The organism is Baaleninema simplex PCC 7105 (assembly GCF_000332355.1).
Classification (GTDB): Bacteria; Cyanobacteriota; Cyanobacteriia; order Cyanobacteriales; family Geitlerinemataceae; genus Baaleninema; species Baaleninema simplex.
In genome coordinates this window covers 245,373-286,327 of sequence record NZ_KB235962.1, presented here as the reverse complement: position 1 = coordinate 286,327, position 40,955 = coordinate 245,373, and the positions used below count along the sequence as shown (strand labels likewise).

Sequence of the window (40,955 nt, the reverse complement as noted above, 5' to 3'; positions counted from 1 at the left end):
TTTGAGCCCTAAGCGCTGACCTTGCTGCTCGCTGATGCTTAGCCGTCCGACGATGCTGGCGACTGCCCGCTGTCGTCCCCGCGTTGTGCCGCTACTTGTGCGGATAAAAAAGACCGATTTCTGGCCCGATATGCTCTAGCCAATGCCCACGCACTGCTTTCTCTATCCCTTCCAAGCTCTTGACGGCTTCTGGAGCCGTCTCTTCGTAGAGCAATTCGGCTAACTCCTGAGTGAGTTCTTTGAGGCGGGCTTGCTTAGATGCATCCATGGGTCTGACCGGTTTCGTTATGAACTGCCCAAAGCTTAGCTCTTATGCTGCTCTTTAAGGGTAAGCATTTTTGCTTATTGCATAACTGGGATGCACCCTCTACAACAGCCTCGGCGAATAACTAACTTAATCCACCGAGACGAATTCCCGCCCCCAACACCACAAATAACACCGCGAAAGTCGTCACGCCGACGATATGATACGCCAAGGAATTCAGCGTCTCCTTCGTTAAGTTTGGAACGATGAAAAAGCGAGCGTGAATTGCCAAAGCCAAGGTTCCTAAAAGTAAACCGAGCTTAATGCCGATATAAACCGACAAAAACGAGTCGAACGCCCAAAACTGTTGAAAACCGGGAAAGTAAATCCAGGTCAGCCACAATCCCGTCACCACCTGCAACAGCAATGCAGCCAGCCCGAACTCTTCAAAGCGGTCTTCAAACTGGCGAACGATGTCGGGATCGCGTTGTTTGAGGGCTTCAGGAAGGACGGTAACAGCCAGAATCAGATGTCCTCCCGTCCAAACTGTCGCCCCCAGCGTGTGTAAAATCACCAAAATTTTAAAGAGCATTAAATCGCACTGGTTCGGGTTTTCTAGATTTCTTAATTTATGACGTTCCCCGATCGCGCGATCGAGGAACGTTACCCGTAAGCTGATGGGATTTCTACTGATTTAATACCTCTTTTTTATGTTGGGGGGCTGCGACGATACGAGCGACATCTTCTAACATTTCATCAGACACTCCCATTTCTTTAAGAGTTGTCATCAAATTTTCGGCGATCGCGTCGAAATGCGACTCGTTCAAGCCTTGTTTTTCCACGAGTTCTTTGTGTGCTTCTCGCATATACCGACCGTCATAGCGATCGGTTCCCCCTAAAGCATAGGTGAGAAAGGCTTTTTGATGCGCCCGTTGTCGAACCATGTCTACATCGGTAAAGAACGATGCAACTCGCTCGTCTTTCAACACGCGATCGTAAAATCGATTTACTGCTACGTCAATGGCTTCTGAGCCGCCGAGTTGTTCAAATACAGTCGTCATGGTTTTTCAATTTCAAGCTTTACGTTGCCCGATTTGGCACGGGTTCAGGCTATCCTGACAGACGATAGGCTGGCTTTGACTTAGGTCAAAACTGAGCGAAAAAGATAAATTTTGTTGGATTGTGCGAGGTGTGCATTGAGGCGATCGCCATTTCAACGTTAGGCACTTGAAGGATTGACAAGTAAGCAAAAAAATGGTATGCGATTGACAACTTTAGCCGAGCGACTAATCTCTCCATTCCACTCCTGGGAACGCCTTTCCAGTTTCTGCAAAATACCGAGTAATGAGTAAAAGCAAATTGCGATCGTTGCAAAGACTTTTAGTGCTTTGATACGATCCTCGATCGCTTTCCCAAATTTCAATAGCCGAATCCCCTCTCGAACTGTCATAATAGTATAAAATATTGCCGCGATCGTAAATCATGAGAGCATATTCGTCACGACCTCCTAAAATATTTAAAGCAAGCTCTGGCTCGTCACCTGGAATATGTTCGCCGATGTGCAGGTCTAAAATGGGAATTTTATCTCTATCCATGCGATCGATCCAAAACTCAATGGTAAACCAATCTGGATGAGGATATTTAATGGTTTGCCATCCTCTTCGATAATACCAAATTACTTCGAGCAGTCGAACTAACATCGATCTGAGTTTTTAGAATTTCAAAGCTAGAACGGTTCAAGTTTATTAATTTTTTTGAGTTTAGAAATTCGTTTATCTTTAAAATTTAAGCAACATAAAAATAGCAGGCGATTGGTTCGTTGGGATAGAGTTCAACAATCTGATTGCTTCAAATTGAACGAATCGATCGCCTGCAACTCTCGAGCCGACTCCTAAAATTCCCACACCGTTACGTTATCCCCAGACGACACGCTCATTAGCGCACTATGAGGACTGAACCGGACGCCACTGTAATTGTAATCGGACGGATCGATCGAGGTGACAAATTCACCGCGACGGTTCCACAGCGTCACCGCATCGTATCCTCCCCCTGAAATTGCTAGAAACCGTCCGTCCGCACTCCATCGTGCCATCGTTCCTCGTTGTGTCAAGGTCGCTTCTCCAGACAACATCCAGCGTCGTACCCAACCCTCTTCACTCACGGAAACCAAAAACGCCCCGTTCGGACTGAACCGGAGATCGCGCAGGCGAGAACCCATCGCCTCGAAGACGCCAGAAACGCCGCCTTTCCACGTTCACAACCGCACCGTTCCCGCCTCGTCTCCCGTGGCGATCGCCAACCCATCGGGACTTAAGGCGAGACTCGAGATCGGCGCACCGTTGTCAAAAGAGATTAGCGATCGCGCGTCGCCGTTTTCAACTCGCCACACCGTCACCGTTCCCGCCTCGTCTCCCGTCACCAAAATCTCCTCACCAAAGGCGAAATCCGTCGCGGATAGGGTTCTGACATCGACCCCGCGATCGTTCCACAGTTTCAAGGTGCGATCGCGTCCGAGTGTCGCCAAAAGTGCGCCGTCGTCGCTGAAACCCAGCTTTTCGACCCAAGAGCCGTGAACGAGCGTATGCTGGGATTGCAGGCGATCGCCCGCGACCCGATACAGTTCGACTGTTTTGTGAACGTCGTCGATCTCGAACGCCTCGTCTGGCGTCGTTAACGCCGCTGCAATTCTCGAACTGTCTCGACTGTATTCGACGACGCGTACCGGAAGACTGTGAGACACCGAATCGAGACGCGTTCCATCGCGTCCCCACAACTCGAGAGAGTAAGCCGCAGCGGTGGCGAGGGTTCGTCCGTCGGGACTGAAACAGACATCCCACACCGAACTGTTGGCGTCAAACTCAAATAAAGGGCGAAACGACAACGTCTGTACGATATTTCGAGAAGGAAGGTTGGGGGACATCGCGCCAGAAACGACGGAAACCCCCACCATCCCCACACCCCAAGGAACGATCGCGGCGATCGCACCGAACAGCCACTGACCTCGAATCGTTTTGTCCATCAACCTCAAACTCTCCAAAACGCGTTAGCTTCACCGTAGCCAGGAGATCCCCGAAATCGAGAGAAAAAACGGTCACTTTCTCGATCGCCCCCAACATAGACCGTCAAAATTCAGGTTTTCCATCGACTTCGATGGAAGCCGAACCCGCAAAACCGCTTTCAAAGCGGGTTGGCTTTCACTCCACCGTCAAAAACCGACGTGAGATTTGCTACTATCAAAAAGGCAATCCTCTCGTAACCCCTAACTAACGTGGAGGATCGAGATTTAGCAGAACTTGGAGGTTAGCGCGACGGCGTGGAGAACTCAAACGCTCTCAACTCAGATCGACTTCGCCTCGCGATCGAACAGTCTCCCGTGGCGATCGCGCTGTTCGACCTCCAGACGCGACTCGTCGCCTGTAGCAACTCATGGCGTAAAGACTTCGGCCTCGGCGATCGCGATCTCGCGGGTTTAAGCTATAAAGACCTCGTTTCCCACACGCCCAAACAGTGGCAAGATGCCTATCGGCGCACGCTACAAGGCTACACCAGTTCCTGCGAACCTCACCTGCTGACGCTTCCCGACGGAACCGCCACATGGATGCAGGGAAAGCTAGCCCCGTGGCGAGACGAAACGGATAACCTCTGTGGGGTAATCTGGACAACAGAGATGCTCTCCGAAGCCGAACAAGCGGATTTCGGCTGGGGTAACGTGTTTAAACTCTCTCCAGACCTACACTGCATCGCAGGTCTCGATGGCTATTTAAAAAGGCTCAACCCCGCTTGGGAACTCGTTCTCGGATATAGTCTCGAAGACTTGAAGTCGCGGCCGTTCGTCGAACTGGTACATCCCGACGATCTCGAACGCACCCTCGAAGCGGCTCGAACCCTCGCTGAAGGGGGCGTCCACGAAACCTTTGAAAATCGCTATTGCTGTCGAGACGGTTCTTATCGCTGGTTGCAGTGGACTGCGATTTCTCTGGTCGAACAGCAACTGATCTACGCAGTGGCTCGGGATATCACGCGACGCAAACACACTGAAATCGCCTTGCGGGAAAGCGAAGCTCAACTGCGTAAAAAAGCGAACCATCTGTCTCAAACGCTACAAGAGTTGCGCCAAACTCAGATGCAGCTGATGCAAACTGAAAAAATGTCGAGTTTGGGACAACTCATCGCCGGAGTCGCTCACGAAATCAACAATCCGGTTAATTTTATTTATGGAAATCTGGTTCACGCCAAAGAGTATACCGAAGATATTCTTGGGTTGTTGCAGTTGTATCAAGATTGCTACAGTAACCCGAGTCCTGAAATTCAGGACGAAGCCGACGCCATCGATTTAGAGTTTTTGGTAGACGACTTACCGCAGTTGTTGTCGTCGATGATGGTGGGGGCGAATCGGATTAAGGACATCGTGGCGTCTCTGCGAAACTTCTCTCGCATGGACGAAGCGGAAATGACGCTGGTGGATTTACACGAAGGTATCGATAGTACGCTGACGATTTTACAAAACCGCATCAAGGCCAAACCCGACCGTCCCGCGATCGCGATCGTGAAAGAGTACAGCGATCTTCCTAAAATCGAGTGTTTCGTGGGACAGTTGAATCAGGTATTTATGAATATTATTAGTAATGCGGTCGATGCTCTCGAAGAACGCGATCGCGATCGCACGTATCAAGAGGTCGAAGCTCATCCGAGTTCGATTCGTATCTGTACTGCCAAACATGGTGATAATGCAGTTAGCATCCGCATTATCGATAACGGTCTGGGGATTGAAGAAACAATTCGCGATCGCTTGTTCGAGCCGTTCTTCACCACGAAACCGATCGGAAAAGGAACGGGTTTGGGACTGTCGATCAGCTATCAAATCATCACGGACAAACACGGCGGAACCCTAACCTGTCGTTCTGTTGAAGGAGAAGGGACAGAGTTTGAGATCGTCATTCCAATCAATCAAATTGATAATTGAGAGGGAACGGGGAACGGGGAACAGGTTTCTTCCCCTCATCCCATCACCCCATCACGCGATCGAATATCCCGCTTCAGTAATCGCTGCTTTGACGGCGTCTTCAGATTGTTGGGTTTCGATCGCCACAGTTTTCTGGTCTAAATCCGCTTCGACTTTGGCGGAGTCGTCGAGTTGGCGAACGGCTTTCGTAATGGTGTCCGCACAAGCCGAACACGCCATGTCAGGAACCTTGAGTTTTAGCATGGGTTGACCTTGTATCTATACGTATCGATATTATCGAGCAACGGCGACGGACTCGAGAATCCCTTTAAACAGAGCCAATCCGTCCGTTCCGCCAACGATCGCATCGGAGGCACGTTCTGGGTGTGGCATCATGCCTATCACATTTTGTGCATTATTGCAAATTCCTGCAATATTATTTAACGAGCCGTTTGGATTGGCCTCGTCCGTCACCTCTCCCGTCGCAGAGCAGTAACGAAACAGAACTTGTCCGTTATCCTCGAGTTGCGCCAGAGTTTCGGCGTCGGCGTGATAGCGGCCTTCACCGTGGGCGACGGGAAGGACGATAGGGCGATCGCTCCGGTAATGTTGTGTCCAGAAAAGATCGGTACGTTCGACTTTTAGCGGGAGGCGATCGCAAATAAAGTGAAGGTTGCGATTGCGAACCAACGCACCGGGAAGCAATCCCACCTCCGTAAGAATTTGGAAGCCGTTGCAAATCCCGAGGACGTATTTTCCCTGACGGGCGTGTTCGACCACCGAAGGCATAATGGGGGAAAAGCGAGCGATCGCACCACAGCGGAGATAGTCCCCGTAACTGAAGCCACCGGGAATCACCACCACGTCCACATCGCCGAGATCCGTGTCGCGGTGCCAAATTTTACGAGTCGGCTGTCCGAGAATCTCTTGCGTAACGTAGACTACATCGCGATCGCAGTTCGAGCCGGGGAAGACGAGAACGCCAACCTTCATGCGCGAACCTCCTCAGCCATCGCACTGACCTCGAAACGATAGTTTTCGATCGTGGGATTGGCTAAAAGGCGATCGCACATCAAATCGACCTTCTGTCTGGCGTCGGCGTCGTCGTCGGCGTCTAAGGTCAGTTCGACGTACTTTCCAATGCGAACGTCACCGACTCCCTCAACGCCGAGTTGTTGCAGTCCCGAGCGAACCGCCGTCCCTGCCGGATCGAGGACAGAGGGTCTGAGGGTAACATAGATTTGAGCTTGATAACGTTGACTCACAGCAATGCCTGGAAAAAGATTAGCAGAGGTGCTACCGCTTACACTTACATTTAAGTTACATCTTAAGTTACATCGGATCGAACTCACTCCGAAAGCACTCTAAACAAAGCTGTTACCCCAGAAGCAGGTTCGGCGACAGCGATCGAACTCCGAGTCACGCATTGCGAGGGAACTCCGTTCCGCTTCGCGATCGAAGCAATCCAAAATTGACTAATGAAAATCCGGCGTACCCGCTCCCAAGAAAAAATTCTCGATCTTCTCAATAGCCAAAAGCGATCGCTCTCGGCTCAAGACATCTACGTCGAACTCCGCAAGCGCAACCAGAGTGTAGGCTTAGCCACCGTGTACCGAGCGCTCGAAGCCCTCAAACTCGAAGGTTTAGTACAAGTCCGAACCCTCGCCAGCGGAGAATCGCTGTACTGTCCTCCCCACCAGGACAAACACCATCTGACGTGTTTGCAATGCGGCGAATCGATCCCTCTCGGTGAATGTCCCGTGCGCGATCTCGAAGAACGCCTTCACGCCCAACACCGATTCAAGATCTTTTACCATACCCTCGAGTTTTTCGGACTCTGCGAAAGCTGTCTGCAAGCGGAAAAATCTGTTTGAAGGAACGGGGAACGGGGAACAGTTGATAGTTTCCCCCCCTCTCCCCTTTTACAGTCACCAGTGTCCTTATCTTTCCTGTTAAACCTGTTAAACTACAGCAATTTGACGCGCAGTCAGAGACGGCGTTCCTTCCAAAATTGCCAGGAGTACGGGGGCACCGGCGGCCGTTCCATCGATGTTGAAACTCAAGTGTCCCGTAGCCGTATCGTAGAGGAACGTGGGATCGCTGCTGAGAGGCGCCAGGGTGCATCTCAAAAATGTAAATTTATACGAGAAAATAAGGATTTCAGCCTCCAATTCTCATGTTTTTGCAAAACTGAGATGCACCCGAGGCGCCAATGCAAACGGGTGCATCTCAAAAATGTAAATTCATCGAATTGGGCGCACTCAATTTCCAGATCCCCGGCATCTCCAAGATGCCGGGGATCTTATACCGGAAGTGCTAATCGGGAATTTTGCCACCCCAAACTGATGTTTTTGCACTCATTGAGATGCACCCAATGCAAACCACTATCAGCTCTTTTCATCATTACTGTATAATACCACCCACCAATTGTTCCAGGCTGATAATTTTCATAATAGCTTTAATTCCCGAATATCATTCAATACTCACAAGCAAAATGAGTGCGATCGCCTACCAAGCGCCTCAGTTCCACAAAAACATAAGCCTTGCTCATGTCAAGAAAAAAGTCGATTTAGAAGTTCATCACGAGTCATGCTAAAGTGGTTTTCGATATCCCTTAAGATTGCAGTCAGTGTACCGATTTTAATCGGTTTGTGGCTGGGAATCGTCACATGATGCTCTCTCTTCTCTTGAGTTGTCATTCTGATATGACTTCCCGTTTGGCGATCGACTGTATACCCCAACTTTTGAAGGAATTTGGCGAGTTCATCACCGGACAAGCTTCTCGGCAGCTTCACGAAGCAATCACCTCATCATGCACGATATGTAAACGGATGATTTTTGGACGAGTCGCTTCATCATCATAATGGCAACGGACGGCATCTTTTACCATTTCTCGCAATTCCTCAATGCTATCAGCTTGAGTAAAGATAGATTCACCCATTGCCTTGGCGACATAGCCTCCTTCCGGGTCGTCCTCAACTAAAAAAATAATTTCTATCATGGAATTTTCTCTTCGGCATCTCGCAACGCTACATTTATATTTTATAGCAACTATAGCAACATGACATGACGAGCCAAAATTACATCCGATCGAAGCCCCCAGTATTGGGGGTTTGGGGGCTAGATGTACTATGGCAACCCTAAATCAGTTGTGTAACAGAATCGGGACAAAAAGGGAACGGGGAACGGGGAACGGGGAACTGGATATCTGATTTTTTCTGGTGTTTTAATTTTTGAGGATTCATTTGGTACTGCTATATATTGTTATGTTATGAACCTACTATAATAGATGCAACAACACCTGGAAATTCAAGGAAAATAATGCCCGTACAAACGAAAGCCCAGGGTGCATCTCAATGAGTGCAAAAACATCAGTTTGGGGTGGCAAAATTCCCGATTAGCACTTCCGGTATAAGATCCCCGGCATCTCCAAGATGCCGGGGATCTGGAAATTGAGTGCGCCCAATTCGATGAATTTACATTTTTGAGATGCACCCAGTCCTTACATCGCCCCCCGCATTCTCGATGAGGTTGAATATGTCTCCTTCGGCTCGTGAGTATTTGCAAAATATTCTCCAAGAAACCAATTATATTATCACCCATTCCGTCGGTTTAGATAAGGCAGTTTTTCTACAGAATGAAACGCTCAAACGGGCTTACGTTCGGAGCCTCGAAATAATCGACGAAGCTGTCAAACAACTGCCGGATTCGCTGCGACAAAAATATAATGCCATCGAATGGCGGGCGATCGCCTCATTCACAATTACTTTGGTGTCGATTACGATCTGGTTTGGGATGTTGTGGCGAACAAAATTTCCGAACTCGATGCAGAGGTGAGATCGATTCTCGAGCGGTAGTATCCACCAGGACAAGATGGGTTGGCTCCTTATCTTTCCGGTTGAACCTGTTAAACCACAGCAATTTGACTCGCAGTCAGAGACGGCGTTCCTTCCAAAATTGCCAGGAGTACGGGGGCACCGGCGGCCGTTCCATCGATGTCGAAACTCAAGTGTCCCGTAGCCGTATCGTAGAGGAACGTGGGATCGCTGCTGAGAGGCGTCGCATCGGCACTGCTGACGAAGACTCCCGTGTCCGAAGCCGTGGAACTGAGAGCGACCCCCGCTTGTAAACCCCCGCCGAATCCCGCCGCCGAAACCTCGATCGCATCGTCGCTACCGAAATCTGTCAGCACGTCGGTTCCCTCGCTGGGGGCGTTGTAGGCGACAGTATCCGCACCGCCGCCGCCGGTTATCGTATCCGACCCCGCACCGCCGTTTAAGAGGTTGTCGCTGGCGTCGCCGTCGAGGGTTTGCGCCCCCTCGTTCGACCCGGCGTAGAGGGGAACTAAGAAGCCGTTTCCCCGTTGCGTGAACGCGGTGGTATTGAGGATTTGTTCCGTCACGCCGTTTTGCGTGTCTTCGACGAGAATCTCGTAACTTCCGACGCTGTAACGCGATTCTCCAACGCCCGCGATCGTCAGTTGCGAGTCCGTATTGATAAAGGCCGGGCGATCGACCGGAATGCGATCGCCGCCTCCCGCCGGATAAATCAAGCCCCCCAGGACTTCCGTGCGACCGCCGTTGATATTTTCCACGACGACCCCTTCTTTCTCGGTTTTCAACCCCAAAATCCACAAATCCGAGCCATTGTTAACGATGTTCGTCGTAGCCACTTCCGGGTTGAGTTGGCGGGCCCAAACCTGCTGCTGGTTAAACTCCCAACCGCCGATGGTCACGTCTTCAATAAAAACCTTACCGCCCGTGACGCTGTTGCGATACGCCGTTCCCGAACTGGTCAGAACGTTCCGTACCGTCAGCGGTTGCGTCGTCGCCTGGTCGAACCAGTAGAAGCTACCGCCGCCGCTGCTGCCCCAAAACCGCTCGATCGCCACCGGGTTCGTCGTCCCCTCAAACCGGAACACCGGCTGATTTTGACTTTTAAGGGGATCGCCGATCGAAAAAATCGTTTGATAGGACAAACCCGTGATGGTTTGCACTCCGTCGCCGACCGTCAACGTATCGTTAATATCGTAATTTCCTTTGGGGAAGTAAACCGTCGCCGCCCCACTGTCCAACGCCGCTTGAATCGCCACCGTATCGTCGAGACCGTCGTTGGGAACCGCCCCGAAGTCCGTCGGACTGACCCAGTTCGCCACATCGCCGTAAATCACCTCGGGGGCGTTTTCAACCGGTAAGTTTAACGAGGTTTGCGCCGAGGGAAACGTACTGTGAATCGCTTGAGAAACATATTCATCGATGCTGTTTCCGGGGACGACGACGCCGTTGTTGTCTAACGCCGACGCGTAACCGGACGTGGCGACATTGCGAGCGTAGAGGGTTCCGGCGTCCATTTCGATCGCAGAATTCCCCGAAGACCCGCCGCTAAACGTACTGTCGAGAACCGTGACGATACCCCGTTGTTCGGTGTTGCGAATCGCCGGGACGCTGTTGTTGCTGGTGAGGTTGTAGAAGGTGGAGATGTTCCCTTCGTTGAGGACGCCGACAACCCGTTGGTTCGACAGCGAAACGTTTTCAAAAACATTGCTGTATTCGTTGTGGTCGGTTTCGATCCCCACGTCGAACCCTTCGATATTGACGTTTTGAATCAGTGCAGGGCCGGGCCAGGGAGTCGTTAGCGCCAATCCCGTACTGCCTTGGAAGTTGGAATCGCTCGATCGAATAGTGACGTTTCGCAGACCCCCTTGGTTATTGTTTTGGAACGCCACACCGATCGCACCGGGGTTGTTCGATCCCACGTCGATCGTGATATCGTAAATCGAATTTTGGAACGCCTGACCCGTGCTACCCGTGCCGTTAAACATATCGATCAGGGGCTGCGGACTGTTCGTGTTGCCGAACACTTCGACACCACTTTCGGCTTTAATAATCGTATTTTCCTGACTTTCGCCCAAAATCGACAAGCGGCGATCGTCGCCCCAGGTTAACGTCTCGCTGATGAGATACGTACCGTCGGGAAAATAAACCGTGCGGTTGGCGGCCATCGCTGCCAGAATCGCCGCCGTGTCGTCGGTGACGCCGTTTCCCGTCGCGCCGTAATCCTTGACGTTGGCGATATTCGCCCCGCTGGGCAAATTGAATCCCGGCGTCGCGAAATCGTCGTTGAGAATCGTACCGATCGCCGCGTTATCGACGATCGCCGCCTCCGTCGCGTTGCTGAGAGCGAGCGAAAAGGTTTCATCGTCCTCGATGTCTCCGTCACCCTGTATCGGAACGGTCACCGTCTGTTCGACCGTTCCGGGGGCGAAGGTCAGCGTTCCCGAAACCGCCGTGTAATCGACTCCCGCCGTCGCCGTTTCGTCGCTGGTGGCGTAATCGACCGTCACCGTTTCGTCGCTGGAGTCCGAGAGCGTCACCGTAAAGACGAGATTCGACGTTCCCGCGTCTCCTTCTGTTACCAGCACGTCCCGAACCGTGACCGTCGGGTTCGGATACAACTGACTTTGAGGAATCACCTGACGCGCTTGCGAAGAACTCGACCACAGCAACTGCGCCGTCGCACCCCCTTGATTTTCAAAATATTCGAGTTTGATGTTGTAGTGCTGTCCGGCTTCGAGGGCGATGGTTCCCGTGTGTTCGGTCGCCCCTTGAAGTTGCCAGCGATCGATAATCAGTTCGTCGTTTACCCACAGCCGCACGCCGTCGTCTGTAATCGTGTGGAAGGTGTAGGTTTCGGTAAAACGGGGTTCGATGTCCCCCGTCCAGCGCACGGAGTAGAAATCCGTACCGAGTCCGCCAGCGGCAGCACCTCCACCCCAGCTAAAGTTCACCGTCGCGTCGGTACGCGTTCTCACGAGAGTATTAAAGTTCGTCCCGTTGAAATACTGACCGGTCAATCCCGTACCGCTGGCGTTGACGAAATCGTTATCGACGATCGTTAACACAGCGCTATCTTGCGACCCGATCGCCGCCCCTCCTGTGGGACTGTCTAGGGACAGGTTGAGGGTTTCGTCTCCTTCGATCGCGTCGTCGTCGACGAGGGGAATCGCGATGGTTTGCGTCGTGTTATCCCCATCGGCAAAGTTAACGGTAATGGGCGTGTTGTCGTAATCATCGGGACTCGTCGCCGTCACGTCGCTGAGGCTCAGCGTCGCCCCGACTTCGCCGTCGATACCGCCTTTGCGGGCTACTTGTACCGCTGCGATCGCCGTTCCGTCCTCTCGCACGCTGAAGGTCAAATCGCTGAATTCGAGAGTTCCGGGGTTCGTATCGAGGGGATACAGTTGACTCGTCGGGACGATTTCCCGATTTTGAGAGGCACTCGACCATTCCAGTTGAGACACCGCCCGTCCTAAATACTCGTAGTAATCGACGCGAATATCGTATTGTTGCCCCGCGTTAAGCGCGATCGTGGCGCTGTTGGTCGTAGGAGCTTGAATTTCCCAATCGTCGATGAGGAGTTGGCCGTCTACCCACAACCGCACCCCGTCGCTGGTGGTGGTATAGAAGGTGTACTCTTCGGCGTACAGCGGTTCGATTTGCCCCTGCCAGCGCACGGCAAAGGTATCGTCGTCGACGCTGGGGTCGGGCATTCCGTTGTCCCAGTTGAAATCGATGGTGGGGTCGGTACGGGTCAGCACCAAGTTGGCAAAATCGGGAAACTGACTGTCGTGGTCGTAGTAATATCCCGTCAGCCCGGTTCCGGTTCCCACACTGGCGTCGTTATCGACAATGTTGACGCTGGCGGTGTTTTGAACGCCGAGGGTCGCTCCCCCAACAGGAGAGGTCAGGGTCAGATCGAAAGTTTCTTCGCCTTCGACGAGGTCGTCGTCTACGACGGGAATCGAAACGACTTTATCAGTGTCGTCGCCGTCGTCAAAACTGACGGTAATAGGACTGCTATCGTAGTCGTCGGGACTGATGGCGGTTCCGTCGCTGAGTTCGATGGTGGCACTGACTGCCCCAGTACTGCCTCCGCTGCGACTCACAGTCACGTCGAGGACGGGCGTTCCGTCTTCGCGAATGCTGAATTCGGGGGCGGTAAAGGCCAGACTCCCACGCGGTAGGTTGGGGTCGGGATACAGCTGACTCGTCGGGACGATTTCTCGGGATTGAGAGGCACTCGACCATTCCAGTTGAGACACCGCCCGTCCTAAATACTCGTAGTAATCGATGCGAATATCGTATTGTTGCCCCGCTTCCAGGGTAATCGTGGCGCTGTTGGTGGTGGGGGCTTGGATTTCCCAATCGTCGATGAGGAGTTGGCCGTCTACCCACAACCGCACCCCGTCGCTGGTAGTGGTATAGAAAGTATAGGTTTCAGAGTGTTCGGCTTCGATTTGACCTTGCCAGCGCACGGCAAAGGTGTCGTCGTCCACGCTGGGATCGGGAGCGCCACCGTCCCAGTTAAAGTTAACTGTGGCGTCGGTGCGGGTCAGCACCAAGTTGGCAAAGTCGGGAAATTTGCTGTCGTGGTCGTAGTAGTAGCCAGTTAAGCCAGTTCCGCTTCCAGGGGAACCGGAGGGAGTCGAGGAGGAATCGTTGTCGGCAATGGTGACGGTGGCGCTGGTTCGAGCGCCGAGAGACGCGCTGTTAGTGGGGTTGACGAGGGTAACGTCGAAGGTTTCGTCGCCTTCGATGAGGGTGTCGTCGGTGATGGGAATGGAGACGACTTGGTCGGTGTCGTCGCCGTCGGCAAAGCTAACGGTAATCGGCGCGTTGTTGTAGTCGTCGGGACTGACAGCGGTGACATCGCTGAGATCGAGCGTGACGTCGATCGCGCCGCTGCTGCCTCCGGTTCGGCTGACGGTGACGGCGGCGATCGCACTTCCGTCTTCGTCGTAACTGTACTCGGTGGCAGTCAGTTCTAGAGTTCCGGCGTCGCTGCTGCTGGCGGAATCGGGATAAAGCTGACTCGTCGGGACGATTTCTCTGGATTGGGAGGCACTCGACCATTCCAGTTGAGACACCGCCCGTCCTAAATACTCGTAGTAATCGATGCGGATATCGTATTGTTGCCCCGCTTCCAGGGTAATCGTGGCGCTGTTGGTGGTGGGGGCTTGGATTTCCCAATCGTCGATGAGGAGTTGGCCGTCTACCCACAACCGCACCCCGTCGCTGGTGGTGGTATAGAAGGTATAGGTTTCGGAGTGTTCGGCTTCGATTTGACCTTGCCAACGCACGGCAAAGGTATCGTCGTCCACGCTGGGATCGGGCATTCCGTTGTCCCAGTTAAAGTTGACGGTGGGATCGATACGGGTCAGGACGAGGTTGGCAAAATCGGGAAATTTGCTGTCGTGGTCGTAGTAATATCCAGTCAGACCGATGCCGTTACTCATGATTCTTAAGGTGGGATAAACAGGGTCGTCGTCTCGTTCTCGTTCGGTAAAAACCTCGAGTCGGTTGGGGTCAAAGCCCACTGCACCCAAAAACACGTCAGCGTCGGACGCGAAGGAAGTTTAGGCTCTACAACACTCTGCCAACGGGATGCCAGAGCGGAGCAAAGGACTAAATAAGGTTTTTTGTAAGTAAATTCAGTGTATTCTTTGAGTCTCAACCTCATTATGGAGTCGGGGATCGAGCTTTTCCGAACTCGTCTCCGTATCTTTACTGAATCTATAAAAATGGCGATCGCAAACTCTGCGTGAATTTGCGATCGCTTTACGGAATCTTTAAAAAGTGTGTGGAAACGATCGCTTACGCCACCACTGCAATTTGACGGGCTTCGAGGTCGGGCGTCGTCTCTAAAATGGCGAGCGTTACCGGCGCCCCGGCCGCCGTTCCGTCGCGATCGAAACTCAACTGTCCGGTCTTCGTATCGTAGAGGAAAGTCGGGTCGGCACCGATCGGTTTGGCATCGGGTTCGCTGACGAACGTACCCGTTTTCGCCGCCCCAGAACTCAGGGGAACGCCCGCTTTCAAACCGCCCCCAAATCCCGCCGCCGAGACGGACAGGATATCGTCGCGATCGAAGTCTTTGAGAACGTCGGCCCCCTCTTGCGGAACGGTATACGCAAAGGTATCGACGCCCCCACCTCCGGCGAGGGTGTCCGATCCCGCCCCGCCGTTAAAGCGGTTGTCGCCAGTGTCGCCCTCGAGCGTTTCTGCGCCTTCGTTCGATCCGGCGTAAAGGGGAAATAAAATGCCCGTCCCCCGTTGGCTAAAGCTGAAGTTGTTGAGAATTTGCTTCGTGACGCCGTTGCGGGTTTCTTCGACGAGAATTTCATAACTCCCGACGCCGTAACGGGATTCTCCGACGCCAGCGACAGTCAGTTGCGAGTCGGTGTTGATAAACGCCGGGCGATCGACGGGAATGCGATCGCCGCCCCCGGAGGGATAAATCAACCCACCGAGGATTTCCGTACGGCCGCCGTTGCGGTTTTCGAGAACGCTCCCCTCTTTCTCGGTTTTCAACCCCAAAATCCACAAGTCCGACCCGTCGTTAATAATATTCGTCGTCGGGAGTTCGACGTTGAGTTGGCGGGCCCAAACCTGCTGTCGATCGAATTCCCAACCGCTCATCGTCACGTCTTCGAGAAAGACTTTCCCCCCAGTGACGCTGTTGCGATAGGCTTCCCCGGAACTGGTGAGGACGTTTCGCACCGTCAGCGGTTGCGTCGTGGCGTGGTCGAACCAGTGGAAATCGCCGCCCCCAGCGTTGCCCCAAAAGCGTTCGATCGCCACGGGAGTCGTCGTCCCTTCAAACCGAAACACGGGTTTCTCTTGGCTTTTGAGGGGGTCGTCGATGGTAAAAATCGTTTGGTAGGATAACCCCGTTATCGTCTGCACGCCGTCGCCAACGACCAGCGTGTCGCTGAGATTGTAGTTCCCCTGGGGAAAGTACACCGTCGTCGCCCCAGTCTCCAACGCCGCCTGAATCGCCGCCGTGTCGTCGAGGCCATCGCTGGGAATCGCTCCAAACTCCTCGACGTTGACCCAGTTTTCCACTTCGTCGTACACCACGTCTGGCATGGGTTCGACGGGTAAATTTAGGGAAGTTTGCGCCGAGGGAAAGGTACTGTGAATGCGGGTCGAGACGTATTCGTCGATCGCGTTCCCAGGAACCCTGACCTTGGCATTCTGCAACGCCGAAGCATAACCGGAGATGTTGATGTTGCGGGCGTAGAGATTTCCCGCGTTCATTTCGACGGCCGAGCGATCGGCATCTCCCCCGTTGAGTGTACTGTCCACCATCGTTACCACCGCAAAGCGATCGATATTGCGTAACGCCGGGACGCGATTGTTGCTGGTGAGGTTATAAAAGGTCGAAATATTGTTTTCGTTGTGAAATCCGACGACGCGCTGGTTAGAAAGCGTGAGGTTTTCAAAAACGTTGCTGTATTCGTTGTGGTCGGTTTTGACGCCCACGTCGAACCCTTCGATCGTGACGTTTTTCGTCAGCGACGGGCCGGGCCAGGGCGTCGTCAAGGCTAACCCCGTATGACCGGCAAAGTCCGGGTCGCTCGATCGCACCGTCACGTTTCGCAGTCCGCCCTGGTTGTTGTTCTGGAAATCGACCCCGATCGCACCGGGATTGTTCGCCCCCACATCGAAGGTGATATCGAAAATGGAGTTCTGGAACGCTTGTCCCGTACTGCCTCCCAAAAAGGTATCGACGAGGGGTTTGGGATCGGCCGCATTGCCAAAGCTGTCGAGATTGTCCGCTAACTTCACGATCGTTTTGTCGCGACTCTCTCCCTGCATCAACAACCGGCGATCGTCGCCCCAGGTTAACGTCTCGCTGACGAGATACGTACCGTCGGGAAAATATACCGCCCGATTGTCCGCCATCGCCGCCAGGATAGCCTTCGTGTCGTCGGTGATGCCGTCCCCTTTCGCTCCGTAATCCCGCACGTTCGCAATCTTCGTCCCCCGAGGCAAATTCCGTCCCGGCGTCCCGAAATCGTCGTTGCGAATCGTCCCGATCGCTTCCCCGTCAGTTACGATCGCCTCGCTCGGATTCTGAAGAACCAGAGATAAGGTTTCGTCGTCTTCGATCGCCCCATCTCCCTGCAAAGACACCGTCACCGTTTGTTCGACCGTTCCGGGATCGAACGTCACTGTCCCCGAGGTCGCACGGTAATCGTCTCCCGCCGCCGCCGTTCCGTCTCGGGTGACGTACTCCACCGTCACCGGGTCGTCGCTGGGGGCAGACAGCCGCAATGCAAATACTAAATCCCGCGTGGTTCCCGCGTTTCCTTCGAGAACTTCGGCGTCGTCCACCGTCAAATCGGGATAGGGGTAAAGCTGGCTTTGGGGGATAATTTCGCGGTCTTGGGAGGGACTCGACCACAGTAACTGTGCCGTTGCGCCTCCTTTGTTTTCAAAGTATTCGAGTTGGATGTCGTAGCGTCGACCGGCTTCGAGGTCGAGAGTTCCCGTATGTTCGGTCGGCCCCTGTAACTGCCATTTATCGATAATCAGTTCGCCATCGACCCACAGGCGCACGCCGTCGTCGGAAATGGTATGAAAGCGATAGGTTTCGTTAAAACGCGGTTCGAGTTCCCCCGTCCAGCGAACGGAATAGCCGTCGTCGGCTAAGCCGCTGGCAGGGTTGCCCCCTTGCCAGTCGAAATTCACCGTTGCGTCGGTGCGGGTTTCGACGAGGCGATCGAAATTCCGTCCGTCGAAATACTGTCCCGTCAACCCGGTTCCGTTGGCTTTGACGAAATCGTTATCGACGACCGATACGACGGCGGTGTCTTGGGTTCCCAAGGTCGCGCCTCCGATGGCGTCGGTTAAGGTCAGGACGAGCGTTTCTTCGTCTTCGATGCGATCGTCGTCCACGAGGGGAATTTCGACGGTTTTGGGGAGGTTGTCGCCGTCGGCAAACTTAACCGTAATCGGCGTGTTGTCGTAGTCGGCGGGACTGGTAGCGGTTCCGTCGCTGAGGGCGATCGCCGCCGCGATGTCTCCTTCGATGCCTCCGGTACGAACCACTGTGACAGCAGCGATCGCGGTTCCGTCTTCGTTGAGGCGGAACGTCGGGGCTTGAAATGCCAACGCGCCGGGATTCGCCGCCAGAGGATAGAGTTGGCTTGTCGGTACGATTTCCCGCGATCGCGACGGACTCGACCATTCCAACTGCGAAACGGCGCGTCCGAGGTATTCGTAGTAATCCATGCGAACGTCGTATTTACGCCCCGGTTCTAAGGTAATGGTGGCGCGGTTGGTGGTGGGGGCTTGGATGTCCCAGTCGTCGATGAGGAGTTGCCCGTCAACCCACAGGCGCACGCCGTCGCTGCTGGTGGTGTAAAAGCTGTACTCTTCGCTGGAGCGATTCTTGGCGACTGTATTAGCTCCCGGGTCGCTATAGGTTTCGAGTTGACCGAACCACTGCACGGCGAAGGTATTGTCGTCTAACCTCGGATCGGGCGCGTCGTTCTGCCAGTTGAAGTCGATGGTGGGATCGAGACGGGAAACTACCCGGTTAGAAAAGTCGGGCGATCGCCCGTCGTAGTCGTAGTAATAGCCGGTCAAACCGGTTCCAGTACTGGGAGCGATATCGTTATCGAAAATATTGACGGTGGCGGTGTCTTGAGTACCCAGCGTCGCGCCGCCGGTGGGATCGGTGAGGGTCAGGTCGAGGGTTTCGTCGCCTTCAATGCGATCGTCGTCAACAATCGGAATGGAAATCACTTTGTCGGCGGTGTCGCCGTCGGCAAAGGTGACGGTAATCGGCGCGTTGTCGTAGTCGTCGGGACTGGTGGCGGTTCCGTTGCTGAGGGCGATCGTCGCCCCGACGATTCCGGTACTGCCCCCGCTACGACGGACGGTTACGTCGAGAACGGCGGTTCCGTCTTCGCGCAGGCTGAACTCGGGGGCGCTAAAGGCTAACTGGCCTCGGGGGAGCTGGCGATCGGGATACAGCTGACTCGTCGGAACGATTTCCTTGGTTTGCGACGGACTCGACCATTCCAACTGCGACACGGCGCGTCCTAAATACTCGTAGTAGTCGAGGCGAACGTCGTATTGTTTCCCCGCTTCTAGGGTAATGGTGGCGCGGTTGGTGGTGGGGGCTTGGATGTCCCAGTCGTCGATGAGGAGCTGGCCGTCGATCCACAACCGCACCCCGTCGCTGGTAGTGGTATGAAAGGTATAGTTTTCGGAATAGCGAGGTTCGATTTGTCCTTGCCAGCGCACGGCAAAGGTATCGTCGTCGAGTCGGGGATGGGGCGCTTCGTTGTCCCAGTTAAAGTTAACGGTGGGATCGGTGCGCGTTAAGACAAGGTTAGAAAAGTCTGGCGTCGAGCCGCGATGGTCGTAGTAGTAGCCCGTTAATCCGCTACCCCGTCCGAGTGGCGTGGGAGCGACTTCGTTATCGACGATGGTGACGATCGCGCTGTCCTGCACGCCTACCGACGCGCCGCCGCTGGCATCTCGCAAGGTGAGTTTGAGGGTTTCGTCGTCTTCGATCGCGTCGTCGTCAACGATTGGAATGGAGATGATTTTATCGGTGGTGTCGCCGTCGGCAAAGGTGACGGTAATCGGCGTGTCGTCGTAATCCTCGGGACTGGTGGCGGTTCCGTCGCTGAGGTCGAGGGTCACGGCCACGTCGCCGCTGATACCTCCGGTGCGACTGACGGTCACGGCGGCGATCGCAGTTCCGTCTTCGTTGGTGCTGTATTCTGAGGCGGTCAGTTGCAGAGTTCCCGCACTGCCTCGGTTGGCGGTATCGGGATATAGCTGACTGCTGGGGACGATTTGGCGGGGTTGGGAAGCACTCGACCATTCCAACTGCGACACCGCGCGTCCTAAATACTCGTAGTAGTCGAGGCGGATGTCGTATTGCTTTCCGGCTTCGAGAGTAATCGTCCCTCGATGTTCGCCGGGGGCTTGGACGTTCCAGTTGTCGATGAGGAGTTCTCCATCGACCCACAACCGAACGCCGTCGCTGCTGGTGGTGGTGAAGGTGTAGGTTTCGGAGTATCGGGGTTCGATTTGTCCGAGCCAACGCACAGCGAAGGTATTGTCGTCTAGCTGGGGTGCGGGGGCGTCGTTATCCCAGTTGAAGTCGATGGTGGGATCGAGGCGGGTGAGGACGAGATTGGCAAAGTCAGGGGATTTGCCGTCGTGGTCGTAGTAGTATCCGGTGAGACCGATGCCGTTACTCATGTGTTGTTCTGTCTCGACGATAAGAACGTGCGAACCGGGTTCTCGGACGTTATCTGTCCTGCGATCGCGATGGAAAACTGTCCACCCCGACGACGAACCCGGTTAAATTTGGACGACGATCGACGCACCTAAACGGCGATCGCTCGATCGGGCAGACTCGTGATGGTTATCGAACGGTCGGCCGATGGCGATCGCTGCTGGCTCAGCTTAGACGGCTCGAGCCAACCTGGGAGAGTTGAAGCACAGATCCGGTCGAGAGTTCCTCAGTATCTTCACGGAACTTATACAAAACTTCACAAGAAGACTCCGAATACTGATGGGAGCTTTACGAAAACTTTAAAAAACCCCCTTGACGTTTTGTGCCGAGCTATACACTTTTAGGGCGATCGCTGGCACGTTCGTCGTGACCTCACAGCTTCGGCCATCGATCGCGATCGCTCTAAAATCTGTTTCAACACCATCGCCGTCCAGTCGATATCGGCTTCGGTGGTGCTGCGTCCGAGGGTCAGACGAATTCCCCGTTTAGCTAAGGTGTCGCTGTATCCCATCGCCGACAACACGGGACTCGGGGAGAGTTTCCCGCTGTGACAAGCCGAACCGGAACTAATGGCGATTCCAGCGAGGTTCAATTGACGCACGATCGCTTTCCCCGTCAGGCGTTCGTCAGCGTCCGTCAAACAAAAACTGACGTGATGGGGGAGTCGATGAGTACGATCGCCCGTCGGTCGTAACATGGAAACTGAAGACAGGCGATCGAAGAGGCGATCGCGCAGTCGCGTCAACCGTTGAGCTTCGGCTTCCAACTCCTGCATCGCCAGTTCCGCCGCCACGCCAAACCCAGCGATGTTCGGAACCGCCTGAGTTCCCGATCGCAATCCCATTTCCTGACCGCCACCGCTCAACAAGGGCAACAATTCGACGCCAGACCGCCGGTACAGCGCCCCGCTCCCTTTCGGACCGTACAGCTTGTGACTCGAGAGAGACAGAAAATCCACTGGAAGTTGTTGCACGTCGATCGGGAGTCGTCCCGCCACCTGTACGGCGTCTGTATGAAACAGTACCCCGTTCGATCGCGCGATATCTCCGAGGACGCGAATCGGTTGCACCGTCCCGACTTCGCTTTGTCCGTAAATGACCGAAACCAGTACCGTATCGGGGCGTAACGCTTCCTGCAAATCCCTCGGATTCACTCGTCCGGCGCGATCGACCCCTAAGTACGTCACGCGCCATCCCTGACGTTCTAACTCGCGGGCCGGTTCGGACACCGCCGGATGTTCGACACTCGAGACGATGAGATGTTGGGGAGTCTCGTATTGACGCGCAATTCCCGACAGCACCCAATTATTGGACTCAGTTCCGCCACTGGTAAACAGAATCTCGTCCGGTTCGGCGTTGAGTAGCCCCGCCACTTGAATTCTCGCGGTTTCCATCGTCGTGGCGGCCGTCTGACCCCAGTGATGTAAGCTCGAGGGATTCCCCCAAGCATGGTTCAACGCTTCGGTCATCGCGGCGATCGCTTCCGGGCGCGTGGGTGTCGTCGCGCTGTGATCCAAGTAGATTTGCATGATGCTTGCGAGCGCTCTTGCGCTACCTCTGTTGAGATTTCCCCTAGATCTAGCTTATCGTCGGTTTCTGGAATGGTTGAGATTCGAGAATTTTCGAGTTAGAAATTCTCAATTTATTTGGAGTTTCGCGCCTTTCGTATCGATTTGAAGCGATCGCACGAAGGCCGTCGTTCCCGCTGCATCCCAGGCGGTTTTCATCGCTTCGACAACGCGATCGGCGCGATCTCTCGAGGTCAACGCCAACAGGGTCGGCCCGGCACCGCTAATAGCCATCCCGTAAGCTCCAGCGGCGATCGCTGCGGCGCGAACGGCCGCGTATCCGGTAATGAGTTTCTGGCGATAGGGTTGGTGGACGCGATCGAGCATTCCCGCCGTCAACCATTTCCGATTTCCCGTTTCTAAACCCTTGACAAGAAGACCCAAGTGTGCCGTGTTAAACACCGTGTCGCTACGGGAATAGAGATCGGGAAGGACGCGTCGCGCCTCGGCCGTCGATAGCTCGAATTCGGGAATCGCGACGACGGGAACCACATCGGGATGCCAAGCAATCTCACAAGCCGACCAATCGAGATCGTCACTGGCTGCCAACTGACAGCCGCCTAAGAGAGCCGGAACCACGTTATCGGGATGGCCTTCGATGGAAATCGCCAAACGCATTAACTCGTGGCGGCTCAGGGGGTTTCCAGCCAACTGATTGGCTCCGATCGACCCTCCAACGATCGCCGTTGCCGAACTGCCCAACCCACGGGCTAGGGGAATTCCCAAAGAAATCTCGATACGGACAGGAGGAATCGGGCGATCGATCTTCTCGAACAATTTGGCAAAAACGCGATAAACCAAATTACTGTCGTCAGTGGTCACGCGCTCGGATTCCAAGCCCCGAACGGCGATCTCAAAGGTGCGTAACTGCCCTGCCTTCGGCTTCAGGGGAGAAAACTCAAACGTATTGTAGAGGGTCAAAGCTGCCCCCAAGCAATCGAATCCGGGTCCCAAATTCGCCGTGGTAGCAGGAACGGTGACGGTAACGGTGTTAGTCATTCGAGATCGTCGATGTCAGCGATGCGGATCTAGCACATTGGCAAATTTTATCCCGGCCAGGGGACAATTAGGCGTCGAAACCTCCGCCTTTCTCGAGGTAAGCCCCACCTCCTCGCCCTATTTTCGACCGCGATCGCGTGACGGTTGGCGTCTCTTCGTCCTTCGCTCGCCTGTCGTCCCGACCCCGTTATCGCCTCGTTTGGGGAGTCCGCAGCGACGTCGGCCGGGATCTCAAACGCGAATCGGATCGATCGAGTCGGTTTCCCGATCGCGATCGAGATCGAACATCAAAGCCCGACTCTGTGCCAGTCGCACCACGCCCCGCGATAGGGTTTCGACGATATCGACCTGACTGTTTCGTAACAGCTTATGCTGGAGAAACGCCTCAGACGGCAGCTTACCCGCTAAAAACTCCTTCGCCGCTACCAACAAATCCGTCACGCATTCAAAGCCCACCGCTCGAATAATGAACGTCGCCACCGGAGAGTTTTTCAAATCGTAAGCCGACTCGCGGGTGCGTCCTTTGCTCAATAGGGCTAGAACTTCGGCTTCCAAGGCGGTACGCGGCGGATGTTCGATCGAGATGGGCGGAAGATACTGTTCTAGGGCGGGCGTGCGAACGCCGGGTTCGGGAAACTCGCCCATCAACGTCGAAATGTGAACGTTGCGACCGAGTCGATAGGAGAGGGCTTCGAGAACGGCGATCGTAATCAGCTTGATGCCTAAGTACAGTTTCGCCGTTTCTAAATTTTTACGGGTATTTTCCAGCAAACACTGGTAAGTTTCGTCGTCCGGTTCCCCCCGATACTGCGAGAACACCCGTTCGGGCTTCAGGAAATTAATAAATCCTTCCATTTTTTGAATCGAGCGACGATAGCCCCGAACCGTGTAAGAATTGGCACCGATCAACTCGTGATTCGTTTCCGGTAACAAATTCCAGGTATTGTCGAGAAATTCCGCCGAGTTGGGGAGCGCGAAGTTTTCCACGTCTCGATTGGCGAGACGCACGGCTCGCTGGACGATTGCGTACACGTCTTCGAGCGTCCATCCGAGATTCCAGTCTCGGTCGATCGATTCGATATTTTTCTGTAGGGTTTCGCTGGCGGTCAGTCCTTCAGGAGACGTTCCGCGAAAGGGAATCGTCGCCTCGATGCAGGCCGCTATCGCCACGAGATCTGTCGTGGGGAGAAACGGCGATAGCACACAAGTCGCGATCGCCGCACTGAGAAATTCATTTTGTCCGCGAAACGGATCGAGGATCTGACCGGCTTTAAACCCGAACACCCGCAGGGCGATTTCAAAACCGCGATCGTCGGGAAGTTCGGCCTCGTCTAAAATGACGATCTGTCCGTCCTCTTCCTTGATGTAACTCGAGATGTAGCGACTGACATTGAGGTTAATGCCCGAATCGACTTGAACGTATACCAAGTCGTGGAACAAAGCCGCCAAAACCTCGATCGGATCGTCAGAACCTCCCACCTCAAAAATATGAGACGGCGTGTGGAAGTACCGCCACTGACCCGTCATGGCTTGTACGATCAGCGAAGCGATGGGTTCGATTTGCTCGAGGGGAGGAGGTGCTGCAAGTTCGTCGATCGATCGAACCAGGCAGTCTAAACAGCGTTGGTAGGCGATTTCTAAATCCATCGATCCCTCTCGTGAGTTTCCCTGACTCGCGTGCTTGGTGGCAATTTTAGACGATCTCGATTCTTCTCGGTACGGGTTAGATATGGATATTTAAAATATCGATCGAGATATTTGTTCGGGTTTCTTAACGAACTAGCTTGGTAACTGACCGGCTTGGATGGGTCTCGCCCGTGCGCTTTAAGAGTCGCCTCTTCCACCTCGCGCGGTCTGACTCGACGCGATCGCGCTTCAAACGGACGGACGCTGGAGTTTTCGATTCTCGAGACCTTGAGGGTCGCTTGGATGGTGGCGCGTTCCGTCTCAGGCGACTCGAGAGATTAGACGAGGAAACTCAATCGAAACAGTTGGGGTTGGGCGGACGCGATCTCGACTCAGCACGACACCAATTCTACTCTACTCGATAAATTCTCGGGCTGCCATTTTCCGAACCGGGCTGACCGATAGGTTCGCGTAAGGCGATCTCCAGTTGCCGAAACCTCGAAGAATTGACTTCAATAGAAAAAAACCAGACATTGAATTTAAGAATTTGAAGTTGCCCGAGCAATTCTTTCCCGCACCATTTATCGAGTTATCGAGTTGCTATTTGTTGCCGTTTGAGGAATTCATTCCAGCCATGTCCAAGGATCTTCCCGCTTGGCTCGACGATCTCGTCACCCGTCAAGCCGAGCTAACCGAGCGTTTACGATCGCTGCGCGAGGAACGCGATCGCCTGGTTCCCCAGCTAGACGTTGCCAAAACTGAAGCTGCCAAACCCCCAGAAGCCCCTACGGGAACCTCAGCCGAAACGCTGTTAGAGTCCGCCACGCAGTCGGCGTTAGCTCGGTATACCTGGAAAGCCAAAGCCGAAGGCTTACAGGTCGCCCTTGACTGGATTCACAAACGTCTCGCCGAGGAAGAACAGCAGCATCGACGTCTCGAAGAACAAATTGCCGAAGCTCGCCGTCGCCTAGAACGAGAAACCGAAGCCCAAAAAGGCATCGAAGCGATGAACGCTGCCATCGAAACCGTCAAACAACAGCTAACAGCATTAAAAGCTCGAGACTGCCATCATATCTACGCCGTCAACTTACCCGAATTCTGTCTCGACGAACACGGACAAGTTAGCGTTCGTCCCCATTCCTTCAAAATTCCCTGATTTTTTCAACATTTCTTAACGCAGGGGAGCCAAGGAAGAAAATGTTCCCGGTTCCCGGTTCCCCGTTCCCCGTTCCCTATCAACTGTCCTCACCGTTCACTGCTCACTGTAAAAGGTGACTGTCTTCCCTCTCCCCATCTCCCTTTCTCGAACGAGCAACTTGCTCTAGCTTGACATCCTCACCGTCCTTCCAGGGCGGTGATTCCCAAACCTCGCGATTTGGGTTCCTGCTTCCTTCTCTCTCGAGTTTTTCGCAGTTGCTCTCCGGATCGAGATCCTTCAAGTCTTCGTTCTCTCGGATGCAAGCTCCGAGAGCTGCGAAGACTGCGTCTTACACTCGCTTCACAGGCTGTAACGGTGTGTCCCACCGCCAAAAGATCGCATTCGATTGGAATGTGAGCTAAACTGACTAACTTGGTTTTCGTTAGTCAGTTTAACCAGTGGTATCTAGTCTACCATGCTAAGTTAAAGCCGTCCTTCTAGGACGGGGTTTTCGACCCAAAATTTTCGATAAGTAGAAATTCACATTGAGAATTTTATGAAGGTTCGGGCAGGCACTCTCCTACAAGGCGGAAAATACGCCATCGAAGACACGCTCGGTCAGGGATATTTCGGCACGACCTACCGCGCGACCCACGCTCGGCTATGGCAACCGGTCGTTATCAAAACCCTCAGCGACACCCTGCTGTCACACCCAGACAGCCAAGAATTCGTACGTCGGTTCGTCGAGCAGTCGCGCCTCCTCGCACGTTGTCACCATCCCAACCTCCCGCGCGTTTTAGACCTGTTTGAAGAAAACGGTCAGCCCTTCGCGGTCATGGATTACATTCCCGGAGCGACTCTAGCGCAATTGGTTCGCGACGGAAAGCCGATGGCAGTCGATCGCGCGGTCGATTACGTCCGACAACTCGCCGAAGCAGTGGAAGCATTACACGAAAACGGCTTGCTACATCGAGACGTCAAACCCGAACACGCCATCCGCACCATCGGTAGCGATCGCGTCGTTCTCGTCGAAATCGGACTGACGCGCGATCTCGATCCCGAGGTCGAGCGGACTCACAGCAACCTGCTCTCGCCGGGATACGCCGCCCCGGAACAGTACGATTGCCACCGACCGCGAACCCCCGCGACCGACGTTTACGCCCTCGCCGCTACCCTCTACACCTTACTGAGCGGTCAACCGCCCACCATTGCCGCCTTACGCGATCGCGTTCCCCTCAACGAACTGCGGCCCGATCGAACCGCGCTCGACCCCGACCTCGATCGCGCGATCGCCAAAGGACTCGAACTCGATCCCCAACGACGCCCGACTCGGGTGAACGAATGGTTAGCCCTGTTACCGCCGTCTCGCCGCGATCGTCCTGTCGTCGGCGTCTCGGCCAACCCCTCGACTGGCAAACCTCAGAAAACAGCCAAACCCAGCAAGCCCCCCAAACCCATCTTCGCTCGTCCGTGGGTGCCGGCCTTGTTTTTCTCCACGTCCATCGTCGCCGCCATCGGAGGAGCAGGGATCGTCGTCGCCCTAAAATCGGGACTGGCCGATCGCCCCGACGCGCCCCCTTCCCAACTGCTGCGATCGACCCCACCTCCCTTACCCCAGGACTTCCCCAATCCCGATACCGAAGTCTTCGAGGAGCCGTTCCAAAAACCGGGAGATTGGACCTATACCCCACCGGTCGAAACAGAAACCGAATACTCTCGCAACGACTGGCCCGCAGCGAACTCCCCCAACTCCACCGTCGAGCCGACCCCTTCCTGGGCGGAACCGACCTCGGCACCCTATCACGACGATTCTGGATTCGTTCCCGTTCAAACCGAAGCCCCGACAGCCAAATCCGAATCCGAACCCGTTTTATCCGAGGAACCGTTTACCGCCACCGACCCCGAAGCGCCCACCGTTTGGTCGGATGCGTCTCCCGAACCCGTAGAGGCGACGCCGTCTGGCGAGCCCCCGATTTGGGAAGATCTCAAAAACACGCCGGTCGAACCGGAACCCGTCCCCGAACTCTCCCCCGAAAAAGAGAACCTAGAGCCGTTTAAAGAAGTCCCTTCGAGTTCGACCTCGTAACGGGAAAAACGGGGGAAGTCGCCGTGAAATTTCCCCAATCCTCCCCGTTCGCGTGTTCGATGCTCGAGATCGAACGTTATAATTTTGTTACGGAAGCTTAATAATCAGATCGCGTCATGAGCAAATCTCCCGTCCACGCCTTTCTTGTGGGTCGCGTCCTCGCTGAAGAAATCGGTTCGACGCTCGAAAAAGCCCTGACCAATTCCTTGAGCGAACTGGGAAAATTCGACGCCGAACAGCGCGAAAATCTCCGTCAGTTCTCCGATCGCGTCATGGAGCGTGTCGAGTCTCTCGAAACCGATACGTCTCGGGAGAGCGCCATCAGTGGCGTCAGTACCGCCGTCTCGACAGATACCGACTTACAAGCGCTCGTCGATAACCTGCGGGCTGAAATCGCTCAACTGCGTTCGGAACTCCAACGGTATCGCAACCAAACCGCGCCGTCGGAATAACTCTCCCGGTATCCCCGGCCAAACGATCGCCCCCCAAAACTCCCTATCGATCTCGATAGGAGCGGCCGAGGGTGTCGTCGTCTTGTTGTCTTGCTGCCCAAACCGCTAACGTTAACCCCAGGAACGGAAACCGAGTGTCTGCCCTGTCTGAGGACTCTATTACCCAACCCGCTCGCAACGGTCGCGCCCCCCTTGGAGACCGAGCGGCGATCGACCGAATTCGTTCGAACTCGAGCGGCGATCGCGGCGTCAGCTATGCCTCGAAATCCTATCGCTGGAACCGCAAGAACTACTCGAAAACTCGTCGCCGCCTCGAGGTTTGGTCGTTCGTCTCTCGGTTTCTCTTTACGTTATGGCTCAACAAACGTCGCTGGAGTTATGTAGGCGGTTACACGGACGCGAAAGCGACCGAACGTCGCCGCCGCCTCGCCTGCTGGATTCGAGAAACCTTTCTCGACCTCGGACCGACGTTTATCAAACTCGGACAGCTTTTTTCAACGCGATCGGATTTGTTCCCGGCCGAATACGTCGAGGAACTGTCGAAGCTTCAAGACCGCGTTCCGGCTTTCGATTACGAGCAAGCCGAGGCGATCGTTCGAGAAGATTTCGGCAAGTCCTCGAAGGAACTCTATCGCTTTTTCGACCCGGTGCCACTGGCGGCGGCGAGTTTGGGACAAGTTCACAAAGCCCAACTGCACAGCGGCGAAGAAATCGTGGTCAAAGTGCAACGACCGGGACTCAAGCGACTGTTCGATATCGATTTGTCCATTGCTCGAGGGGTGGCGCAATATTTACAGAACCACTCGGAATGGGGAAAAGGACGGGACTGGATGGGGATTTACGACGAGTGCTGTCGTATCCTCTATCTCGAAATCGACTATCTCAACGAAGGGCGCAACGCCGACACCTTTCGCCGCAACTTCCGCAGTGTCGAGTGGGTGCGCGTTCCCCGCGTGTACTGGCGCTATACCTCGTCTCGGGTTCTGACGTTAGAATACGTGCCGGGGATTAAAATCAGCCACTACGACGCCCTCGAGGCCGCCGGACTCGACCGTAAGAAACTGGCGAGTTTGGGGGCAATGGCCTACTTAAAGCAACTGCTCGATTACGGATTTTTCCACGCCGATCCCCATCCGGGAAATTTGGCAGTCAGCCCGGAAGGGTCGCTCATCTTTTACGATTTCGGCATGATGGGGCAGATTACGTCTAACCTGCGCCAAAAAATGATGGAGTTGTTTTTTGGCATCGCGCAACGAGATGCCGATCGCGTCGTCGTGGCGTTAGTCGAAGTCGAAGCGCTCGCGCCGATGGACGATCCCGGTCCCGTGCGCCGTGCGATTCAGTATATTCTCGATAATTTGATGGATAAGCCCTTTGAGGAGCAGTCCGTCGAAGCGATTACAGACGACCTTTACGAAATTGCCTACGACCAGCCGTTTCGCTTCCCGGCAACGTTTACGTTCGTCATGCGGGCGTTTTCGACCCTGGAGGGGGTAGGCAAAGGTCTCGATCCAGACTTTAATTTTATGGAGGTGGCCAAGCCTTTTGCCTTAAATCTTATGAACGAAGGAAGAGAAGAGTACGGCAACAGTATCCTCAGCGAACTCAGTCGCCAAGCTAGCGAAGTGAGTTCGACGGCGTTGGGGTTGCCTCGCCGCATTGAGGACACCCTCGAAAAGCTCGAACGGGGCGATATTCGCGTTCGGGTTCGCGCGACGGATACCGATCGCGTATTGCGGCGCACGGTCGGGATGCAGTTGAGTACGAACTATACTTTGTTAATCAGTGCGTTTACATTATCGGCTACGATTTTATTAGTTAACGGCCGCGTGTGGATTGCGGGCGCGGTTGCTTTGCTGGCGATCGCCCTCGTGGTAGCACTGTTGAGATTGCTCGCCCGGCTCGATCGCGCCGATCGCTTTTAACGTTTGTCTTTCTTGCTATGAAATCCGCCTTTGCTGGTCGCACGGATAAAGGTCTCGTCCGAGCCATCAATCAGGACGCTTACTACATCGATCCTCAAGGTCGCTTTTTTATCGTGGCCGACGGAATGGGCGGCCACGCAGCCGGCCAAGAAGCCAGTCGTATCGCCAAAGAAACGATTTGTGCGTATCTCGAAGAACGCCTTGTCAAGATGGAGACCCCGGAAGTTCTCCTCAAAGAAGCGTTTCGTTCGGCGAACCGGGCGATTATCGAAGATCAAACGGTGCATCCAGAAAACGCCGATATGGGAACGACAGCGGTGGCGGCTTTGCTTTACCAACCCGAAGACAGTGCGCCCCCCGAGTTGTGGTGCGCGAATTTGGGTGATTCGCGGATCTATCGGTTCCGAGACAACCATCTCGAACAGGTGACAGAAGACGATACCTGGGTGGCGCAGGCGGTAAAAGCCGGTGCGTTACAGGCTGAGGAGGCTCGCGTTCATCCCTGGCGTCACGTGCTGTCTCAGTGTCTGGGACGCGAAGATATGGGAGAGGTGGAAATCTTTTCCTTAGATTTGCAACCGGGCGATCGCATTTTGCTCTGTAGCGACGGACTGACCGAGGAGTTGTCCGACGAGCAGATCGCTTTGGAACTGGAAAATCATCGCGATTGCGAAACGTCGGTCGTGCGATTGGTCGAAGCGGCTAAAGAAGAGGGCGGACGGGACAATATTACGGTCATCTCGATCGCGATCGCGGCCGTCGATGCAGACGACTCGCCCACCCCTTGACCGAATTTTTTGACACTCCCCAGCTATTACGGCGTGGGGATTCTTGGCTCAACGACAAAACTTACACATTTGACCCGTAAGCCAAATGTCCAGAGGTCTTCATCACGCCGGCGCGTTTCGTGTCCCCCCAACCTCCCTTGGTAAGGGGGTTAAGGAGGGATACCTGTTTCGGTCTGCCCCACCGTACAGCGGAGCCAAAAATCCTGAATCTCCGTGCTTGACGCTTGAAGTTTTTACCCACACGAGCTGTTTGACCTGTGGAACCGCAAAACTTCAGTAATCATCGGTTCTCATCTTTCGGTGCCAGGTTTTTAAAGAGGTTAGTTACCTGTTCCTCACCGGAAAATTTTAGCAAGAAATGGAAGCTTTGGGCAGTCCTCTGTAAAGCCGCCCTAGAAGGGCGGGGTTTTAGACCCAAAATTTTTTATAAAAATTTCAACACCGTTCGAACGCGGTTCGCACCCTTGAAAACCCCCGATTTCAACGTAAAATCGGGGGTTTCAGTTCGTGATGAGCATTTTTACCGTTGACAAATTGATACAACATCCACCAAGGCGGAACTTGAAGACGGCTCGCCCCGTCTCTGTCAACAACGTCTAATCACAGAAGTTGGCACTTTTGTCAAATGTTTGTTATATTCTGTAACAACTTGTCTGAAGCTTGGGTGAGCCTCCCGTAAATCGAACGTCAGAGTCTGTTTATCGCTCGACGAGCGAACGGGAATCCTAAGACTAAGCAAGATCGCATCCGAATCGATGAGGAGGAACAACCGATGGATCGACCGATCGAACTAACCTTGGAACAGCAATTTAACTTGCGTTCTTTTGAAACCCAGGTTGCCAAGATGAGTCGCGAACAAGCTCAACAGTTTCTCCTGCAACTGTACGAACAAATGATGCTTCGCGAAGTCACCTACAAAAACCTACTGAAACATCAATGGGGCGTCGATGGCGGTTTCTCACCGCCGCAATCGACCTAGGCAACTGCTTCTGAGTCGGCGACCTCCCTCTCTAGCTCCGTTCCTCGCCGAGGAAAAGATCTGGGGATGTCGGGGCGTCACGGAAGCTGTCCCCACTGCAACCGAACCGACGCTCGAGCGATCGCTTTGCACCGAGACCGAACGAATTCGACTAATCTAAGAATAGGTCTCTCGATCGTTAAGCAACGTTCCATGTTTCACAACCTTCTCATTTGTACCGATCTTCAAGATGGCTTACATCGCCTGGTTCGCTTCGTTCCCAGCCTGGCCGCTACTGGAATACGTCGCATCGTATTCTTCCACTCCGTCTCTCTGAAAGAAGATCGCGGTATTCCCAAAATCGACCAACAAGCCCTCAACCTCGCCCGAGAACAGTTATCTGTCGCGTTACAAAACGTTCCCGAAGGCGTTGACGTGCACGTCGAAATCGATTCCGACCGCACCGTCGAGAACATTCTCAAAACCATCAAAAACCACGAGTGCGATCTCGTCTTGCTCGGGACGCAGAACAAAACCTTACTCAACGAGAAAGTCTTTGGCAGCACCACCGCCGCCCTCGTCGAACGCATTACGATTCCCATGCTCGTGATGCGTCCGGCGTTGATTTCTACCTACACGAACGAAGAACTCGACTTACGCTGTCGCCATTTACTGCGATATCTTCTGATTGCCTACGATGGTAGCGACAGCGCCAAGCACCTCGTCCGAGACATTTCTGAGTTAGCCCGCCAGCGTCCCAAAGAATCTCTCGAAACCTGCTTGCTGGGCTGGGTTATCGAGCATCACGGCCGCTTTGGCGTTCCCCAATCCGAAACCACCGAAAGCGTCCAAGCCGAACTCGACAGCGTCAAAACCGAACTCGAATCCTTGGGGCTAACCGTCGATACGGCCGTCCGAAACGGCGATCGCCTCACAGAGTTCATGGATTTGGCGATGGAACAAGACGTCAGTGCCGTCGCCGTGACCTCTCCGAGCGTTCCTCGACTGCTTGAATGGTCGCGTCCCAATTTCGCCAACAAACTCCTTCGTCGAAGCTGGCATCCAGTGCTGTTCTTTCCTCCAGAGCGATCGCGCTAAAATCCCTGCGATCGCTTCTCCGACCGGGACAAAGACCGGCCGAAATATGATAAGTATATGAGGAAAGCTCAGCATCCTATTTACAAAACAAAACAATGTTTTCAATTCTTTTTCAGATCGCGTTGGCTGCGTTAGTTCTGTGGTCGTTTCTAATGGTGATTGGCGTTCCCGTTGCGTACGCCTCTCCTCAAAACTGGGATCGATCCAAAGGATTACTCTGGTTAGGATCGGGCATTTGGGTCGCTCTCGTGCTGGCAGTCGGCGTACTCAACTACTTCGTCATCTAAACGACTCGCTCGTAGCTGTTTTCCAACCCGGCAACTGAGTAGATGCCGGGTTCAGTTTGTTGTCAGCCCGTCCAGACTCGGCTCGCCAGCGATCGACCTTGTCGGTTCGACACCAAAAAGTCAAACCGTTGTTCACTTAACTCCTCTCCAACATGGCAGTTTTTGAAGGAACGTTTACCAGCGACAAACCATTTCGCTTTGCGATCGTCATTGCCCGGTTTAACGACTTAGTCACGGAAAAACTCCTCGCCGGATGCCAAGATTGCTTGAAACGCCACGGCATCGATGTCGATCCCGACGGACAACAAGTCGATTACGTCTGGGTTCCCGGTAGTTTTGAAGTTCCCCTCGTAGCTCGTCAACTGGCACTCAACGGGGGTTACGATGCGATTATCTGCCTCGGTGCCGTCATCCGCGGCCAAACGCCTCATTTCGATTACGTCGCCGCAGAAGTGTCGAAAGGGGTCGCAGCGGCAGGTTTTCAAACTGGCGTTCCCATTGTGTTCGGCGTCGTCACCACCGACACCATGCAGCAAGCCCTAGAACGGGCGGGAATTAAAAGTAACTTGGGTTGGAGTTACGCAATGAACGCCATTGAAATGGCTAGTTTGATGTACAGTCTCAAACACGGTGTCAGTCATCGGGGTGATGTCCCCAGATTCTCGGGCGATGACGGTAACGTCTTGATGCCCAACATTCGCGACGAAGAGATGATGTAGCGGAGGACAAGGGAGCTTCATCAGTCACCAGTCGCCAGTGAGAAGATGAGGAGGTGAGGAGAAACTGTTACCTGTTTGCTGTCCTCACTCTTCCCTCTTCGCTGTTAAAATCCCCTAATTTTCTTATCTCGCTTCGACGGCAGCCGGTTGCAGAAGGCTGAGGAGATGACCGTCAGGGGTTCGCATAGCGGCGACTTTCCCGAAAGAGGGTTCGCGAACGTCTCCTTGAAGTTCGGCACCCATCGATTCGAGAGTTGAAATGGTTTGATGCACGTCGTCAACGTGGAAGCTTAGAATTGGAGAACTCCCCGTTGCAACGTCTGCACCGTGGGAAAAATGCAGGGCGATCGTGGTACCGTCGGCGTCTAATTCCGCCCAACCGGGACTCGACATCTTCACGGGCAATCCCAGTCCTTCGTTGAAAAACTTGACGGTGGCCGCGACGTCTTTCACCATCAGCATGACGTGTTTGAATTGAACGGTCATATCGATCCTCTGATTTGTTAAGTCTTGTTAAGTCCGAGTCTAACAAATCCAATCCCCCGACTGTTGACGGGGAACGGGGAACAGTGTTTCAGTCACCAGTCACCAGCCTTTTACAGTGAACAGTGGAGACAGTTGACAGTTGCTCCCCCTCTCCCTTGCTCCCCCTCTCCCCCTCTCCCTTGCTCCCCCTCTCCCCCTCTCCCCCTCTCCCTTGCTCCCCCTCTCCCTTGCTCCCCCTCTCCCTTTCTCAACTCTCGTCTTGCTGAGAGATGGGAAGTTGGATGTGGAAGGTGGTTCCTCGACCGGGGGACGAGATGCAGGATAAGGTTCCGCCGTGGGTATCGTGGATGATTTGATAGGCGATCGACAGTCCCAAACCCGTTCCTTTGCCAACTGCTTTCGTCGTGAAGAAGGGGTTGAAAATTTGGTGTTGAATGGCTTCGGGAATGCCAATGCCGTTGTCTGCGATCGCAATTAACACTTTACGATCGCCGATCGCGCTAGTTTCGACTGTAATACAGGGGCGATCGCTGAGTTGTTTTTCTCGAATCGCTTCATCGAGAGCATCTATAGCATTTTCTAGTAAATTTGTCAAGACTTGATTGATTTGACTGGCGAAACACTCAACTTTTGGAACGTCACCGAACGCTCGAACGATTTCGATATCGGGACGTTTGCCCTGTCCGCGACAGCGATGTTGCAAGATCGAGAGCGTACTCTCGATGCCTTCATGGAGATCGACACGCTTCATTCCCACCTCATCGAGACGGGCAAAATTCTTCAGCGACAGGATAATTTTACGAATGCGTTCGGCGCCCTCCTGCATTGAAGTAACGACATTGAAAAAATCCTCCTGTAAAAACGGTAAATCGATTTCTTCGATCCAATCGCCGATCGCCTCGGGCGGATCGGGATAGGCTTGCTGATAGAGTTCGACCAAGGCGAGCAAATCCCGAGCGTAATCGCGAATGGGGGAGAGGTTGCCGTAAATGAAGTTGACGGGATTGTTAATTTCGTGAGCCATACCCGCAGCCAATTGTCCGAGACTGGACATTTTCTCGGTCTGCACGAGTTGCGCTTGCGTGCGTTTGAGTTCGAGTAGCGCCCGCTCGAGTTGTGTCGCTTTTTCCCGTTCCCGTTCCTCGCTCAAGCGTAAGGCTTCGTCCGACTGCATCCGTTCGACGATTTCCCGCTGCAAACGTTTGTTCGTTTGTTGAATTTGTCCGGCTCGTTCCCGAACTCGCCGTTCGAGGTCTTCTTTCGCGGCGAGGAGTTCTTCTTCAATGCGACGGCGATCGCTGATATCTCGCGCCACGACCACCGCAGCATCGCGATCGAGGGGAGACACGGTCACGGCAAACATTTCGTTGGGCGAGTCGGACAGTTCCATGTCGAGCGTCCGTATCGTTTGCGCGTCGAGGGCGGTACGAACCGCTGCGAGAATGGCGATCGCGCGATCGCCCGACAGCGCGTCTTTTATCCGATCGCCGTTTTGTCGTCCCGTCCAGAGAACCGTGTTGGGGGTCGGGACGATATCGAGATAGCGGCCGTCGCCGTCGAGAACGACGATCGAATCGGCAACGGCGGACAACAGCGTTTGCAGTCGGCGGTCAGCTTGACGCAGTGCAGTTTCGGCAGCGTATCGTTCTGTGATGTCGTTCCCCAAACACAGCAAGCCAGTGACGTTCCCTTGGGGGTCTTTCAAAACCGTATTGTGCCATTCGACCCAGACGCGATCGCCGTTTCGTCGCTGACAGAGGGTTTGGCGACAGAGTTCTCCGGGGCGATGGGGAGCGAGCATCTCGGGAGGGCCGACCGTTTGAGTCGGCGCTTCTTCGGTGGAGACCTTCATCGATACGAGTTCGGCAAACGACATCCCCAGCAGTTCCGTTTCCCCATAGCCAAAAAAATGTTGGGCGTAAGGATTGGCAAAGATCGTCCGTCCCTCCGCATCTAACAACAAGAGAATTGCCGTCGCGCGATCGACAATAGAGCGATAGTGCGCTAAGCGATCGCTCAAATCAGCCGTTGCTGCCGCGATCGCCTCCCGCCGCCGCTGTCGTTCGTACACCACTTGAAACGTCAACCCACTCGCCCCGAGAACCAACACCAGCCCGCCGAGGCGAATCCATCCCCGTAACGGCGATCGCGCCGACCACCCCTGAGTCGGAACCGCCGCCACTTGCCAGCGGCCGTTTCCGAAGCGCACGTCTCCCGTCACCGGTCGCGCGTCGAACAGATCGGCCTCGCCGAACAACACCGCCAGAGCGTCTCCGACGGGAGCCGTCGTCCGCACGCCGAATTCTAGGTCAGGCACGCGATCGCTCAGATCCGTTTTTCGTACCAAGTCGGCAAAATCCAAACGCGCGAGGGCGGTTCCCCGTCGATCGCTTCCCGAGGTCATTATCCAAATTTCTGGGGTTCCGTCTGTCTGACGCCGCACCTCGAGATCGACCTCGTCTCTTATCGTCCTCTGCGCTTCGACGAGAAACGGATTTAGTTCTTCTGCTGGGAGGGGATACGCCCAGCGCACGCCGTCGTTACCGTACCAAAGCAGGCGATCGAACGACTCCGAACCGTTTAGGGTGCGTTCGGCCAAGCGATCGAACTGTTCCCGCGTCGCGTCCGGCTGGCTCGCCAGCAAGTCAGCAACCGATCGCGTCGCGAAAAGATGTCGTTGCAGAGCGCCTTCGAGGGTTGCCCGTACCGTGTTGAGGCGATCGAGAACAGTTTGGCGGTACTGGCGGTCGAACCGCTGCGCTTCCAGGCGATCGAGAACGACGACACCACTGCCAACGGCGATGCCAACGGAGATCGCCGCCCAAACTGCGGACAGTGGAACCTGTTTCATAAGCGCGCGTAAAAGCAAAAGAAGCGGTAGAAGGATTTCAAAAATCTTCAAAAATCGCGATCGCCCGACATCCGGCCGCAAGAATCCCCGTCCATTTTAAGCCGACCTCGATTCAGACATCTACCGCGATCGATCCGAACCGACCGCAGCGATCGCCTTTCGCCTCAATCCCCGAAAAAGTTACATTAGAGAGACGCACAGACGACCTGCACGACAGGTTCACAATCGGATATAAGGTACGTTGATGGGTATTGCAGCAGAGAAACTCGCCCCAATTTCGATCGTGTTGTTTGCCGCCGGAATTTTAATCTGGGGGTATTACCGCGCTCGACCCTACGGCAAAATCGGCTTGCTGTCTTGGTTACAGTCGGTTTCTGTCACAGCTCCCTGGCTGCTGTTTTTCGCCCTGTTCTCAGCCGGGATTTTCATCAATTTCGCAGGCGTGTTGTTCCTCATCGTCGCGTCCGTTTTAACTTACATCGGGCTGGGACGGCAACTGCGAGCGGCAGCTCGAGATCCCGAACAGCGAGCGTACTTAGAAAAACTAGCGAACGCCCAACGGTCTTCAAAATCTGACGAGTCCTCTCAAACTTCCGATCTTGCCGAACCGTCCGAAGACTCTGAAGCGGCCGAACCGTCTCCGGAGACCGCACGACCGACGGAGCCAGTCGCCGCCTCTGTCCGAGATCGCGATCGAGAAAGCGATCGCCCGTTTCAGAACCTATCCGTTCCCGAGGACGACTTACACTGCATTCAAAAAATCTTCGGAATCGATACGTTTTTCGCCACAGAGACGATCCCCTACCAGTCGGGAGCAATTTTCAAAGGCAACCTTCGGGGAGAGGTCGAAGCGACCCATCAGGAACTGTCGAAAAAACTGCACGATCGCGTGGGCGATCGCTACCGTTTGTTTTTCGTCAACGATCCCGACGAAAAAACGGTCGTCGTCGTCTTGCCGAGTCGTAACGATCCCCAACCGCTCACGACGAACCAACAGATTTTAGCGGTCGTATTGTTCGTTGCGACGATCGTAACCACTCTCGAAACCGGGGGGGCATTTCTCGGATTCGACTTGTTCGAGAATTTGAACCGCTGGACGGAAACACTGCCCCTCGCTTTGGGAATTTGGGCGATATTGCTCGTTCACGAACTCGGCCACCGTATCGCAGCCGGACGATATGGCATTGCGCTCTCGCCGCCGTTTTTCCTTCCCACCTGGCAAATCGGCTCTTTCGGTGCGATTACCCGTTTCGAGTCGTTGCTGCCCAACCGTTCGACCCTGTTCGACATTGCCATCGCCGGGCCGGTCGCGGGTGGGTTGTTGTCCTTGGGAATGTTAGCGGTCGGGTTCGTCCTGTCCCACGACGGGAGTTTGTTTCAACTTCCGAGCGAATTTTTCCGAGGGTCGGTTTTGGTGGGATTGCTGGCAAAGGCGTTTTTAGGTGAGGCACTCCAGAAGAGTTTGGTAGACGTGCATCCGTTGGTCGTTCTCGGTTGGCTGGGGTTAGTCATTAACGCCCTCAACTTGATTCCAGCCGGACAGTTAGACGGCGGGCGCGTCATGCAGGCGATTTACGGTCGTCGGATTGCAGGGCGATCGACGATCGCTACCCTCATCGTGTTAGCGATCGCTTCCTTCGTCAATCCGTTAGCCTTGTACTGGGCGATCGTGATTTTGGTCATCCAACGGGATTTAGAACGTCCGAGTCTCAACGAAATTACCGAACCCGACGACACCCGTGCAATTTTGGCGTTCGTGGCACTGTTGGTCATGTTGATGACGTTGATTCCTTTTACGCCGAGTTTGGCGTTGCGCCTGGGGCTGTAACGAGCAAGGGAGAGGGGGAGAAAGGGAGAGGGAGAGGGGGAGAGAGGGAGAGGGGGAGAGAGGGAGAGGGGGAGAGGGGGAGAAAGGGAGAGGGGGAGAGGAGGAGAAACTGTCAACTGTCTCCCTTGTTCCCCGTTCCCCGTTCCCTGTCTTCACGGGTGACTGATAACTGAAACCTTGTTCCCCGTTCCCCGTTCCCCGTTCCCTGTTCCCCGTTCCCTGTCTTCACGGGTGACTGTCTTCAACTCAGAGAATGGTCGATTCAACTGTTGAGGTTACGGCGATCGCTCCGGTGAAAGATCGGGCAGAAATTCGAGAGGCGGCGCGATCGCTGTTAGCGGTTCCCGTGCGTCACCTCGTTCTCTGCGACGGCGGTTCGACTCAACCCAACTGTCTGGCGGCGTTGGCAGAGTTAGAATCCTACGACTGCGTTTCGGTGTTGCGATTGCCTCAGCCACAGTTCAATAAGGCACAACTGCTCAATTGGGGGATTCGTCACGCCTCCTCAGAGATTCTCTTAACGTCCGATGCCGATATTCTCTGGAATCGCGAAACTGTGGTGAAGCTGGTCGAGTGGGTACGGGAGGGAACGCGGCGCATCGGCGGTGTGGCACGGGTGCGAGAAACCGATTCCCAGGCGATCGCCCTGCGACGTTCCCGCTACAGTTATCGATGTACTCTCGAAGGGAAAACAGCACGGGTGGCGATCGTCTCGGGGGGTGGGGGAGACGTCCGACGCCCCGGTTGCGGGTTGTTGTGCGCTCGCCGTCGTACTTTCGAGGGGGTGGGAGGATATAAAGAGAGGTTTCGCGGTTGGGGATGGGAAGATCGAGATTTGCTGATGCGGGCGGAATTACTCGGTGCGACGACGGACGCGATGGGAGAAGTGACGCATTTGTCCCATTCCGACGCCGTTCGCAATCACTTTTTCGGCAGTCGCGATCCCGTTGAAACGCGCGATCGCAATCTCGTTTTGAGCCTCACCGAACTGTCTCGGGGTCAGTTTTGGGGCGATTTACCTTCGGGGCGTCGTTGGAAAACGCCGTTTGGGGAGTTGACCGTGATGCAGGAGGCGGGAAAGCCATGACCAAAAAACTGGGATACAAGCCCCGTCCCTTCGACAAGCTCACTTCGACAAGCTCACTTCGACAAGCTCACTTCGACAAGCTCACTTCGACAAGCTCACTTCGACAAGCTCAGTGCAAGCAGTGCAAGCAGTGCAAGCAGTGCGAGCAGGGCAAGCCTTCTAAGACGGCTTTTTACTGGGTTCTGGAAAACGAGCAATTAAACTTCTAATTAGTTCTGATTGTGTCATACCACGCCTAGCAGCTTCTTCTACAAGCTGTCTTTTTTCATATTCGGTAACTCTCAAAAATATTTTCTCGGTTTTCATATTCTTCTTGGTGCGCGTACCCTTCGACTAAGCTCACTTCGACAAGCTCACTTCGACAAGCTCACTTCGACAAGCTCACTTCGACAAGCTCAGTGCAAGCAGTGCAAGCAGTGCAAGCAGTGCGAGCAGGGCAAGCGCTCGCGCCGTCGTACGGCGCGGGGTCGCACCGCAAATTGTCCGATCGAATAGCAGTATATACAGTATACTATAATTCAAGGAGGACAAACCCATGAAAGCCAGATACCAATATCGTTTTTATCCAACAGACCAACAAAAGCAGAGCCTAGCTTGTTTATTCGGCTGTGTTCGTGTTGTCTATAACGATGCTTTGGCTATCTGCAAACAATCTGAGAAAAAACCTAAGTCGTCCGAACTCCAAAAAATAGCGATCGCTCAGGCAAAAAAGACTGAATCTAGGGCGTGGTTGAGCGAGGTATCAAACATACCTTTACAACAGTCT

Annotated in this window: 34 protein-coding genes and 1 pseudogene; 15 read left to right on the top strand and 20 right to left on the bottom strand. The window is 54.3% G+C overall.

All coding sequences use genetic code 11. The annotated features are described in order from the left end of the window. Window positions 1-91: 91 nt before the first annotated feature. The 6 genes from GEI7105_RS38905 to GEI7105_RS0126515 all read right to left on the bottom strand — a co-directional run bounded on the left by GEI7105_RS38905 (window position 92) and on the right by GEI7105_RS0126515 (window position 3,263). On the bottom strand, window positions 92-268 hold the full coding sequence (locus GEI7105_RS38905) for a hypothetical protein (RefSeq protein WP_017663400.1): 177 nt from the start codon (window positions 266-268) through the stop codon (window positions 92-94). Between the two features lie 121 nt (window positions 269-389). Then, window positions 390-836 (bottom strand): CopD family protein, encoded by a 447-nt coding sequence (locus GEI7105_RS0126535; protein ID WP_017663399.1) that lies wholly within the window; start codon window positions 834-836, stop codon window positions 390-392. Between the two features lie 94 nt (window positions 837-930). After that, the gene (locus GEI7105_RS0126530; RefSeq protein ID WP_017663398.1) at window positions 931-1,305 is read right to left on the bottom strand and encodes a group I truncated hemoglobin; all 375 of its coding nucleotides are present in this window, start codon (window positions 1,303-1,305) and stop codon (window positions 931-933) included. A 225-nt stretch (window positions 1,306-1,530) separates the two neighbouring features. Further along, window positions 1,531-1,944: a hypothetical protein gene (locus tag GEI7105_RS0126525; RefSeq protein WP_017663397.1), complete on the bottom strand. Its 414-nt coding sequence runs from the start codon at window positions 1,942-1,944 to the stop codon at window positions 1,531-1,533. A gap of 191 nt (window positions 1,945-2,135) precedes the next feature. Next, a complete protein-coding gene (locus GEI7105_RS0126520; protein ID WP_017663396.1) occupies window positions 2,136-2,462 on the bottom strand; it encodes a WD40 repeat domain-containing protein in 327 nt (108 codons plus the stop codon). Window positions 2,463-2,498: 36 nt separating this feature from the next. Beyond that, a complete protein-coding gene (locus GEI7105_RS0126515) occupies window positions 2,499-3,263 on the bottom strand; it encodes a WD40 repeat domain-containing protein (protein ID WP_017663395.1) in 765 nt (254 codons plus the stop codon). A 294-nt stretch (window positions 3,264-3,557) separates the two neighbouring features. Between GEI7105_RS0126515 and GEI7105_RS34035 the strand changes: the two genes are divergently transcribed. After that, window positions 3,558-5,207 (top strand): PAS domain-containing sensor histidine kinase, encoded by a 1,650-nt coding sequence (locus tag GEI7105_RS34035; RefSeq protein WP_017663394.1) that lies wholly within the window; start codon window positions 3,558-3,560, stop codon window positions 5,205-5,207. Window positions 5,208-5,258: 51 nt separating this feature from the next. On the opposite strand, the gene GEI7105_RS0126505 is transcribed toward GEI7105_RS34035, so the two are convergent. The 3 genes from GEI7105_RS0126505 to purS are packed head-to-tail and all read right to left on the bottom strand — an operon-like array spanning window position 5,259 to window position 6,451. Beyond that, window positions 5,259-5,450, bottom strand: a complete 192-nt coding sequence (locus tag GEI7105_RS0126505; RefSeq protein WP_017663393.1) for a heavy-metal-associated domain-containing protein — start codon at window positions 5,448-5,450, stop codon at window positions 5,259-5,261. A gap of 30 nt (window positions 5,451-5,480) precedes the next feature. Next, complete coding sequence (gene purQ, locus GEI7105_RS0126500) at window positions 5,481-6,179, bottom strand: phosphoribosylformylglycinamidine synthase subunit PurQ (protein ID WP_017663392.1); 699 nt, start codon at window positions 6,177-6,179, stop codon at window positions 5,481-5,483. Next, a complete protein-coding gene (gene purS / locus GEI7105_RS0126495; protein WP_017663391.1) occupies window positions 6,176-6,451 on the bottom strand; it encodes a phosphoribosylformylglycinamidine synthase subunit PurS in 276 nt (91 codons plus the stop codon). Before purS ends, purQ begins: the two co-directional genes overlap by 4 nt. 213 nt (window positions 6,452-6,664) lie before the next feature. Between purS and GEI7105_RS0126490 the strand changes: the two genes are divergently transcribed. Then, window positions 6,665-7,060 (top strand): Fur family transcriptional regulator, encoded by a 396-nt coding sequence (locus GEI7105_RS0126490; RefSeq protein ID WP_017663390.1) that lies wholly within the window; start codon window positions 6,665-6,667, stop codon window positions 7,058-7,060. 87 nt (window positions 7,061-7,147) lie between these two features. On the opposite strand, the gene GEI7105_RS38900 is transcribed toward GEI7105_RS0126490, so the two are convergent. The 3 genes from GEI7105_RS38900 to GEI7105_RS0126480 form a co-directional block, all read right to left on the bottom strand. Further along, window positions 7,148-7,315, bottom strand: coding sequence for a hypothetical protein (locus tag GEI7105_RS38900; RefSeq protein ID WP_017663389.1), 168 nt, complete (start codon window positions 7,313-7,315; stop codon window positions 7,148-7,150). 423 nt (window positions 7,316-7,738) lie between these two features. After that, entirely contained in the window at window positions 7,739-7,981 is a 243-nt protein-coding gene (locus GEI7105_RS0126485) for a type II toxin-antitoxin system HicA family toxin (RefSeq protein WP_017663388.1), read from the bottom strand. After that, a complete protein-coding gene (locus GEI7105_RS0126480; protein ID WP_017663387.1) occupies window positions 7,978-8,187 on the bottom strand; it encodes a 2-oxoisovalerate dehydrogenase E1 subunit beta in 210 nt (69 codons plus the stop codon). Before GEI7105_RS0126480 ends, GEI7105_RS0126485 begins: the two co-directional genes overlap by 4 nt. Before the next feature lie 488 nt (window positions 8,188-8,675). Here GEI7105_RS0126480 and GEI7105_RS40840 point away from each other — a divergent pair. After that, a pseudogene (locus GEI7105_RS40840) lies at window positions 8,676-9,043 on the top strand (HepT-like ribonuclease domain-containing protein). 50 nt (window positions 9,044-9,093) lie between these two features. Here GEI7105_RS40840 and GEI7105_RS34030 read toward each other — a convergent pair. The 5 genes from GEI7105_RS34030 to GEI7105_RS0126440 all read right to left on the bottom strand — a co-directional run bounded on the left by GEI7105_RS34030 (window position 9,094) and on the right by GEI7105_RS0126440 (window position 24,507). Further along, window positions 9,094-14,577 (bottom strand): PA14 domain-containing protein, encoded by a 5,484-nt coding sequence (locus tag GEI7105_RS34030; protein ID WP_017663386.1) that lies wholly within the window; start codon window positions 14,575-14,577, stop codon window positions 9,094-9,096. Window positions 14,578-14,839: 262 nt separating this feature from the next. Continuing rightward, complete coding sequence (locus GEI7105_RS34025; protein WP_017663385.1) at window positions 14,840-20,257, bottom strand: PA14 domain-containing protein; 5,418 nt, start codon at window positions 20,255-20,257, stop codon at window positions 14,840-14,842. 377 nt (window positions 20,258-20,634) lie between these two features. Continuing rightward, complete coding sequence (locus GEI7105_RS0126450) at window positions 20,635-21,822, bottom strand: cysteine desulfurase family protein (protein ID WP_017663382.1); 1,188 nt, start codon at window positions 21,820-21,822, stop codon at window positions 20,635-20,637. A gap of 108 nt (window positions 21,823-21,930) precedes the next feature. Further along, window positions 21,931-22,860 (bottom strand): homoserine kinase, encoded by a 930-nt coding sequence (thrB, locus tag GEI7105_RS0126445; RefSeq protein ID WP_017663381.1) that lies wholly within the window; start codon window positions 22,858-22,860, stop codon window positions 21,931-21,933. Window positions 22,861-23,091: 231 nt separating this feature from the next. Then, window positions 23,092-24,507, bottom strand: a complete 1,416-nt coding sequence (locus GEI7105_RS0126440; protein WP_017663380.1) for a hypothetical protein — start codon at window positions 24,505-24,507, stop codon at window positions 23,092-23,094. Between the two features lie 532 nt (window positions 24,508-25,039). Between GEI7105_RS0126440 and GEI7105_RS0126430 the strand changes: the two genes are divergently transcribed. The 9 genes from GEI7105_RS0126430 (at window position 25,040) to ribH (ending at window position 33,937) form a co-directional block, all read left to right on the top strand. Beyond that, on the top strand, window positions 25,040-25,642 hold the full coding sequence (locus GEI7105_RS0126430; RefSeq protein ID WP_144054062.1) for a hypothetical protein: 603 nt from the start codon (window positions 25,040-25,042) through the stop codon (window positions 25,640-25,642). 538 nt (window positions 25,643-26,180) lie between these two features. Further along, a complete protein-coding gene (locus GEI7105_RS32655) occupies window positions 26,181-27,710 on the top strand; it encodes a serine/threonine protein kinase (RefSeq protein WP_017663376.1) in 1,530 nt (509 codons plus the stop codon). Window positions 27,711-27,826: 116 nt separating this feature from the next. After that, the gene (locus tag GEI7105_RS0126415; RefSeq protein WP_017663375.1) at window positions 27,827-28,162 is read left to right on the top strand and encodes a DUF6825 family protein; all 336 of its coding nucleotides are present in this window, start codon (window positions 27,827-27,829) and stop codon (window positions 28,160-28,162) included. Between the two features lie 209 nt (window positions 28,163-28,371). Beyond that, window positions 28,372-30,087 carry an ABC1 kinase family protein gene (locus GEI7105_RS0126410; protein WP_144054100.1) on the top strand — a complete coding sequence of 572 codons (1,716 nt, stop codon included), beginning with the start codon at window positions 28,372-28,374 and terminating at the stop codon, window positions 30,085-30,087. A 17-nt stretch (window positions 30,088-30,104) separates the two neighbouring features. Further along, window positions 30,105-30,875 (top strand): PP2C family protein-serine/threonine phosphatase, encoded by a 771-nt coding sequence (locus GEI7105_RS0126405; protein ID WP_017663373.1) that lies wholly within the window; start codon window positions 30,105-30,107, stop codon window positions 30,873-30,875. Between the two features lie 772 nt (window positions 30,876-31,647). Further along, window positions 31,648-31,854 carry an NblA/ycf18 family protein gene (locus tag GEI7105_RS0126400; protein ID WP_017663372.1) on the top strand — a complete coding sequence of 69 codons (207 nt, stop codon included), beginning with the start codon at window positions 31,648-31,650 and terminating at the stop codon, window positions 31,852-31,854. A gap of 192 nt (window positions 31,855-32,046) precedes the next feature. Next, complete coding sequence (locus tag GEI7105_RS0126390) at window positions 32,047-32,931, top strand: universal stress protein (protein ID WP_017663370.1); 885 nt, start codon at window positions 32,047-32,049, stop codon at window positions 32,929-32,931. A 95-nt stretch (window positions 32,932-33,026) separates the two neighbouring features. Then, window positions 33,027-33,218: a photosystem II reaction center protein PsbZ gene (gene psbZ / locus GEI7105_RS0126385; RefSeq protein WP_026097990.1), complete on the top strand. Its 192-nt coding sequence runs from the start codon at window positions 33,027-33,029 to the stop codon at window positions 33,216-33,218. A gap of 152 nt (window positions 33,219-33,370) precedes the next feature. Beyond that, the gene (gene ribH, locus GEI7105_RS0126380; RefSeq protein WP_017663368.1) at window positions 33,371-33,937 is read left to right on the top strand and encodes a 6,7-dimethyl-8-ribityllumazine synthase; all 567 of its coding nucleotides are present in this window, start codon (window positions 33,371-33,373) and stop codon (window positions 33,935-33,937) included. A 123-nt stretch (window positions 33,938-34,060) separates the two neighbouring features. Here the strand turns inward: ribH and GEI7105_RS0126375 are convergent, their stop codons facing one another. After that, window positions 34,061-34,423: a VOC family protein gene (locus GEI7105_RS0126375; protein WP_017663367.1), complete on the bottom strand. Its 363-nt coding sequence runs from the start codon at window positions 34,421-34,423 to the stop codon at window positions 34,061-34,063. A gap of 247 nt (window positions 34,424-34,670) precedes the next feature. Continuing rightward, window positions 34,671-37,274, bottom strand: coding sequence for an ATP-binding protein (locus GEI7105_RS34020; protein WP_017663366.1), 2,604 nt, complete (start codon window positions 37,272-37,274; stop codon window positions 34,671-34,673). Window positions 37,275-37,518: 244 nt separating this feature from the next. Here GEI7105_RS34020 and GEI7105_RS0126365 point away from each other — a divergent pair, with 244 nt between their 5' ends. Together GEI7105_RS0126365 and GEI7105_RS0126360 are read left to right on the top strand one after the other, a co-directional pair. After that, window positions 37,519-39,102, top strand: a complete 1,584-nt coding sequence (locus GEI7105_RS0126365) for a site-2 protease family protein (RefSeq protein WP_017663365.1) — start codon at window positions 37,519-37,521, stop codon at window positions 39,100-39,102. A gap of 253 nt (window positions 39,103-39,355) precedes the next feature. Then, window positions 39,356-40,189, top strand: coding sequence for a glycosyltransferase family 2 protein (locus tag GEI7105_RS0126360; protein WP_017663364.1), 834 nt, complete (start codon window positions 39,356-39,358; stop codon window positions 40,187-40,189). A 159-nt stretch (window positions 40,190-40,348) separates the two neighbouring features. Here the strand turns inward: GEI7105_RS0126360 and GEI7105_RS35620 are convergent, their stop codons facing one another. Further along, entirely contained in the window at window positions 40,349-40,495 is a 147-nt protein-coding gene (locus tag GEI7105_RS35620) for a plasmid mobilization protein (RefSeq protein WP_071592152.1), read from the bottom strand. A 229-nt stretch (window positions 40,496-40,724) separates the two neighbouring features. Here GEI7105_RS35620 and GEI7105_RS40160 point away from each other — a divergent pair. Continuing rightward, window positions 40,725-40,955: helix-turn-helix domain-containing protein (locus GEI7105_RS40160; RefSeq protein WP_017663362.1), on the top strand; the 231-nt coding region annotated here is incomplete at its 3' end.

Excerpts from the sequence above, each read along its gene's own strand:
- GEI7105_RS38905 (WP_017663400.1), bottom strand. The coding sequence starts at position 268 with ATGGATGCATCTAAGCAAGCCCGCCTCAAAGAACTCACTCAGGAGTTA.
- GEI7105_RS0126535 (WP_017663399.1), bottom strand. The coding sequence starts at position 836 with ATGCTCTTTAAAATTTTGGTGATTTTACACACGCTGGGGGCGACAGTT.
- GEI7105_RS0126530 (WP_017663398.1), bottom strand. The coding sequence starts at position 1,305 with ATGACGACTGTATTTGAACAACTCGGCGGCTCAGAAGCCATTGACGTA.
- GEI7105_RS0126525 (WP_017663397.1), bottom strand. The coding sequence starts at position 1,944 with ATGTTAGTTCGACTGCTCGAAGTAATTTGGTATTATCGAAGAGGATGG.
- GEI7105_RS0126520 (WP_017663396.1), bottom strand. The coding sequence starts at position 2,462 with ATGGGTTCTCGCCTGCGCGATCTCCGGTTCAGTCCGAACGGGGCGTTT.
- GEI7105_RS0126515 (WP_017663395.1), bottom strand. The coding sequence starts at position 3,263 with ATGGACAAAACGATTCGAGGTCAGTGGCTGTTCGGTGCGATCGCCGCG.
- GEI7105_RS0126505 (WP_017663393.1), bottom strand. The coding sequence starts at position 5,450 with ATGCTAAAACTCAAGGTTCCTGACATGGCGTGTTCGGCTTGTGCGGAC.
- purQ (WP_017663392.1), bottom strand. The coding sequence starts at position 6,179 with ATGAAGGTTGGCGTTCTCGTCTTCCCCGGCTCGAACTGCGATCGCGAT.
- GEI7105_RS0126490 (WP_017663390.1), top strand. The coding sequence starts at position 6,665 with ATGAAAATCCGGCGTACCCGCTCCCAAGAAAAAATTCTCGATCTTCTC.
- GEI7105_RS0126480 (WP_017663387.1), bottom strand. The coding sequence starts at position 8,187 with ATGATAGAAATTATTTTTTTAGTTGAGGACGACCCGGAAGGAGGCTAT.
- GEI7105_RS34025 (WP_017663385.1), bottom strand. The coding sequence starts at position 20,257 with ATGAGTAACGGCATCGGTCTCACCGGATACTACTACGACCACGACGGC.
- GEI7105_RS0126450 (WP_017663382.1), bottom strand. The coding sequence starts at position 21,822 with ATGCAAATCTACTTGGATCACAGCGCGACGACACCCACGCGCCCGGAA.
- thrB (WP_017663381.1), bottom strand. The coding sequence starts at position 22,860 with ATGACTAACACCGTTACCGTCACCGTTCCTGCTACCACGGCGAATTTG.
- GEI7105_RS0126440 (WP_017663380.1), bottom strand. The coding sequence starts at position 24,507 with ATGGATTTAGAAATCGCCTACCAACGCTGTTTAGACTGCCTGGTTCGA.
- GEI7105_RS32655 (WP_017663376.1), top strand. The coding sequence starts at position 26,181 with ATGAAGGTTCGGGCAGGCACTCTCCTACAAGGCGGAAAATACGCCATC.
- GEI7105_RS0126415 (WP_017663375.1), top strand. The coding sequence starts at position 27,827 with ATGAGCAAATCTCCCGTCCACGCCTTTCTTGTGGGTCGCGTCCTCGCT.
- GEI7105_RS0126405 (WP_017663373.1), top strand. The coding sequence starts at position 30,105 with ATGAAATCCGCCTTTGCTGGTCGCACGGATAAAGGTCTCGTCCGAGCC.
- GEI7105_RS0126400 (WP_017663372.1), top strand. The coding sequence starts at position 31,648 with ATGGATCGACCGATCGAACTAACCTTGGAACAGCAATTTAACTTGCGT.
- GEI7105_RS0126390 (WP_017663370.1), top strand. The coding sequence starts at position 32,047 with ATGTTTCACAACCTTCTCATTTGTACCGATCTTCAAGATGGCTTACAT.
- psbZ (WP_026097990.1), top strand. The coding sequence starts at position 33,027 with ATGTTTTCAATTCTTTTTCAGATCGCGTTGGCTGCGTTAGTTCTGTGG.
- ribH (WP_017663368.1), top strand. The coding sequence starts at position 33,371 with ATGGCAGTTTTTGAAGGAACGTTTACCAGCGACAAACCATTTCGCTTT.
- GEI7105_RS0126375 (WP_017663367.1), bottom strand. The coding sequence starts at position 34,423 with ATGACCGTTCAATTCAAACACGTCATGCTGATGGTGAAAGACGTCGCG.
- GEI7105_RS34020 (WP_017663366.1), bottom strand. The coding sequence starts at position 37,274 with ATGAAACAGGTTCCACTGTCCGCAGTTTGGGCGGCGATCTCCGTTGGC.
- GEI7105_RS0126365 (WP_017663365.1), top strand. The coding sequence starts at position 37,519 with ATGGGTATTGCAGCAGAGAAACTCGCCCCAATTTCGATCGTGTTGTTT.
- GEI7105_RS0126360 (WP_017663364.1), top strand. The coding sequence starts at position 39,356 with ATGGTCGATTCAACTGTTGAGGTTACGGCGATCGCTCCGGTGAAAGAT.
- GEI7105_RS35620 (WP_071592152.1), bottom strand. The coding sequence starts at position 40,495 with ATGAAAACCGAGAAAATATTTTTGAGAGTTACCGAATATGAAAAAAGA.